The 56,724-nt window shown below is 61.5% G+C and carries 56 protein-coding genes and 1 pseudogene (1 of these 57 only partly in view); 20 read left to right on the forward strand and 37 right to left on the reverse strand.

The genetic code is table 11. From position 1 onward, the window contains the following. Positions 1 to 516: 516 nt before the first annotated feature. Positions 517 to 3,342, reverse strand: coding sequence for a hybrid sensor histidine kinase/response regulator (locus WG78_RS16150; protein ID WP_053938876.1), 2,826 nt, complete (start codon positions 3,340 to 3,342; stop codon positions 517 to 519). 406 nt (positions 3,343 to 3,748) lie between these two features. Between WG78_RS16150 and WG78_RS16155 the strand changes: the two genes are divergently transcribed. Further along, a complete protein-coding gene (locus WG78_RS16155; RefSeq protein ID WP_201782465.1) occupies positions 3,749 to 4,984 on the forward strand; it encodes a glycoside hydrolase family protein in 1,236 nt (411 codons plus the stop codon). 82 nt (positions 4,985 to 5,066) lie between these two features. Further along, entirely contained in the window at positions 5,067 to 5,360 is a 294-nt protein-coding gene (gene ghoS / locus WG78_RS16160; RefSeq protein ID WP_053938877.1) for a type V toxin-antitoxin system endoribonuclease antitoxin GhoS, read from the forward strand. Between the two features lie 24 nt (positions 5,361 to 5,384). On the opposite strand, the gene WG78_RS16165 is transcribed toward ghoS, so the two are convergent. Further along, positions 5,385 to 5,906, reverse strand: a complete 522-nt coding sequence (locus WG78_RS16165; RefSeq protein WP_053938878.1) for a GNAT family N-acetyltransferase — start codon at positions 5,904 to 5,906, stop codon at positions 5,385 to 5,387. Between the two features lie 71 nt (positions 5,907 to 5,977). Here WG78_RS16165 and WG78_RS16170 point away from each other — a divergent pair, with 71 nt between their 5' ends. Continuing rightward, positions 5,978 to 6,517 (forward strand): helix-turn-helix domain-containing protein, encoded by a 540-nt coding sequence (locus WG78_RS16170; RefSeq protein ID WP_053938879.1) that lies wholly within the window; start codon positions 5,978 to 5,980, stop codon positions 6,515 to 6,517. 195 nt (positions 6,518 to 6,712) lie between these two features. Here the strand turns inward: WG78_RS16170 and WG78_RS16175 are convergent, their stop codons facing one another. From WG78_RS16175 to WG78_RS16205, 7 genes are all read right to left on the reverse strand, one after another. Then, entirely contained in the window at positions 6,713 to 8,659 is a 1,947-nt protein-coding gene (locus WG78_RS16175; RefSeq protein WP_053938880.1) for a beta-galactosidase, read from the reverse strand. A 55-nt stretch (positions 8,660 to 8,714) separates the two neighbouring features. Beyond that, positions 8,715 to 10,619: a glycosyl hydrolase 53 family protein gene (locus WG78_RS16180; protein ID WP_053938881.1), complete on the reverse strand. Its 1,905-nt coding sequence runs from the start codon at positions 10,617 to 10,619 to the stop codon at positions 8,715 to 8,717. A 58-nt stretch (positions 10,620 to 10,677) separates the two neighbouring features. Then, positions 10,678 to 11,568, reverse strand: coding sequence for a maltose ABC transporter permease MalG (gene malG / locus WG78_RS16185; protein WP_053938882.1), 891 nt, complete (start codon positions 11,566 to 11,568; stop codon positions 10,678 to 10,680). A 16-nt stretch (positions 11,569 to 11,584) separates the two neighbouring features. Further along, positions 11,585 to 13,114, reverse strand: coding sequence for a maltose ABC transporter permease MalF (malF, locus tag WG78_RS16190; protein WP_053938883.1), 1,530 nt, complete (start codon positions 13,112 to 13,114; stop codon positions 11,585 to 11,587). A 235-nt stretch (positions 13,115 to 13,349) separates the two neighbouring features. After that, positions 13,350 to 14,552 (reverse strand): maltose/maltodextrin ABC transporter substrate-binding protein MalE, encoded by a 1,203-nt coding sequence (gene malE / locus WG78_RS16195; RefSeq protein ID WP_053938884.1) that lies wholly within the window; start codon positions 14,550 to 14,552, stop codon positions 13,350 to 13,352. Between the two features lie 72 nt (positions 14,553 to 14,624). Beyond that, on the reverse strand, positions 14,625 to 15,749 hold the full coding sequence (locus tag WG78_RS16200; protein ID WP_053938885.1) for an ABC transporter ATP-binding protein: 1,125 nt from the start codon (positions 15,747 to 15,749) through the stop codon (positions 14,625 to 14,627). A 13-nt stretch (positions 15,750 to 15,762) separates the two neighbouring features. Continuing rightward, the gene (locus tag WG78_RS16205; protein WP_053938886.1) at positions 15,763 to 18,156 is read right to left on the reverse strand and encodes a beta-galactosidase; all 2,394 of its coding nucleotides are present in this window, start codon (positions 18,154 to 18,156) and stop codon (positions 15,763 to 15,765) included. A 381-nt stretch (positions 18,157 to 18,537) separates the two neighbouring features. Here WG78_RS16205 and WG78_RS16210 point away from each other — a divergent pair, with 381 nt between their 5' ends. Further along, positions 18,538 to 19,566, forward strand: coding sequence for a LacI family DNA-binding transcriptional regulator (locus WG78_RS16210; protein ID WP_053938887.1), 1,029 nt, complete (start codon positions 18,538 to 18,540; stop codon positions 19,564 to 19,566). A gap of 147 nt (positions 19,567 to 19,713) precedes the next feature. Here the strand turns inward: WG78_RS16210 and WG78_RS16215 are convergent, their stop codons facing one another. Beyond that, positions 19,714 to 20,058: a carboxymuconolactone decarboxylase family protein gene (locus WG78_RS16215; RefSeq protein WP_053938971.1), complete on the reverse strand. Its 345-nt coding sequence runs from the start codon at positions 20,056 to 20,058 to the stop codon at positions 19,714 to 19,716. A gap of 350 nt (positions 20,059 to 20,408) precedes the next feature. On the opposite strand from WG78_RS16215, the gene WG78_RS16220 reads away from it, so the two are divergent. After that, the gene (locus WG78_RS16220) at positions 20,409 to 20,924 is read left to right on the forward strand and encodes a transglycosylase SLT domain-containing protein (protein WP_083459236.1); all 516 of its coding nucleotides are present in this window, start codon (positions 20,409 to 20,411) and stop codon (positions 20,922 to 20,924) included. Between the two features lie 81 nt (positions 20,925 to 21,005). On the opposite strand, the gene WG78_RS22955 is transcribed toward WG78_RS16220, so the two are convergent. From WG78_RS22955 to WG78_RS16240, 4 genes are read right to left on the reverse strand one after another with little or no spacing between them, the layout of a single operon-like run. Then, positions 21,006 to 21,401 (reverse strand): hypothetical protein, encoded by a 396-nt coding sequence (locus WG78_RS22955; protein ID WP_201782467.1) that lies wholly within the window; start codon positions 21,399 to 21,401, stop codon positions 21,006 to 21,008. An 11-nt stretch (positions 21,402 to 21,412) separates the two neighbouring features. Then, positions 21,413 to 22,198, reverse strand: a complete 786-nt coding sequence (locus WG78_RS16230) for a DUF2092 domain-containing protein (protein ID WP_053938888.1) — start codon at positions 22,196 to 22,198, stop codon at positions 21,413 to 21,415. A gap of 31 nt (positions 22,199 to 22,229) precedes the next feature. Beyond that, entirely contained in the window at positions 22,230 to 23,012 is a 783-nt protein-coding gene (locus WG78_RS16235) for a hypothetical protein (RefSeq protein WP_053938889.1), read from the reverse strand. Beyond that, complete coding sequence (locus WG78_RS16240) at positions 23,012 to 23,980, reverse strand: SphA family protein (RefSeq protein ID WP_053938890.1); 969 nt, start codon at positions 23,978 to 23,980, stop codon at positions 23,012 to 23,014. Before WG78_RS16240 ends, WG78_RS16235 begins: the two co-directional genes overlap by 1 nt. A gap of 193 nt (positions 23,981 to 24,173) precedes the next feature. Between WG78_RS16240 and WG78_RS16245 the strand changes: the two genes are divergently transcribed. Then, positions 24,174 to 25,115 (forward strand): hypothetical protein, encoded by a 942-nt coding sequence (locus WG78_RS16245; RefSeq protein ID WP_201782468.1) that lies wholly within the window; start codon positions 24,174 to 24,176, stop codon positions 25,113 to 25,115. Between the two features lie 124 nt (positions 25,116 to 25,239). After that, on the forward strand, positions 25,240 to 25,992 hold the full coding sequence (locus tag WG78_RS16250) for a PEP-CTERM sorting domain-containing protein (protein WP_053938892.1): 753 nt from the start codon (positions 25,240 to 25,242) through the stop codon (positions 25,990 to 25,992). A gap of 401 nt (positions 25,993 to 26,393) precedes the next feature. Here WG78_RS16250 and WG78_RS16255 read toward each other — a convergent pair whose 3' ends face one another. The 11 genes from WG78_RS16255 to WG78_RS16305 form a co-directional block, all read right to left on the reverse strand. Beyond that, on the reverse strand, positions 26,394 to 27,128 hold the full coding sequence (locus WG78_RS16255) for a LytR/AlgR family response regulator transcription factor (protein ID WP_053938893.1): 735 nt from the start codon (positions 27,126 to 27,128) through the stop codon (positions 26,394 to 26,396). A 1-nt stretch (position 27,129) separates the two neighbouring features. Then, entirely contained in the window at positions 27,130 to 28,179 is a 1,050-nt protein-coding gene (locus WG78_RS16260) for a sensor histidine kinase (protein ID WP_201782469.1), read from the reverse strand. A gap of 15 nt (positions 28,180 to 28,194) precedes the next feature. Continuing rightward, positions 28,195 to 28,719, reverse strand: a complete 525-nt coding sequence (locus WG78_RS16265; protein WP_053938894.1) for a hypothetical protein — start codon at positions 28,717 to 28,719, stop codon at positions 28,195 to 28,197. A 245-nt stretch (positions 28,720 to 28,964) separates the two neighbouring features. Continuing rightward, positions 28,965 to 29,162 (reverse strand): CsbD family protein, encoded by a 198-nt coding sequence (locus WG78_RS16270; protein ID WP_053938895.1) that lies wholly within the window; start codon positions 29,160 to 29,162, stop codon positions 28,965 to 28,967. Positions 29,163 to 29,922: 760 nt separating this feature from the next. Further along, positions 29,923 to 30,261: a 4Fe-4S dicluster domain-containing protein gene (locus tag WG78_RS16275; protein WP_053938896.1), complete on the reverse strand. Its 339-nt coding sequence runs from the start codon at positions 30,259 to 30,261 to the stop codon at positions 29,923 to 29,925. Beyond that, positions 30,258 to 31,826 carry an FAD-dependent oxidoreductase gene (locus tag WG78_RS16280; protein ID WP_053938897.1) on the reverse strand — a complete coding sequence of 523 codons (1,569 nt, stop codon included), beginning with the start codon at positions 31,824 to 31,826 and terminating at the stop codon, positions 30,258 to 30,260. Before WG78_RS16280 ends, WG78_RS16275 begins: the two co-directional genes overlap by 4 nt. A gap of 1 nt (position 31,827) precedes the next feature. Further along, entirely contained in the window at positions 31,828 to 32,778 is a 951-nt protein-coding gene (locus WG78_RS16285; RefSeq protein WP_053938898.1) for an ABC transporter substrate-binding protein, read from the reverse strand. A 69-nt stretch (positions 32,779 to 32,847) separates the two neighbouring features. Beyond that, complete coding sequence (locus tag WG78_RS16290; protein WP_152969251.1) at positions 32,848 to 35,310, reverse strand: TonB-dependent receptor plug domain-containing protein; 2,463 nt, start codon at positions 35,308 to 35,310, stop codon at positions 32,848 to 32,850. A 217-nt stretch (positions 35,311 to 35,527) separates the two neighbouring features. Next, the gene (locus WG78_RS16295; protein WP_161805136.1) at positions 35,528 to 36,178 is read right to left on the reverse strand and encodes a PEP-CTERM sorting domain-containing protein; all 651 of its coding nucleotides are present in this window, start codon (positions 36,176 to 36,178) and stop codon (positions 35,528 to 35,530) included. 271 nt (positions 36,179 to 36,449) lie between these two features. After that, a complete protein-coding gene (locus WG78_RS16300; protein ID WP_053938900.1) occupies positions 36,450 to 38,075 on the reverse strand; it encodes a methyl-accepting chemotaxis protein in 1,626 nt (541 codons plus the stop codon). Positions 38,076 to 38,281: 206 nt separating this feature from the next. Further along, positions 38,282 to 38,488 (reverse strand): hypothetical protein, encoded by a 207-nt coding sequence (locus tag WG78_RS16305; RefSeq protein WP_053938901.1) that lies wholly within the window; start codon positions 38,486 to 38,488, stop codon positions 38,282 to 38,284. Positions 38,489 to 38,718: 230 nt separating this feature from the next. Between WG78_RS16305 and WG78_RS16310 the strand changes: the two genes are divergently transcribed. Beyond that, complete coding sequence (locus WG78_RS16310; protein ID WP_053938902.1) at positions 38,719 to 39,054, forward strand: hypothetical protein; 336 nt, start codon at positions 38,719 to 38,721, stop codon at positions 39,052 to 39,054. Between the two features lie 82 nt (positions 39,055 to 39,136). Here the strand turns inward: WG78_RS16310 and WG78_RS16315 are convergent, their stop codons facing one another. Beyond that, a complete protein-coding gene (locus WG78_RS16315) occupies positions 39,137 to 39,460 on the reverse strand; it encodes a hypothetical protein (protein ID WP_053938903.1) in 324 nt (107 codons plus the stop codon). 459 nt (positions 39,461 to 39,919) lie between these two features. Here WG78_RS16315 and WG78_RS16320 point away from each other — a divergent pair, with 459 nt between their 5' ends. The 4 genes from WG78_RS16320 (at position 39,920) to WG78_RS16335 (ending at position 42,484) form a co-directional block, all read left to right on the forward strand. Beyond that, positions 39,920 to 40,354, forward strand: a complete 435-nt coding sequence (locus WG78_RS16320) for a roadblock/LC7 domain-containing protein (protein ID WP_161805137.1) — start codon at positions 39,920 to 39,922, stop codon at positions 40,352 to 40,354. Between the two features lie 177 nt (positions 40,355 to 40,531). Beyond that, positions 40,532 to 40,888, forward strand: a complete 357-nt coding sequence (locus tag WG78_RS16325) for a hypothetical protein (RefSeq protein ID WP_053938905.1) — start codon at positions 40,532 to 40,534, stop codon at positions 40,886 to 40,888. A gap of 88 nt (positions 40,889 to 40,976) precedes the next feature. Then, positions 40,977 to 41,957 (forward strand): hypothetical protein, encoded by a 981-nt coding sequence (locus tag WG78_RS16330; RefSeq protein ID WP_152969252.1) that lies wholly within the window; start codon positions 40,977 to 40,979, stop codon positions 41,955 to 41,957. 2 nt (positions 41,958 to 41,959) lie between these two features. After that, positions 41,960 to 42,484, forward strand: coding sequence for a GTP-binding protein (locus tag WG78_RS16335; protein ID WP_201782470.1), 525 nt, complete (start codon positions 41,960 to 41,962; stop codon positions 42,482 to 42,484). 54 nt (positions 42,485 to 42,538) lie between these two features. Here the strand turns inward: WG78_RS16335 and arsC are convergent, their stop codons facing one another. From arsC to WG78_RS16370, 7 genes and pseudogenes are all read right to left on the reverse strand, one after another. Then, a complete protein-coding gene (gene arsC, locus WG78_RS16340; RefSeq protein ID WP_053938907.1) occupies positions 42,539 to 42,988 on the reverse strand; it encodes an arsenate reductase (glutaredoxin) in 450 nt (149 codons plus the stop codon). A 38-nt stretch (positions 42,989 to 43,026) separates the two neighbouring features. Then, positions 43,027 to 43,812 (reverse strand): phytanoyl-CoA dioxygenase family protein, encoded by a 786-nt coding sequence (locus tag WG78_RS16345; protein ID WP_053938908.1) that lies wholly within the window; start codon positions 43,810 to 43,812, stop codon positions 43,027 to 43,029. Positions 43,813 to 43,922: 110 nt separating this feature from the next. Beyond that, complete coding sequence (locus tag WG78_RS16350; protein ID WP_053938909.1) at positions 43,923 to 44,156, reverse strand: hypothetical protein; 234 nt, start codon at positions 44,154 to 44,156, stop codon at positions 43,923 to 43,925. 85 nt (positions 44,157 to 44,241) lie between these two features. Beyond that, positions 44,242 to 44,766 (reverse strand): annotated as a pseudogene (locus WG78_RS23285) (VOC family protein). Positions 44,767 to 44,835: 69 nt separating this feature from the next. Beyond that, positions 44,836 to 45,447, reverse strand: coding sequence for a PEP-CTERM sorting domain-containing protein (locus WG78_RS16360; RefSeq protein ID WP_053938910.1), 612 nt, complete (start codon positions 45,445 to 45,447; stop codon positions 44,836 to 44,838). Next, positions 45,444 to 46,175, reverse strand: a complete 732-nt coding sequence (locus tag WG78_RS16365; RefSeq protein WP_053938911.1) for a PEP-CTERM sorting domain-containing protein — start codon at positions 46,173 to 46,175, stop codon at positions 45,444 to 45,446. The genes WG78_RS16360 and WG78_RS16365 overlap by 4 nt, the downstream gene beginning before the upstream one ends. 141 nt (positions 46,176 to 46,316) lie before the next feature. Continuing rightward, complete coding sequence (locus WG78_RS16370; protein WP_083459246.1) at positions 46,317 to 47,519, reverse strand: NnrS family protein; 1,203 nt, start codon at positions 47,517 to 47,519, stop codon at positions 46,317 to 46,319. A gap of 132 nt (positions 47,520 to 47,651) precedes the next feature. On the opposite strand from WG78_RS16370, the gene WG78_RS16375 reads away from it, so the two are divergent. Then, a complete protein-coding gene (locus tag WG78_RS16375; protein WP_053938913.1) occupies positions 47,652 to 48,095 on the forward strand; it encodes an RrF2 family transcriptional regulator in 444 nt (147 codons plus the stop codon). 31 nt (positions 48,096 to 48,126) lie between these two features. On the opposite strand, the gene WG78_RS16380 is transcribed toward WG78_RS16375, so the two are convergent. Beyond that, positions 48,127 to 48,765, reverse strand: a complete 639-nt coding sequence (locus tag WG78_RS16380) for a hypothetical protein (RefSeq protein ID WP_152969254.1) — start codon at positions 48,763 to 48,765, stop codon at positions 48,127 to 48,129. 129 nt (positions 48,766 to 48,894) lie between these two features. On the opposite strand from WG78_RS16380, the gene pip reads away from it, so the two are divergent. Further along, positions 48,895 to 49,839: a prolyl aminopeptidase gene (pip, locus tag WG78_RS16385; RefSeq protein ID WP_053938915.1), complete on the forward strand. Its 945-nt coding sequence runs from the start codon at positions 48,895 to 48,897 to the stop codon at positions 49,837 to 49,839. A gap of 205 nt (positions 49,840 to 50,044) precedes the next feature. Here the strand turns inward: pip and WG78_RS16390 are convergent, their stop codons facing one another. Next, on the reverse strand, positions 50,045 to 51,052 hold the full coding sequence (locus tag WG78_RS16390) for an alpha/beta hydrolase (protein WP_053938916.1): 1,008 nt from the start codon (positions 51,050 to 51,052) through the stop codon (positions 50,045 to 50,047). A gap of 102 nt (positions 51,053 to 51,154) precedes the next feature. Further along, the gene (locus WG78_RS16395; protein WP_201782471.1) at positions 51,155 to 52,105 is read right to left on the reverse strand and encodes an alpha/beta fold hydrolase; all 951 of its coding nucleotides are present in this window, start codon (positions 52,103 to 52,105) and stop codon (positions 51,155 to 51,157) included. A 214-nt stretch (positions 52,106 to 52,319) separates the two neighbouring features. On the opposite strand from WG78_RS16395, the gene WG78_RS16400 reads away from it, so the two are divergent. Both WG78_RS16400 and WG78_RS16405 read left to right on the forward strand, forming a co-directional pair. After that, on the forward strand, positions 52,320 to 52,601 hold the full coding sequence (locus tag WG78_RS16400) for a type II toxin-antitoxin system TacA family antitoxin (protein ID WP_053938975.1): 282 nt from the start codon (positions 52,320 to 52,322) through the stop codon (positions 52,599 to 52,601). 12 nt (positions 52,602 to 52,613) lie between these two features. Beyond that, positions 52,614 to 53,114: a GNAT family N-acetyltransferase gene (locus WG78_RS16405; protein ID WP_053938918.1), complete on the forward strand. Its 501-nt coding sequence runs from the start codon at positions 52,614 to 52,616 to the stop codon at positions 53,112 to 53,114. A 9-nt stretch (positions 53,115 to 53,123) separates the two neighbouring features. Here WG78_RS16405 and WG78_RS16410 read toward each other — a convergent pair whose 3' ends face one another. Next, a complete protein-coding gene (locus WG78_RS16410) occupies positions 53,124 to 54,347 on the reverse strand; it encodes an MFS transporter (protein WP_053938919.1) in 1,224 nt (407 codons plus the stop codon). A 141-nt stretch (positions 54,348 to 54,488) separates the two neighbouring features. Here WG78_RS16410 and WG78_RS16415 point away from each other — a divergent pair, with 141 nt between their 5' ends. From WG78_RS16415 to WG78_RS16430, 4 genes are all read left to right on the forward strand, one after another. Continuing rightward, positions 54,489 to 55,265 (forward strand): AraC family transcriptional regulator, encoded by a 777-nt coding sequence (locus WG78_RS16415; RefSeq protein ID WP_053938920.1) that lies wholly within the window; start codon positions 54,489 to 54,491, stop codon positions 55,263 to 55,265. A gap of 110 nt (positions 55,266 to 55,375) precedes the next feature. Next, a complete protein-coding gene (locus WG78_RS16420) occupies positions 55,376 to 56,035 on the forward strand; it encodes a DUF2778 domain-containing protein (protein ID WP_053938921.1) in 660 nt (219 codons plus the stop codon). After that, a complete protein-coding gene (locus WG78_RS16425) occupies positions 56,032 to 56,319 on the forward strand; it encodes a hypothetical protein (RefSeq protein WP_053938922.1) in 288 nt (95 codons plus the stop codon). The genes WG78_RS16420 and WG78_RS16425 overlap by 4 nt, the downstream gene beginning before the upstream one ends. A gap of 88 nt (positions 56,320 to 56,407) precedes the next feature. Continuing rightward, on the forward strand, positions 56,408 to 56,724 hold the 5' end (the start) of the coding sequence (locus tag WG78_RS16430) for a helicase-related protein (protein WP_053938923.1). The gene runs 1,690 nt beyond the window's last position; 317 of the gene's 2,007 nt are visible here — the first part of the coding sequence; it begins with the start codon at positions 56,408 to 56,410; its stop codon lies beyond the right edge, outside the window.

Here is a 56,724-nt window from a genome sequence, read left to right on the forward strand (position 1 = left end):
TATGCGAGGCGCATCGTTAAACCGTAGCCGTTAACGCCGGCAATTTCATCCCGGTGGTGAGAGCGGATAACCCGGCTTTCCCCAGCCCGGCATGACAGTGCGCAGACCGTTATAGGGTGGGTCAAGACCCACCATCCAAAGCCACAACTTGAGCCAGCCGCGCTTTGCGATGCCGCTTTGATGGGTGGGTCGAGACCCACCAGTCAAAGCCGCAACGTGAGACAGCCGCGCTTTGCGATGCCACTTTGATGGGTGGGTCCAGACCCACCCTATGCAAAGCGCATCGTTAAACCGTAGCCGTTGAAGCCAGCCATTTGATGCGCAGCGAGGAAGCCGGAGGACCCGGCTTTCCCCCGCCCGGCATAACAGTGCGCAGCCGTAGGGTGCGTTACCCCCGCACGGGGGCAACGCACATTTCGGTTATGCCATGGACGCCGGATGGCCCCTATGGGGCCGGGGCCGTGGGCCCCACATTGTGCGTTGCCCCCTTTGGGGGTAACGCACCCTACTGCGGTTTTACAGGCCGGTGAGGACACGTTCCAGCGCGGGCAGATCGTAGGGTTTGCGCAGCAGCGATACGTCTTGCAGCGGCGTATCCATATCGCGGCCCGAGGCGACCACCAGCGCCAGTTCGGGCAGGCGCGCGCGCGCGGCGGTGGCCAGCGCTTCGCCCGACATGCCGGGCAATCCCAGATCCGTAATCAGCACATCGGGCCGCGCCACATCCAGCAACTTCAAGGCCTGTTCGCCATCGACGGCCTGGATCACCTGATGCCCCAGCGCTTCGATCAGCTCGGCGGTGTTCTGGCGGATTTGCGCCTGGTCTTCCACCAGCAGCACCGTCAGTTTGCGAGCGGGCGTGCTGATCGGTTCCGCGCCCGCGGGCGGCGCCACCATCGGCTGACGCTGCTGCGCGCGGTTGGACAACACGTGGCGGATCTTGCGCGCCAGCGCCTCTTGCGTATACGGCTTGCCCAGCAGCTCCACACCCGCATCCAGCCGCCCGCCGTGCACGATGGCGTTTTCGGTGTAGCCCGAGGTAAACAGCACCGCCAGGTCCGGCATGCGGTCACGCGCTTTGCGTGCCAGATCGGGGCTGCGCAGCGGGCCAGGCATTACCACGTCGGTAAACAGCAAATCAATCGCCACCCCACTTTCGATAATGGCGAGCGCGCTGCTGGCATCGCTGGCCTTCAGTACGCGATAGCCCAGGTCGGTCAGCATCTCGACCACGGTGCCGCGCACGCCTTCGTCATCTTCCGCCACCAGAATGGTCTCGCTGCCGCCCACGGCCGGTTGCGACGGCGAGATGCGCGCGATGTCTTCCGCTTCGTGCGAGCGCGGCAAGTACAGCTTGACCGTAGTGCCATGGCCCGGCTCGCTATAAATCTTGACGTGCCCGCCCGATTGTTTGACGAAGCCATACACCATCGACAAACCCAGACCCGTGCCCTTGCCTTCCGGTTTGGTCGAGAAAAACGGCTCAAACGCCTGCGCCATCACTTCGGGCGTCATGCCACTGCCGGTATCGCTGACCGCAATCATCACGTACTGCCCCGGCGTCACGTCCGGGTATTGCCAGGCGTAGGCATCGTCCAGAAACGAGTTGCCCACTTCCAGCGTGAGCTTGCCGATGCCTTCCATGGCGTCGCGGGCGTTGATGCACAGGTTGAGCACCGCGTTTTCCACCTGCGCGGTATCGACAAAGGTGTTCCATAAACCGGCCGACACCGACATCTCGATTTCGATTTCTTCGCCCAGACTGCGGTGCAGCATGTCTTCCATATCCACGATATGGCGGCTGATTTTGACCACGCGCGGTTCCAGTGCCTGGCGTCGGCCAAACGCCAGCAAATAGCTGGCCAGCTTGGCGCCGCGGTTGACGCCGTTCAGTGCGTTTTCCACATGACGTTGTGCGCGCTCGTTGCCCACCACGATGCGCTTGAGCAATTGCAGATTGCCCGAAATCACTTGCAGCAGATTGTTGAAATCATGCGCCACGCCCCCGGTCAACTTGCCGATGGTTTCCATCTTTTGCGCTTGCTGCAGCGCCAGTTCGCTGCGTTTGACGGCGGCGGCGGCTTCGCGCTCGGCGGTGGCGTCACGGCCCACGGCGTAGACAAACTGACCATCAAAGGTGGCGCTCCATGCCACCACCGTATGGCCGCCATCGCGGCGCAAACACGCGTTGTCGATACGTAATTCGGCCCCGCCTTCGCGCAGCATCAGAATCTCGTTGCGGGCGGCGACGCGATCATCGGGGTGGATCAGATCCAGGTAGGGCTTACCAACGACCTCGTCTTCCTGCCACTGCAGCACACGGGTAAACGCCGGATTGGCGGCCACAATGCGCGCGTCCTTATCGGTGACCAACATGATGTCGGTAGACAAGCGCCACATGCGGTCGCGCTCGGCGGTGCGCTGGCTGACTTGTTGCTCCAGCGTGGCGTTCAACTCGCGCAACGAATGCTCGGCCAGCACGCGATCCGTCACGTCCGAACCCTGCACAAAGATGCCCATCACCTGGCCGTCTTCATCAGTCAGCGGCTGGTACACAAAATCGAGATAACGGCTTTGCGCAGGCGTGCCGTCGCTGCCACCCATCTCGAACAGGCTGGACGTGCCGACAAAGCGCTCGCCGGTGGCAAACACGTTGTCCAGCAAGCGCACAAAGCCTTGCTCGTCGGCCTCCGGCAATGCTTGCGCCACCGTCTTGCCCAGCAGTTCACGATGGCCCGCCAGCGTTTGATAGGCTTCGTTGGCCAGCGCGTACACGTGTTCCGGGCCGGTCAGCAGCGCCATAAAGCCGGGCGCTTGTTCAAACATGGCGCGCAGACGGTCGCGCTCGCCGCTTAGCCAGCGTTCGGCGCGCACTTTGGCGGTGGTTTCCACCACGATGGCGATCACGCCGATCGGGCTGCCGTCTTCACCAATCACGGGCGAGTAATCCAGGTTCATCCACGCCGGCTCCAGCGAGCCGCGGCGGAACAAGGCCAGTTCCTGGTCTTCGTACTTAAGCGTGCCGCCCGCCAGGCCGACTTTCATCACGTTGTCGTTAAAGTCGGCCACTTCGGGCCAGCCTTCGCGCACGCGCGAACCCAGCAACTGCGGATGGCGCCCACCCGCAAAAATCGAGTACGCATCGTTGTAAATCATAATGCCCACCTCGCCCCATAGCGTAACGATGGGCACGGGCGAGCGCAGGATCAGCGCAATGGTGGTTTTAAGGCTTTGCGGCCAGCCTTCGATTGCGCCCAGCGGCGTGGTGGTCCAGTCGTAATTGGCGATGATGTGGCCCAGTTCGCCACCGCCTTCCAGAAATGCCAGAGCGCCATGCTTCATATCAGATCAAGCCCAAGGTTTGCCGCCGTTGCGGAGCGCGCAAGATCGCGCGCCGCGATCTTATCCAGGCGGCCGTGTCAGCCACTATCTGACAAGGGCGTGTTTTGAGGTAGGAAAACGCCTACAGCACGCGCCATTCGTCCGCCAGTCCGTAATGCGTTGACCGCACGCGCAGGGATTCATAGTGTGAAACCGCTTTCAAGCACGGACAGTTGCCGCCAGCAGGTGGGACGGGCCAGATCGAGCCGACCCACTTGCCGTGCACCGCGCCGGGGCGGTGGGTGCGTGCGCTGCAAAGCGCGCAGCCACCCGCGCTGTCATGCCAAAGCGCTTTCACTCGACCAGATACGGCGCAGCAGACGCCACGGCCGACGCAAACTCAAAACCTGTCTGAGGAGACAACCCCGTGAACCAACCCTCTCATCGCCCGTTGCGGCGCTGTGCTGCGCTGCTGCTGTCGCTAGCGGGCGCGCTGCCCGTGTCCGCCGTGACCCCGCTGGCCGTTAGCGCCGCGATGCTGGCCACCGCACCCGCCTACGCCGCCACTACCAGCGGCTACACCCAGCAAGCCAATGGCGTGGTGCAGTTTTACGTGAATGGCGCGACATGGGCCGATCTGCACTACACCGTTAACGGCGGCGGCCAGCTGAATGTGCGCATGACGCTAAGCGGCAGCAACAACAGCTACAGCGTGACCGGCGTGCCGGCAGGCGCCACCGTCCGCTATTTCTTCACCATCGGCCAGACCACGGGCGCCACCGACACGGCGTGGACGCAGTTTGTCTACACCGGCAGCGCCACGCCCACACCGGCGCCGACCCCCGCCCCGACCCCCGCGCCTACGCCCGCACCCACGCCTGCCGCCAGCAAAAGCGTCAAGCGCGGCCTGGCGTATGACCTGGCCAATACCGCCGATATCAGCGTGATCAGCAAAGGCGTGAGCTGGTGGTACAACTGGGGCGATCGTCCCAACAGCGCCATCCCCAGCGATTACGTGTCGCGCTACGGCATGGATTACATCCCGATGCTGTGGAACGGCAATTTCAATGACGCCAATGAAATCACCTGGCTGAAGGCCAATCCGTCGATCAAGTATCTGTTGGTAATGAACGAACCCAACCTCACCGATCAGGCCAATTACACGCCGGCACAAGCCGCCGCCATCTGGCCGCGTTATGAGGCAATTGCCGCGGCAACAGGCGTCAAGCTGGTGGGCCCGGCGATTACCTGGGGCACGATGGCCGGTTACAACGATCCGGTGGTGTGGCTGGACGCGTTCTACACGGCCTATCGCAACGCCAATGGCGGGCGTGATCCGCGCATCGATTACCTGGCGTTCCACTGGTATGACTACGGCCTGGGCGCGCAGCTGGATCGGCTGACCAAATATGGCAAGCCGTTCTGGGTTACCGAGATGGCTAACTGGCATAACGGCGATGGCAGCGCGCAGATCGACACGTCGGCCAAGCAGCAGGCGCAGCTCAAAGACATGGTCAACACCTGCGAAACCCGCAGCGATGTGTTCCGCTATGCGTGGTTTACCGGCCGTATCAATCCGGACCCGCATTTTGATTCGCTGCTGGGTGGCACCGGCGCACTTACCGATGTGGGCAACGCCTATGTGACGCAGCCGCATCAGTAAGCGGCCTGGGGCGGGTGCGGCGGCGCGTGTCGTCGTACAATCGCCGTTTTGCTCCCGCCCCTCTCCCTTCAAGGAATGCGTTATGCAGTATTACTTTGTTCGCGTTGAGCTTCATGAGAGCCACAGCGCCCGCTTTGCCGACCTGCATCAAAAAATGGAAGCCGTCGGTTTTATGGGTGGCATTGCTGGCAATGACGGCAATTTTTATCGCTTGCCCAGCGGCATGTATTGCACGCGCTCCGACCTGAGTGTCAACGACGTCAAGGAAGTGGCGCGCCATGTCGCCAGCGAATTCGGCCCCAACTGGGTGTTTGTGATGCAGGCCGGCGACTGGTCGGGCTATCTGGACCAGATCATCCCCAAGCCCAACGCCTGATCGGTGCCCACACGGGCGCGTCGGTCAGCCATCTACCGGGTTGGCCGGCGTATCCAGCAGCAGTTGATAAAAGCCCAGGTCCAGCCAGCGACCAAACTTGAATGCCGCATGTTTGATGGTGCCGGCATGTTCAAACCCCAGCTTTTCATGCAGCGCGATGCTGGTGGCGTTGGCCACATCAATGCCGCCCACCACGCAATGCATATTGTTGTCGCGCGCGGCCGCCACGATCGCCTGTAACAACTGTTTGCCCAAGCCATTGCCGCGTTGATCCTGGCGGATATACACCGAATGTTCGACCGTATATTTGTTGGCCGGAAACGCGCGGAAACTGCCGTAGCTGGCAAAACCCACCAGTTCGCCCGCGTCGTTTTCCAGACCGATCACCGGATAGCCATTGCTGCGCTTGGTGGCAAACCACGTGGCCATCGTTTCCATAGTGCGCGGCTTGTATTCATACAGCGCGGTGGAATTGAGGATGGCGTCGTTGAAGATGGCCAGAATCTGGCTGGCGTGCCGCTCTTCGGTACAAGCCACAAAATGCATGTTCGCTCCGGGTTTCATACAGTGGAATTTGTGGCTACTATAGTGGATAACATTGCCACTGGGTAGACCGGATGTCTATTGACGCCATCATCGCCGCACGGGTTTTACATTTGCGCCATCAACGCGGGCTGAGCCTGGCCGAACTGGCCGAGCGCGCCGACGTCAGCAAATCCATGATCTCGAAAGTGGAACGCGGCGAAAGCAGCCCCACCGCTGCGGTGCTGGGGCGATTGGCGGCGGGCCTGGGCGTGCCCTTGTCGCAACTGATCGGCGATGAGATGGAGCCGCCGCAACGGCTCACGGCCCGTGCGCGGCAAGACGTATGGCAAGACCCGGCCACCGGCTACATCCGCCGCCAGGTTAGCCCGGCGCGTGACGGCGTGGAGTTGGTGGAGGTCGAATTACCGGCCGGCGCGCAGATCAGCTATCCGCGCTGGAACACCGCGCCGTATCGCCAGTATCTGTGGCTGGTCAGCGGCGCGTTGCGGGTGGAATACGGCGATGAGCACTTCGAGCTGAATGCGGGCGACTGCCTTGATTTTGGCGTGGACCGCAATGTGATGTTCGCGGCCCGCGACGGCTGCCGCTATCTGCTGGTGATGAATGTTTGAAAGCGCATAGGGTGGGTCAAGACCCACCACCCAATGCCAACGAGACGAGCGCAACCGTATGCATTTTTCTCTTCGGCTTTGAATGGCGGGTCTTGACCCACCACCCAATGCCAATGCGATGAGAGCGCATATAGTTGCGCTTTTCTCTTTGGCTTTGAATGGTGGGTCTTGACCCACCCTATGCACCGTTCTGCTTTAGCGGTATGCCAGCACACCGCCTTGGGCGGGCACGGTGGCGTCGCCGATGACCACGGATTTGCCCGTCGGGATCGGCGCGGAATACGCCGCATCGCTGTAGTTGAAAACAAACGTCGCATCGCCCAGACGCCGGGTGCGCACGCCATCCGGCAAGCGTTGCGGTTGCAGTCCGGCCTCACGCGTCAGTTGCTCCAGCCACGCCAGTTGCAACGCCGGTTCCAGCCACGCGGCGGCATACGTCACGTTGTCCTTGGCCACCAGCACCGGCCAGCCATCTTCGCATTCGGCCAGCACCTGCGCGCCCTCGCCTGCGGCCACATGGTCGCGCCAATGGATGACGCTGCCGCTCTCGCCCGCCAGCGTCAGCGCCGGTTTCAGCGTCGGGCGTAGCGATTCCACTTCCAGCACGCGAATCGGTAGCAGCGCCTGCAATTTGCCCGGCGGCAGTTCGTGCGGGATGGTGAAGTTAACGCTGCGCGAACCGGTGCGCGGACCAAATACCCAGCGCGCGCGGCTAGTGCGCACGCGCTCCACCAGCGCGTCATCCACCACCGCCAGACTCGGCACCACCACCAATGCGTAGGCGCTGAAATCAGCATCGCGCGGCAGGATGTCGATATCAAAACCCAGCTGCCGCAACGCGGTGTAATAACTCAGCATCAGCATGTTGTAGTCAAACGAAGCGCCGTGGCGTTGCAGGTCATACATCCACAGCGTTTCATAATCGAACACCATGGCCACCTGGCCGACACCCGCTTTGGCTTTTTCAAACGTGCGCAATTCCTTGCCCACTTGCACGGCCTCAAAGCCGCCTGGCGAATAACCGTCGCCCGGCAGATTCAGCCCGGAATGCAGTTGTTCTTGCGCAAACGGGGCCTGGCGCCAGCGGAACCAGCTGATCACTTCCGCGCCATGCGCCAGCGTTTCCCAAGCCCACAAACGCACCATGCCCGCGGCGGGCGTCGGGTTAAACGGCGCCCAGTTGACCGGGCCGGCCTGCTGTTCCATCACCCAGAAGCGCCCGTTGCCCACGCCGCGATACAGATCATGGCTAAACGCCGACACGTCGGGATGACCCGTGCGCGCATAGCGGACCTTGTCGCTTTCCGGAAAAGGCGTCACTTCGGTGCGCGCCAGCGGGTAGCTATCCCACGCTGCCAGGTCGATACCATGCTCGGCAAATTTGTAATGATCAAACGCGCCAAACAGCCCCATAAAGTTATGGAATACATCGCGGCCCGGTGCGTACTGGCGCAGCAGATCGGCTTGTTCCTGATGAAAGCTGATGACCTCGTCCGACAAATAGCGGCGGAAATCCAGCAGATGGCTCGGGTTGGCGTCGGTCGGCGTCTGGATCGGAAAATCAATATCGCGGAAAGCCGGATAGCGCTGGCTCCAGAACACATTGCCCCACGCCTCGTTTAACGCCTCGACCGTGCCGTAGCGCTGTTCCAGCCACGCCTGAAAATGAGCGCGCATGCTGGGCGAATAGCTGGGCACCGTGTCATGGCAAGCCAGTTCGTTATCGGTTTGCCACGCAATCACGGCCGGATGCTGGCCATAGCGTTGCGCCATGGCGCTGGTGATGCGGCGGCATTCGCGGCGGTAATCCGGGCTGCTGATGTCGTAATGGCGGCGCGAACCAAAGCGCCACGGTTTGCCATCGGCGCGGATCGGCATGATCTGCGGCATGGCGGCGCACAGCCATTGCGGTGGCGCGGCGGTGGGCGTGCCCAGGATGATTTTCAGGCCCGCGTCGGCCAGCGTGGCGATGGCGTCATCCAGCCACTTCCAGTCGTATTTGCCTTGTTGCGGTTCCATATTGGCCCAGGCAAATTCGGCGATACGGACGTGGCTGATGCCCAGTTCGGCCATACGGCGTGCGTCGGAAGCCCATTGCGATTGGGGCCATTGTTCGGGGTAGTAGCAAACACCTGCGTACATGGGTGCAAATCTCGCTCAAGTTGAAATCGTTAATGCGTGGGGTTCGGGCTAGCCATTACTGCGCAGAAAATTCGACGTCATCGACGTTGCCCCAATTGCCAGGCGTGGCGTCGATGGCGATGCCGACGGTGCAATGCTCGCCACTGACCTTGATGTTGCTGATGGCAAAGGCATGCCATTGCTGCCAGCCGTTGTTCTTCATCTCGGCGCTGCGGTCATCGCCGCAATCACGCGTAAACAGACGCAGCGATTTCTCACCGCCGCCCCCGGCGGACCAGGCTTTGAACTGATACACACCGGGCTTCAGGCCGCTGAAGGTATGCGTCACTTCCGCTTTAAACGCGCCGGACGACCAGTAATGCAGCGACTGCTGCCCACCGTGCGCATTGCCGGGATTGCGTTCGTTGCTGAACACGCCAGCGGGGCCGCTGAGCTTCCAGTCGTCCAGCGTGCCGCCTTCAAAACCGCTATCGACAAACAGATTGCGGCGCTGCGACACCGTGACTTGCGCGCTAATGTCCTCGCCGCTGGCGTCGCCCTTCAGCACAAAGTGGCCGGGCTGTTGCGTCTTGCTGGCGGGCACGTCATCCCACGAGATCACCACCGGGCGCTCGGCATCGTCATCAAACGGCAGACGCAGCGTGGTGGGCGGCGCAAACGCTTCGCCGACAAAAGCGCTCAATGCAATCGGGCCTGCGATCTGCAATTTGGGTGCCCAGTCGCTCTTCTCGCGCACACGGCGGAATACCGCCTGCGAGGCCAGTGCACGGCCAGCGAAATCGAACAGCGTCTGGTTGTCCCAGGCATTGCCCTCGCCCGTGCGCCAACCGACGTTGGGCAGCCAAGCCGGTTCCCAATAAAACAGGCCCAGGCCGCGCTTGGCCGGCACGTGCGCCACGCCGTCGATGGTGTCGCGCAACAAGCTGGCCTGGCCTTGTACCGTGGCCTGATAGCCGATCACCTTTTGCGAATCGGCGTTAAACAAATCGGGCCAGTTGTCGCCGTTTTTCAGCGTCCACGCATACGACACCTCCAGCACGGCCACCGGCTTGGCGTAGTGGAAGGCCAAGTCGTCCATATTGCGGCGCAGGTCCTCCACGCCGCCGTGCAGATAGGGGTAGTACGACAAGCCGATGATGTCGAAATCGAGTTTGGCGGCGGTCAGCACATCAAACACGCGGCGATACAGCGCGTTGTCGTTGCCGTTGGCCAAATGGATGGCGATGCGGGTGTGGCGTTTGCCGTGTTGCGCGTCGTCGGCACGCACCGCCGCGATGCCCTGGCGCAGCAGCGCGACAAAGCCGTCGTTACCGCCAACCACTTCATTCGGACCGGATTGCCAGGTTTTGCCATCGGGCCACAACATGCCGCCATTCAGCTCGTTGCCGATCTGGATCATGTCCGGCGCGACGCCTGCGGCATCCAGTTGCTTCAGCACATCAGCGGTGTAATCAAACACCGCTTTTTGCAGCGCCGCGCCGTGCAGGTCTTGCCAGGCGGCGGGTTTGTTTTGCGTCTGTGGGTCGGCCCAGAAATCGCTGTAATGAATATCCAGCAGATATTTCAGCCCGGCCGCTTTGGCGCGTTTGGCCAGCTGGATGGTGGTAGCTAGATCGTTGCTGCCGCCACCGACCGGATCGCCTTTGTGCGAGATGGTTTTGCCACCCTCCACCACATCGGCCGCATTCACCGGCGTGTGCCACAAGCGCAGCCGCAGCCAGTTCACGCCATTGGCTTTGAGGATGGCGATGGCGTCTTGTGGCTGCCCCGCCAGGTTATAGAACTTGCCACCCGCTTGCTCGACCGCAGCCAGCGTGGAGACGTCCGCGCCCATGATGAAATCGGCCGGTAGATTGGGCACGGTTTGCACTTTGATGGCATCGGCCGTTGCCGGAGCGGCCAACGCAGGCGTGAGCAGCCCCGCACTGGCCAGGGCCAGCGTTAAAAAAAGCGTACGCATGAAGGTTTCCTCGAAGGGCGCGCGGTCAGCTGACCTCGCGCCAGGAAAGAGAAGGCAACTAGCCCTTGACCGAGCCCGCCGTCAGGCCCGACACCAGCCAGCGCTGCGTGATCATGAAGATCAGCGTCAGCGGTATCCCGGCCAGAATCGCGGTGGCGGCAAAATCGCCCCACAAATAGCGCTGGTTAAACAGGAACAAGCGCGAGCCGATGGCCAGCGTCAGTTTCTGTTCGTCGTGCAGCAAGACCGAAGCCACCGGGTATTCGATCATGCCGCCGAGGAAGGCCAGCACAAACACCACCACCAGAATCGGTAAGGCCATCGGCAACAGCACATACACAAAGGCCTGGAATGGCGTCGCGCCATCGACGCGCGCGGCTTCTTCCAGCTCGTACGGCACCGAATCAAAGTAACCCTTGATCAGCCAGATGTGCTGCGCCACGCCGCCGGTATAGGCCAGCGCCAGACTCCAGTGGCTATCCACGCCCAGCCACGGCACGTAATCGCCAATGCGATCAAACAGCGCATAGATGGCCACCAGCGCCAGCACAGACGGAAACATCTGCAGCAACAACAAGCCATTCAGCAACGTGCCTTTGCCACGGAAACGCATGCGGGCGAAGGCATACGCGCTGGTAATCGACAGCACCAGCGACACCGTGGCGCTGATCAACGACACCTTGATCGAGTTCCAGATCCACAGCAGCACCGGAAACGGCGGATGCACCATATTGCCGTCGGTGTCGGCGTACGACATGCCCAACGCCAGCTTCCAGTGTTCCAGGCTGAACGAATGCGGAATCAGCGAGCCGCCGGCAAAGTTACCCGGCCGCAACGAGATCGAGATGATCATCAAAAACGGAAACAGGGTCAGACCGATAAAAATGATCAGCCCGATATGCGCCGCCAGCACCCGCCAGCGGCTCGATTTTTTAAGAACTACAGGCATGATTTCTCCTGGCGCATCATGACGCGCGATTAACCTTGAACAGACGCAGATTGACCACCGCCAGCGTCGCCACAATCAGGAACACGATCGACGAGATGGCCGAGGCCAGCGCGTAGTTTTGCCCCGAATCCTGGAACGCGATGCGATAGGTGTACGACACCAGCAAATCGGTGGCGCCTGCCGGCACTTGCGTATCGAGGAAGTCCGGGCCGCCGCTGGTCAACAACGCAATCAGCGTCAGGTTGTTGAAGTTAAAGGCAAACGAGGCAATCAGCAGCGGTGCGATGGGGCGCAAGATCAGCGGCAAGGTAATGCTGAAAAAGTTGGTGATCGGGCCCGCGCCCGCCAGTGCCGAGGCTTCGTACAGCTCATCCGGGATGGCTTTGATCAGGCCCATGCACAGAATCATCATGTACGGATAACCCAGCCAGGTATTCACCAGCAACACCATGCTACGCGCTAGATTGGGGTCGCTGAACCACGCCGGCCGCGAGCCAAAGATCAGATTGATGGCCGCGTTGATCTCGCCCAGGTTTTCGTTAAACAAACCTTTGAACACCGGAATCGAAATAAACGCCGGCACCGCGTACGGCAAGAACAACATCATGCGATAGGCGCCGCGGAATTCCAGCGCTTCCCAGTTCAGCAACACCGCCAGCACGATCCCGATGGCAAACGTGGCCAGCGTGTTGAGCGAGGCAAACGCCACCGTCCAGGTAAAGATGCGCAAGAACGGCTGGTGGAAGGTTGGATCGGTAAACACGCGCCAGTAGTTCTGCCAACCCACGGTGGTACGGAAACCTGGCTCGATCGGCTTGCCGGCGGCGTCTTCAAAGAAGCCGGTATGCACATTGGGCTTGAGCACATGGCCATCATCAGTGCCCACCAGCGAGCCATCTTTTTGCAGTTTGAAAGCGGGTTTGCTTTGGGCAAAACGCCGCAGACTGCTCTGGCGCAATTCGGTGCCATCCGGCAATACCGCGGCAATCTGCTTCAGGCTGGGTTGCAGCTTGAACATGTCTTTCAGCAGCACGATCTGCCCACCCGTCACGCCCTCGGCGGTGGTGGTTTGCAGTTTGACGTGTTGCTCGTCGTGGCCGCTGGGGAAGGCAAACGGCTCGGACGTATACGACGGCGCGCCTTCATCATCGCTACTGAAAAACAGCTGATATTTGTCGCCAACGCGAAACAGCTTGAGGTTCATGCTGGCGTCGCCGGCAATCTTCTTTTGCAGCAGCACATCGGTGGCGCGTTCACGCGACAGCAAATGCTGCGAGCTGTAATTGGTAAAGCTGATGCCCAGCGTATAGGCCATCGGAAACACGATAAACACAATCACGGCCAGCACGCCGGGCACCACATAGCGGTAGGCATATGCGCGCGCCGAGGTGTAGATCCAGACCGCAATGCCCAGCACAACGATCATGCCGCCAGCAAACACCGGCTGATGCGCCTTGTAGAACACCGGCACCAACGCCAGCCCGGCCAGCAAGGCCAGAACACCCACCGCCGCAATGGCGTAGTGAAGAAGAGAACGACGTTTCATTAAAACCTCAAAAGTCCGCGGAGACAGGCAGGTGTTCGGCAAAACAAATGCATAGGGTGGGTCATGACCCACCCACCAAAGTGGCGGACCACAAACATTGCCGCGTGAACCGGCTTTGGTGGATGGGTTTTGGCGTTCGTCTTAATCCACCACCCAAGTGTTAACCACATCCGTTGACGCACGCATCGACGGCTTTGGGTGGTGGGTCATGACCCACCCTATGAGCGGGCGGCGATCAGCTACCGCCCTTGATGCGTTTGGCGGCCTGGTCCAGCGCCACCGGCGCGGTCTGGCGACCTTGCGTCACGTTTTCGATCGCGGCTTTCATCGCGGTCCAGAAGCGTGGCATTTCCGGGGCGCTCGGCATTGGCGTACCGGCGCGCGCCGCGGCCATGGTGCCGGCAATCAGCGGGTCGTTTTTCAGCTCGTTATAAAACGCCTTGTTGGCCGGTACACCCAGCGGCACGGCGGCGTTCATGTCTTTCAGGCCTTCCATCGACAGCAGATAGTTTTCAAGGAATTCGGTTGCGATTTCCTTGTTCGGGCTGGCGGTCGCCACCATCGCGCCCAGCACGCCCACAAACGGCGCGCCCGGTTTGCCACCCACGCCCGGGATCTGCGCCACGCCGAAGTTGATCTTGCTCTTCTTCAGGTTGTTCCACGCCCACGGGCCGTTGATCATCATCGCGGTGCGGCCTTCGTTCATCGCGGCCTCCGCCTCGGCGTAAGTCGCGGTGCGCGGCATTGCACCGGCGGCGATCAGCTTCTGGATCATCTCCACGCCCTGCACCGCGCCTTTGGTGTTAACGCCGACATCGGACGAATCATACGAACCATCCGGCTTGCGCTTGAACGCATAACCGCCATTCGCGCCCAGCAACGCCCACGAGTAATACACCTCGGTAAAATTCCACATGATGGCGTGCTTGCCCTGGGCCGAGAACTTCTTGTCCAGCGTCAGCACTTCGTCAAAGCTCTTGGGCGGCGTGGGCACCATGTCTTTGTTGTACAGCAGCGCGACCGCTTCGATCGACAGCGGGTAGCCCCAGGTCTTGCCGCCGATGGTCCAGGCTTTCCACGCCAGCGGATCGATGCTGTCGACGATTTTCTTCGACGGTTGCACCGGTGCAATCAGGCCGCCTGCAATCCAGTTGCCAGCCGGGTCATGCGGCCAGATCCAGATGTCCGGGCCTTTGCCGGCCGCGGACGATTGTTCGAATTTCGAAATCGCGTCTTCCGGGTGTTCCACTTTGACCTCAACACCCGTTTCTTTGGTGAACTTCTCGGCGATTTTGGCGATGCCGTCATAGCCCTTGTCGCCGTTAATCCAGATCAGCAATTTGCCTGCTTCGGCAGCATGCGCTTGCAGGCTGAACATGCCCGCGGCCAGCAACACGCCCAGGCGCGTCATCCGGCTTGTCAGAGTCTTGTGGTTCATTTGTTATCGACCTCCGTCACATCAGCAAAATTTATCCCGGCCCGGTTTGCCGTCAAACCGTCCGCGATGCCGTCAAACTGCCAGCCTTTCCAAGGCGCGCCCATTGCTATCAAACAAATGCGCTTTGGCGGGTGGCGCATACAGCGCCAGCTGTTCACCCGTCTGCACCTGGCTGCTGGCAGACAGCCTGGCGATCAGTGGTGCGTGCGTGTCGCCGCGCAGATAGGCATAGGTGCTTTCACCCAGCCGCTCTACCCATTGCACTTCACGCGTAAAGACATGCGCCGCACCTGCGGTGCCGGCCTCGATATGTTCGGGGCGGATGCCAAACTGCACGCGATCGCCCACCTTCAGCGCATCCGGCGCCACCAGCGCAGTCAGCGCATGGCCATCGGTGGTGCGCACATCCACATGGTCCGGCGCAATCGCTGTTACCGTGGCCGCCAGAAAATTCATCTTGGGCGAACCGAGGAAGCCGGCCACAAACAGGCTGTTGGGGCGCTCGTACAGCTCGATGGGCGCGCCGATCTGCGCCACGCTGCCAAAAGTTTCCACTTCTGCGCCCGAGTGCAGCAGCACAATCTTGTCGGCCAGCGTCATCGCCTCGACCTGATCGTGCGTCACATAAATGGTGCTGGCGCGCGCGTATTCGCGGTGCAGTTTGGCGATCTCCACCCGCGTTTGCGTACGCAGCGCGGCATCGAGGTTGGAGAGCGGCTCATCAAACAAAAACACTTCGGGCTCACGCACCAGCGCGCGGCCAATCGCCACGCGTTGGCGCTGCCCGCCCGATAGCGCTTTGGGCTTGCGTTCCAGCAGGCGCTCAATCTGCAACATGCCGGCAATGCCGTTCACGCGTTTGCTGATTTCTTCTTTGGCCACACCGGCCAGGCGCAGGCCAAAACCCATGTTTTTGGCCACGCTTAAATGCGGATACAAGGCGTAGTTCTGGAACACCATCGCCACATCGCGCTCGGACGGTGCGAGGTCATTCACGCGCTTGCCGCCGATGCGCAGTTCACCGGTGGTAATGGTTTCCAGGCCGGCAATCATGCGCAGCAGGGTGGATTTGCCGCAGCCGCTGGGGCCGACAAACACGCAGAACTCGCCATCGGCGATTTCCAGCGAAACATTGTTGACGGTGTTGCTGACGTTATCGAACGACTTGCACACATTGATCAGGGAAACGCTGGCCACACGGCCTCCTTGTTCAGGCCTTAGCCCGGCCGAAATCAAAAGCCAGTGTTTGCACCGGCACGAGTTGGATCGCACGGATTTGCACCGTGTTATGGGATGCCGCCAGCGCAGCGCGCGCGGCATCTTCGTAAAAGATATTGGCCTGCGGGTGCGCGGGCAGGATTTCCAGGCGCAGTTCGGGCCATTGGCCGTCCACCACAAAGCGATCGAGCCCGATTTGCCACGGCGTGCCGTCAAAGAACTGGTCATCCACCAGCACCTCATCGACATACAAGCGCGCGGCATCGCCCACGTAATCGATGTTCAGCAACCATTGCCGCCCGCTTGCCACCTGCGCGGTGTCGGCAATGCGCAACCGCCACGCCGCGGCATGCGCCGCAAAAATGGCGTCATCCGGCGCGGTGGGCACGGCGGCAGGCCGCCAACTGATATGCGGACCAAAGCGCAACGGTTGCGGGCTGGCCTCGCGTAGCGGCGTCACGCTGACCGGTTGCGCTGCCACTGCTGCATGCTCGCTGGAAAATGTGGCAAAGCCGGGGGCGGCCGTGGTCAGGCCATCGGCCGGAAACACCGCGATTTGCGCGCTGGCTGCGCCGGTGGCGGCGACATGCACCACATCGCCTGCCAACCAACTGCCCTGCTCGCTCAGCACGAGGCGTTGGCGGCCGCGCAGCCACTGCGGCGTGCAGCCATCGGCCTGTTGCTGATTGAGGATGATCAGACGTTGCGGCTGGCCCTGGTGATCCACCACCACCAGTTCCACCGGCGTATGGGTGACCGCCGGGCGCACCGTCAGCACGCTGCCGTCATGCGTGGTCCAGGCGGCGGGCGCGTCGATGCGTTGCACGCTGCTGGCGGCAAAACTGAATTCGGGGGCGATGCCATCGAGCGCGGTATAGACATACACCGGCACAGTTTCATCGGGCAGGCGGGTCAGCGGTTGCGCGGTGGCGTAGCGCAATACGGCGCTGCCCAGCCGTTGCCCCACTGGCCAGATCAACGCCTGGCCGCTAGCGATGGGCGTGACCGGCAATTGCACGGCGCCATCGGCCAGCTCGATGCGCAGATTGGCCGTCATTGCGGGCAGCGGATGGTGGCGCACGTGGTTATTGATAAACACAAAGCCGCCGTGTTGATCGGCGCGCAAGCTGACGCGCAGATGTTCGCGGTCGGCCGCGTCGGGCGTGGCATCGGCGGGCATGGTGGCCGGCAGCGTGGCCAGCGTCGCGCCATAGGCGGCCACAAAATGATGCAGCGTGGCCAAGCGGCCCCACGACGGACGCATCTGGCCGTACTGGCCCAGCGGCGCATGAAAGTCGTAACCCAGCAGTGGCACATCGTTGGGATAGCCGGTGGCCTGGGTCTCGTTTAGATAACCCCGGCTGCCTTGCGGGTTGGTGCCGCCGTGATACATGTAATAGCCATACAGATTGGCGCCCGAACCGATCTGCGTCAGCGCCGTTGCGTAGACATCGTCGGTGCTGATCACCGGGCGGCGATGGTAGCTCTGGTGCATGCCACCGCCCGCCTCGGCCAGAAAAAACGGGTAATGATGCGGATCGATATGGCCGGATGCAGGCGTGCCGCCCACGTTGCCCATTTCGCCGATGGTGCGGTTGGTATCAAACACAAACACGCCGGACGGCGGCAATGCGGTGGCGCTGCCTTGCCAGAACCCGTCGGCATACGCGCCCGACACCGGCACCACCTCTTGCGCCGGAATATCCAGCGTGGGCCAGCCGGTCACCGTGTACAGCGGCACTTCCAGGCCCGACTGCAGCGCCAGCGTTTTTAGCCGCGCGATATGGTCTTTGCCGCAATCCGGGCCGACGCGGTCGTATTCGTTTTCCAGCTGCACGGCCACAATCGGACCGCCCTGATGCCACATCAAACCTTCAACTTGCTCGCCAATGGCGTGATACAGCCGGTCCACATGCTGCATATAACCGGGCGCGTTGCAGCGCAGATCGCTGGCGGGCACGGTTTCGATCAACCAGTCGGGAAAGCCGCCGTAGCGCGCTTCGCCATGCACCCACGGGCCGACGCGCAAACAGAACAGCAAGTCGGCTTGCGCGGCGGCTTGCACAAAGGCGCGCAAATCCTTGTTGCCGTGCCAGTCAAACACGCCTTGCACATCTTCGTGGTGATTCCAGAACACGTAGCTGGCGACGATATCAATGCCGCCCGCCTTCATCTTGCGCAGCTCGGTCAGCCATTCGCTGGCTGGAAAACGCGAGTAATGGAATTCGCCCATCACCGGCAGCCACGGCTGGCCATCCCGCGTCAGGTAGCGGCTGTTGATGCCGATTTCGCCACGCGGGCCGTGCTGCCAGGCCTGGTGCAAAAAACCGGCTTCGGGCAGATCGGGCGTGCTTGGGTGCAGGATGAGCGGGGTGACTGCAGTCACAGGGTGACAACTCCGTAGTAAGAATTTGATTGTTTCAGGCCGTTTGCATGTCGGTTTGTATCAAAACCAAGTATTAGCGCGGCTTACAGCGTATTACGGCGGTCTAAGCCGTCGGCAAATTTGCGTAGTTAAACGTTTTACCTGACCGCAATTTGTAGTGTTAGGCGCAAGCCAGCAATAAGGGTTAACCCGTATATTTGCGCTATTTTGAGAATCGGCGCGGGTTTCAGCACCCATTTTGTGCACAGCAACATGACGACGAACGGCAACAAGCATACCGTTGTGCATGTTTTGCCATGCTTGTCTCAACACGTGTGCAATATTGACGCGCGTTTCGTAATCTGGTCTGATCGATTAATCGTTTAATCCGCGCAGGACTTCATGGCCACTCTGGCTCAGATCGCCCAGCTTGCTGGCGTGACTACCGCAACCGTTTCCAATGTGTTGCGCGGTCGCGGCAAGGTGGGCGAAGACACCAAACAACGGGTGATGGCGCTGGCCGAAGAACTCGGCTATCGACCCAATCTCAACGCGCGCGCGTTGGTGGAAGGCCGCCCGCTGACGCTGGCCCTGGTGGTATCAAGCATCGCCAACCCGTTCTATCCCGAATTTGCCTTGGCGGCCGAACAAGCCGCGCGCAAGCAGGGCTATTTTTTGATCGTCTGCAACACCAACGACGATCCGGAACTGGAAAAAGCCTATCTGGACCAGGTGGGTGGCTCGCTGGCGCATGGCGTGCTGGTGATGAACGCGGATTTTGTCGAACAACAAGTACTGCTGGCCGCCGAAAAACGCGGCACGCCGGTGGTGCTGTGCATGTGGGAACGGCCGGAACAGCCGCCGGCCCTGCCCTCGATTGCCGTGGATTTCTACCGCGCGGGCGAGATCGCGGCCGAGCATCTACTGGCACTGGGCCATCGCCAGATTGGCGCGGTGGTGGGCAGTGAACGCAACGGCAACCATATCTGGCGCTATCGCGGCTTTGCCGATGCGGTGGCGCGCGCGGGCGTGACCGACCTGGCGCAGCACACGGTGTTTGGCCACGATACGATCGAAGCGGGGCATGATGCGGCGCGCACGCTGTTGTCGGCGGCGCAACGGCCGACGGCGATTTTTGTGTCGAATGATCTGCCCGCGATCGGCGTGCTGCAGACTGCGGCCGATATGGGCTTGCGCGTGCCCAGCGACGTATCGGTCATCGGCATTACCGACATCAATCTGGCGCATCAGATCCGCCCCAGCCTGAGCACCGTGGCGGTGCCCACGCAAGAAGCAGCCGAGATGGCGGTGAATTTGTTGCTGAGTCTGATCAAAGGCGCGCCGGGCGACGGCGCCCGACCGATGCTGGCCACCTCCAAACCCCGCCTCGTCGCCCGCGACTCCACCGGCCCAGCCCCACAAACCCCTTGAAAAAATGATGTATAGGGTGGGACTCGGCGTCCCCGTCTGACCCACCATTCAAAGCGGCATGCCAAGATCGCAGCCGGTCGAGATGGCTTTGAAGGGTGGGTCCAGACCCACCCTATGCGACAGCGTGGTGGTTTTTACGCCATGGCATCACGAGCCAAGTTGAACCGCCTCCACCGCGTCCAGAACACGCGCCGAATACACCAGCGCGGCGCCCGCGTTCAGTGCCACCGCCACGCCCAGCGCTTCCGAGATTTCTTCCTTCGACGCGCCCTGCTTGAGCGCCTCGGCCGTGTGCACGGTAATGCAGCCATCGCAACGCGTGGTGACGGCCACAGCCAGCGCGATCAGCTCGCGCGTTTTGGCATCCAGATGATTGGTTTTTTGCCCGGCGCCCGACAGGGTTTGATAGCCCTTGACGGTGTCCGGTGAGAGCGCGGCCATTTCGCCGATCCGTCTGAACAGTGCTTTGCGATAGTCATTCCAGGCCAGCATGATTTTGAGCTCCATCGTGGGGGGAACTGACCCGTCCACGTGGCGCGGGTCGGGCTTAGTCTGGCCTGATCATCACCGCTTTGGAATGACCGCTCACCGGCTGCGTCCACCGCATCCACAGCCGCAGACGCAACGCACATGCGTGGCCCGCGTGCACTCGTCCACGCACCAGAAACAAACATAAGCAAATTAACATATGTGTTTGTTTTTAATGATTTTCCACCAAACCCGCCGCCGTCTTCCATTGGTCAGACCGCGCCCCGCATCCGCCCCGTTACCGCCGCGTGCATGCCCTACGCTGGGACCTTGACGCAGACGCGTGTCTGCGCGGATCGGGCGGAGAAACAATCATGCTGGCATGGGGCAAAAAAGTGTCGTCGCAATTCAGTGACCGCGTCACGCAGATCGGCGGCAATCTGGGGGTCGATCCCAACTTTTTGATGGCGTGCATGGCGTTTGAATCGGGCGAGAGTTTCAGCGCCTCGGTGCGCAATGCCGCAGGCAGCGGCGCGGTGGGGCTGATCCAGTTCATGCCTTCCACCGCCCAGGCGCTGGGCACCAATACGGACCAGCTGGCGGCGATGAGCAATGTGCAGCAGCTGGATTTCGTCGAGAAATATTTTCTGCCCAGCAAAGGCCGCTTGCAGTCGCTGGAAGACGTTTACATGGCCATCCTGTGGCCCGCGGCGATCGGCAAAGCGCTGGATTACGTGTTGTTTGACAAAAACGACGCGGCGCATCCCAAACGCTATATCCAGAACGCCGGGCTGGATCTGGATAAGAACGGCCAGATCACCAAGGGCGAAACCGCCAGCAAGATCCGCGACAAGCTCAGCAAGGGCTTGCTGCCGGACAACGCGGGCTAGGCCCGGCGCGGCCCGCGCAAACAAACACGGGGCAGCGTCCTGATCGGCGCTGCCCCGTTGGCTGGCGTCTGGCCCGGCAAATTAACGCGGCGGGTTGATCACCACATATTGCACGGTGGTGCCCACATATTGCGGCTGGTACCACGTGCTGCCGCATTGCTGATAAGTCAGCCCGTTGACGATCACCGCCGTGCAGCTGGGCGGGATGGAATGCACGATGCTGCCGACCACCGCAGCGGTGACGGCCACGGTGGCAGTGACGGCGGCGGCGGTCGCAACCGGATGGCCGTAGTAGCCCGGCGGTGGCGGTGGTGGCGGATAGGGCCGCACGGGCGCGACGCCCGCCGCGCCGGTATGCACCACACCGCCGTTGGGCCCCACTACGGTACGGCCCGCCACCCAGGCGTGCGCGTCCACCGAATACGCCAGCATCAAAGCGGTGAGCACCATGCTGATTACAATCGATTTGGCTTGCATGACGGTCTCCGTTATTGCGCCGGGGTGGCCGCAGGGGCCGAGGCATCAAGGGGGCGCAATACGATCCGCCGCGCGCCGGCAGGCGGCACAAAGTGGAACGTCTGAGTGCTGAAGTGTGGCTGCAGTTGCCATTTCAGCGTGGCCGTGTGCTGCGGCCGCGCGGCATTGGCGGCGTCGATAATGCTGAGCTTGCACGGCAACGGCTGCGCGCCTTTGCGTATCCACACCTGCCAGTCCACGCCGGGTTGGCGGAAGGCGTAATGCGTGCAGATCTGGCCAGCCAGGCGTTCTTCGCCAATCACCTGCGCCGAGGTCAGCTCGGGCTGTTCGCCCTGCCCCCAATAAAACAGATCGGCCAATGGCGTTTCCAGACCGTATTTGCCGGATAGATCGGCCACCAGTTCGGCAATGGTGGCCGGTGCCGGCACGCTGGCGTAAAAGTTGTTTTCCGAGCCATGCAGCGTAAACGTACTACCGTCGTAATACAGCGAGCGCGTGCCTTCATCGCCTTTTACCCAGCCTTGCAGATGGTTGGGGCGTTGCACATTCAGTTCGGTCTGGTTGGCAAATTGCAGCGTCTGGCCCGCGTCGTCCACCACATCGGTGGTGCTGTCGGCGCTAACGGTAAATTGCTGCAAGGTGCGCAGATAAGTACCCATGGCGGCCAGCGCTTGCGTGGCTTGCGGGTCGACGTTGACCGGGGTGTCGGCCCACGCCGCGCCTGCCGTCACCAGCAGGGCTGCCAAGGCCAGCGCCGTCCTGGTGGGCGCATTCGATTTCTTTGAATACGGATTCATGATGTCCTTACCGCGTGCGCGCGCGGAACGGTTACAGCCCGTTAAGGGTCAGGTTCAACCCGAAGAAAATCGTCCAGTGCGGCTGGCCTTCGCCCTCGTGCCACACGCTGGCTTGTGGTTCGACATACATGTTGTAAACGGTCTGCCCGCTCTTCCACGCCTTGCCCGCACCAAAGCCCACCGGGATATAGCCCTCGCCGTTGTTCAGGTTAAAAGTCCACGTACCGGTGGAACGCAGATACCAGCCCTCGGGCAGGTTGTAGATCAGGAAAGGCTGGAAGGTGGCGCTGTTGGTATTGCTACGGTCATCGTCACCGGCAAACGAGTGCTGCCATTGCACCAGTGCGCCCAGCAAGCGCTGTTTGGTGGGGCTGACCACGATGGCGGCCAGGCCAGCCTGCCATTTGCCGGTGCCCAGATAATCGTGCGTGGCGGTAGGCATGCTCAGCAGCGGGCCGATCCCGAATTCCATGCCGTTAGCGCCAAATAACAAGATATCAAACAGGTTGATATCGCCCAGCGCGGTCGAATACCCCCCGGCCGGATCGGGCCGCGTGCTGATCGGCGCCGTAACACGCAACAGTTGCGGCATCGGCAGCACGCCCGGTGCAATCGGCAGCGTGCCACGCAGCAAAAAGTCGTTGCTGTATTTGTCGCTGCCAAACAGCGTCGGCACGTAGTAATCCTGAAAGTTAAGCCCCGGCGCGGGGTTCAACGGGTTGTTACTTTTGTTGGCGTCGTCGGCGCTATCGGCCCGGACGGCGGCTGCGGTCAGCGTGCTTAGCAAGGCGGTGGCGCAGATCAGCGTACGCATCAGAATTGTCCGGTGGCGTTCAGTTGGAAACCATTGCCGCGCGGCCGGTTGGCCACGTCGAATTCACTCACCCAGCGCAGGCTGGCCGAAACGGGCGTGCTGCCCGCTTTGCCTTGCCAGGTCAGGATCGGGCCCAGGCCCAGGGTACGGCCGCGATTGCCGCCGATTTCGTTAGCCAGGCCGCCCGTGTCATCGCTGATTTGCTGTATCCAGCCAAACACCGCGCCGCCACCCCAACCCGAGGGAAAGCGCTTGATGGCGGTCAGGTCCAGCGTGGTGATCGCGCCGTTGTGATAATGCGTGTCGCTGTTGGGTGAATAGAACTCCAGGCCCCACGTGCCCGATAGTTCGATATCGCTTTCCGGGAGGATTCGGGTGTAGGCCAGGCTCGGCATAAACGTCCACGTGTTCTGCCCCGCATTGGCCAGGCGGTTGGCGTCATAGCTGCCGGTAGGCGCGTAAAACTGCAGGCTGAGCGCCATATGTTCGGTCTTGCTGAAGTGATAACCGATGGCCAGCGGCACAAACAGGATGTCGGCCATCTGCGTGGACGAATCGCTGCCTGATCGATTGAGCAAGCCCGCCGAGCCCGTCACGCTGCCGCTAATGTCGGTGTACTGAAACGGCAGCACGATACCGGAGGCGTAGCTCCAGGCGCTGGGCGCGGTTTTCCAGATGTAGCTCAAGCCCAGGTAGTTGTACGCCACTTTCATATCGACATTGGTCACCACGGTATTACCCAATGGCAACTGCTTGCTGCCGCCCAGCGAGCCGTCGTAATAAATACTCGACACCGTGGCAAAAACTTCGCCGGGCGCGGGCGGCACAATGCCTGCCATCGGGTTGATGATCTGGCCGGTAATCGGTCGCCCGGCGCCGCCTTCAGTGGCCAGCGCATTGCCAGCCGCCAGCGCAAGACCGCTTAGCAAAAGCCAACGCAGCGCGGAAAGTTTCGGCAAAACAGACATTTAAAAACTCCTGGCGGGAAAGGTGGATCAATCTGATATGGCAGGGTTGCAGCCGCTGATATACAACGTACGCACAGCCTGCGTATTGCTTACAAATTTGCTGAAGGTATAGATGTACAGCCTTGGCAAAGCAAAGAGACATTTGTAAAAGCGGCTGCCCAACCCGCGTTTTCGTCCTTGTCCGAGGCCCCACATGTCGAGATTCTTTGCGCTTCGACGCGCTGCAATAGCCGGCATGGTCGGGCTGGCAACCAGCGCCGCCCATGCCGCGCCGTTTGAGGTGCTTGACCGCAATATCCAGCGGCGCGCCAACGGCGTGGTGGCGATGATGGGGTACTCGGTGGTGCCGGATGTCACCACCAGTTCGTTGTCGATCAACAGCGCAGAGTCTGGCAACCCGGGTTTGTGGTCCACCCAGTTGGGCGGCGGCGCCACCATGTACGACAGCTTTCCGGTGTATCTGGAAGGCATGCTGGGCTACACGCGCTACGACCCCACCTTTGTGGCCAGCAACGGCAGCGAAAACCGCTTTTTGCCGCTGCGCTGGAACACGCTGAACGTCAGCGCCGGCATCGGCTGGGACTTTTTTATCACACCCAAACTACGGCTACGGCCCATCCTGAATGCGTCGGTGGGCAAGGTGGCCAGCGATATCCGCGTGGCCGACTGGGCCGTCGAAGGCTATACCGGGCGCGACTTCAGCTTTCTGGATGGCGGCACCATGAATGTGTATGGCCTGGGCGGCTCGATGATGCTGGTCTATGAGGATTTCACCCCCGCCTACGAATACGAGCTGGAGCTGCGCTACGCCAATATCCCGATGCACAGTTTTGGCGGCGAACTCCATGGCGAGGCCACCGCGCAAAGCTTTGGTCTGTGGACGCGCTATCGCGCCCCCACCGGCTGGCAACTGATGGACCGCCCGGTGCGCTATGTGCTGGAACTGGCGCACACCGAGTATCTGGGCCAGCTACGCGGCGCGCTCGGGTTTAACGATCTGACCTCGCTGGGCGCGGGCATCGAATTCGATTCCAGCAAGTACCACGTCATCGTCACGCGCACGCGGCTGGTGGCGCGCTATGTGTTTGGCAACAATGTGCACGGCGCGTCACTGGGGCTGGCGGTGAGCTTCTAGCGGCCAGCGCGGTGTGGGCCACCGCCAGTCGCGCCATGGTTTGATCGCGGCAGCGCGCCGCGGCGCAATGTGCCTGAATAAGCCGAGGGAGTGTCCCATACGCTGTAGCTGCAGGAGAAACACGATGCGCGCTTTATTGCTGATGCTGGCCGCCATGGCTTGCGCTCCGACGACTTGGGCCGTGGTGCTGTATGACTCGGACGCCATGACCATCAGTTACAACCTTGGGCCGGATAGCCCGACCCCGGTGCTGATCACCGCAGCCCACGGCGGTACCGGCAACATTGTGGTCAATGGCGTTACCCGCGAAATCACCAGGGAGTTTGCGCCGTTTTTCCAGGTCGCCCTGCCCGACTTTTCCACCGGTGACCACTGGACGCTGTCGGTTGACCTCACCATCACTGCCAAAAACGGCTTCAGCCTTGATTTCGCCACCTACGGCGCGCCGCTGGGGATGGTGCCCTATGACGGCAGCCCGCTGCCCAGCTTTGTGGCCGATCAGACGCATGCTTATGTCGGCACCTCATCCAGCTTTTACGATTTTATTGATGACAGCATCAACATGCCCAGCACTGATGACGGCGGCAATCCGGTGCTGATCTACCGCTTTTTCCAGGCCTATCAGAACCCGACCGGCTCGTTGGATCAATACGCGCCCAGCGCCATCACCAGCGTGAGCTGGCAGAGCAGCTACGCGTGGGACAAGGGCGGCTCGTCCGGCACATTTGTGAACGCCTATGGCAACCTGTTCGGCATCAACGCCACCGTATCCCGGCTTACCCCGATTCCCGAACCCGAAACCTGGGCGCTGCTGGGCTGCGGTGTGGTGGGCCTGCTGGCGCGGCGCGGCTACGCCAGACGCCCCTCTACAGCATAAATAGGGTGGGTCAAGACCCACCTGTCAAAGGTAAAGAGAAGAACCCCGCAGACGGAGCGTTTCGGCTCGTCGGCTTTGGCGGGTGGGTTATCCAGGCTCCGATCAAAGCCAAGAGAAGAACCCCGAATATGAGCGTTTCTTTTCGTTGGCTTTGATAGGTGGGTCATGACCCACCCTATTTACATCTGCCGGAACCCCGAGCCAGAAATTTGGGCGTTGCTGGGCTGCGGCGTGGTGGGCCTGCTAGCGCGCCGCGGCTACGCCAGGCGACCCCCACAGCAACATCCATAGGGTGGGTCAAGACCCACCTGTCAAAGGCAACGAGAAGAACCCCGCATATTGAGCGTTTCTTTTCGTTGGCTTTGATCGGTGGGTCTAGACCCACCGTATGCGGTATCCGTTTACATCTGCCGGAACAGCCCGGCATAGGCGCGGCTAACCGGCAGCACGTCGCTGTGCTGGCGCAAGTGGATGCGCAAGCGGCCCAGCAGATCGCGCTGGATGTGGTCGATGGCGGCCAGTTGCACGATCACGCCGCGGTGCACCTGGGCAAAGCGCGCCGGGTCCAGCCGCTGCGCCAGTTCTTTCAGCGGCGTGCGGATCAGATGGCGTTTTTCGCGCGTGATCACTTCGGTGTATTTGTCGGTGGCCTGGAAATAAACCACGTCAGCCACATCCACCAGATGCGTGATGTCGTTCAGCCCCACCGTCAGCCACTGGATCAGATCGGCGCTCGCGGCAGGCGCAACCGGCAGCGGCGTGGGCGCTGCGGCGGCGGTCGGCGCATCGCCGCGTTGCAAGCGCGTAATGCACTTCAGCAGGCGCTCATCGTTCAGCGGTTTCAGCAAATAATCGACTGCCGCGGTATCAAACGCATCGACCGCATATTCGTCGTAGGCCGTCACAAACACCACGCGGCTGCCCGTCGCCAGACGCGCCACCTGCATGCCATCCAACCCGGGCATGCGGATATCCAGAAAGGCGAAATCAGGCTTCAGCGTATTGATGGCGGCCAGCGCTTCCGGGCCGTTGCGCGGCATTGCTACGATCTGCAATTCGGGCCAGTAACGGCCCAGCCGATCGGCCAGTTCCGCGGCCAGATTCGGTTCGTCGTCGGCGATGATGGCGGTGGGCAAATCAGACTCCCTCAAGCGGTAACACAAGACTGGCCGTTACACCCGGCCCGGCGTTGGCGCTGACTTGCAGCCGCGCGCGCTCGCCATACAAGGTGTGCAGGCGGCTGCGCACATTGCTCAGCCCCACCCCGCCCCCCGCGCGGCCACTGCCGCCCAGGCCGGCGCCACTATCGCACACTTGCAACGTTAACTGGCCTTGTTGCACACGCGCGCTGATCACAATCTCGCCCCCGTGGATGGCGGGCTCGATGCCATGCGACACCGCGTTTTCCACCAGCGGTTGCAACAGCAAGGGCGGCAATGGCAAGGCGCGCAGATCGGCGGGCACATCAATGCGATAGGCCAGGCGTTCTCCCAATCGGATGGCGGCAATCTGCAACAAGGCTTCCACCAGTTCCAGTTCTTCCTGCAGCAAGGTTTGCGCCTTGCGCGTGCGGCCCAGGCTGGCGCGCAGATAGCGGTTGAGATGATCGAGCATGCGGCTGGCTTGTTCCGGTTCGCGGCTGATCAGGCTTTGCACATTGGCCAGCGTATTGAACAGAAAATGCGGTTCGATCTGCGCTTGCAACATCGCCAGCTTGGCCGCGGTTTCGGACTGGCGCAGCTCGGCGGCCTGGCGGCGTTCGGTTTCCAGCGCTGCCTTCATCTGGCTGCTTTGCAACAGCACCGACAAGAAGGCGCAAGTGACGCCCGCAATCAGAAAGCTGGGCAGCGCATGCAGCCACGCCGAAGGGTCACGCAGCCACGGCGACGGGCTGCCCACCAGTAGCGCCGCCAGCTCAAAGCCGATAATCACGCCCAGCGGCCCGGCCACCACCACGCGCAACCAGTTGGGGATGCGGGTAAAGCGCCGCAGCAGCACCACCAGTCCGTACACCGAAAAACCGATGCAATTGGCCACCAGCAAATCCGGCCACAACGGGCCTTTGCTCAGGCCCGCCCAGAAGCACAGGCCCACCAGGCTGTTCAGCACAAACAGCCAGAACAGAAATGCCGGACGTTTAAACGCACCGGCCAGGCCGGGTAGCCTGGCGGCGCGTGCAGAAAGCAAAGACGGCATCGTGGATTAACGCAGGGTGGTGGAAACGGGGTCCATGCTAAGGGCATTTGCCTGTGCCTGACCACGCCGCACCAACACATTGATGCCTCGGCCCAACGGCATGCCCACCAGCAAGCCCCAGACTGACAGTGCAGTGGCAGTGGCGACATTGGAATGCAACCAGCCCGCGTGCATGGCATTGGCGGCGTGCAGGCCAAATTCAAAGGCAAAGCTGACCAGGATATTGACCAGCAGGCTGATGTCGCCCGGCACCCGCACTTGCTTGCCGTCGGCGCTGAATTGCAGCGCCCAGCGTGCGGCATGTTGCCAGCCGATATACAGGCCCGCAGCCATGGTCAGCAAAGCGGCGGCGATGGCGCTGTGGTCCAGCGCCGGCAGCAGTTGCGGCAGGCTGTCGTAGCCGTTAAACAACATCAGCGCCGGAAACAACAACAGCCGCTCGGGCCGCATCACGCTGGCAAAACAACGCTTGATGCCGATGTAAACCAGTGCGGCAAGGATCAGATAAACGTAGTCAGGAACGTGTTGCATGATGTTGGCCTCGGGTGGCTGTGCTGAAGAAGTGAGGCCAGTGTATGCAGCGGCGTGCGCGCTGTTTGGCGCTTGCGACCAGTTGCAATAAACACGGATGAATTGCAGCCAGGCGCGATGAGTTGCAGCGGATGCGATATGGGCATGGCGTGAGTAACGGGCTGCAGCCATCCCATGCAGCTGCAGCGCATAGCAAAAGGCCCGCAACGGGGCGGGCCTTTCGGGTTACAGCGGGGGCGTCGGGCTTAGTGGCCGATGCGACGATCCGGTGCGTTTTTATCCAGTTCGTTGGCGATATCGCCCACGTTGGCTTCCGCCTTACCGGCGTTTTTCTGGATATTGCCGGCGACGCGCTGGGCGGTATTGCCCGTCAGCTTGCCGACGGTTTCCTTGATCGCGCCCTTGGCTTCTTCAACGCGACCTTCGATTTGTGCTTTGTTCATGATGTTCTCCTGGTCAGATTGACGAATTCATCGTACGCGGCATGGCGGGGCGGGCCGATCAGCCATGCGCCCGACACCGCGTCGGCGTATGGCGCGACGCGGTGCCGGTTGGGTGACCACAGCGCGGTGGATAGCGGCGCGCATCGCATAGGGTGGGTCTAGACCCACCATTCAAAGCCGCCGCTAACCTCGCATCGTTTGCATTCCCGTGACTGGCTTTGGGTGGTGGGTCTAGATCCACCATTTAAGCCGCCGCTAAACCCGCATCGTCTGCATTCCGGTGACTGGCTTTGGGTGGTGGGTCTTGCCCCACCCTATGCGTGGCGTGCTTTTGCGGGTTGTTGGTGACTTGTAAGTTGGGTACCACAGCGCGGTGGATAGCGGCGCGCATCACATAGGGTGGGTCTAGACCCACCATTCAAAGCCGCCGCTAACCCCGCATCGTTTGCATTCCCGTGACTGGCTTTGGGTGGTGGGTCTAGATCCACCATTTAAGCCGCCGCTAAACCCGCATCGTCTGCATTCCGGTGACTGGCTTTGGGTGGTGGGTCTTGACCCACCCTATGCGTGGCGTGCTTTTGCGGGTTGTTGTGGCTTGTAATTGAATGCGCCGGTCGGGTAACGCCTGGCAGATGGGAGGGCCCCGGATTGGGGCCGGGGCCGAAGGCCCCACAATGTGCGTTGCCCCCTGCGGGGGAACGCACCCTACCTGCGTGGATACGCCCGCGCCGTACCGGCCATCGTGGCCAACGGCGGGCGCTTAGCTGGCGCGCGCCAGCGCAAAGACGCGGTCCATGCGCCAGTGTTCGTTGGCGTACTGGTCGGCCCATTCGTCCCAGCCGGAATGTTTGCGATATTGTCCCAGCCAGCCGTGCGCCACGGCCTGTTCTTCGGTTACGCCGGTGGGGGCGTCGAACAGCCCGCCGACAAAAATCGCATCCTGTTTGCAGTACAGCTCGCACATAAAACAGGACTGGCAATCGTCGGCACGTGCAATCAGCGGCGTGCTGTCGCCGCGCGCCTGCAACACATTGGTCGGGCACACGGCCACGCACTGGTTGCAACCGGTGCAGCGGTCGCTGGAAATCCATTCGATCATGCGCTTACCTCTTCGTGTATACGCGTCAGCCACTGCGGCTGGTCCACGCCGTGTTGCACCAGTCGCCGCGCCAGCGCGGGGTCGGTGCCGGGATAATCCAGCCGCTGTTGCATGCCGCGACTCTCGGTGCGGGCCAGCGCCGCGCGATAGCTCCAGCGCGCGGTGGCCACCAGCGCGGCCGCTTCGCGCCAGCGTGGTTTGTACAAGCGCCCGCCGCCTTCGCGGATGGCGTTCCACGTTAAATCCAGCACCGCCAGCGACTGGCGCAAGCGCGCCTCGGTGCGGAACAGGTTCTTATCCACCGGCAGCATTTCGGCCTTAACGGTATCGAGCACGCTGGCCAGATCGGGCGCCGCCGCTTGCGTGGTCGGCCGCACGCCTGCGCCGCCTATGGCCTCGACCCGCGCGTTGCGGCGCAAGCCGTTCTGCGCCACATAATCGGCCGCGCCCTGCCCGGCCCATTGGCCCGACGACAAGGCCCACGCCGAGTTCTGCGCGCCGCCGCCCGAAGTTGCACCCGCAATCAGCTCACGCGTGGCGGCATCGCCTGCGACATACAAACCGGGCACGCGCGTGGCGCAGTCGTCACTAACGATTTCCAGCCCGCCGATACCGCGCACCGTGCCTTCGCCGCGCAATTCCACGCGGAATTTGTCGGTAAACGGATCGATGCCCTGGCGCACAAACGGCAGCAGCACGTTGGGCGAAATCTGAGGCAATTGCGCGCGAATCGACTCCGGCATGCGATGCAGGCTGCAATACACCGGCCCTTGCAACAAAGCGCGCGCGATATGGCTGCTGTTGTCGGGCCCACGCGGAATCGGCAGCTCGTGCCCCGCCGCATCGTAATAAGTGGCAAACGCGTACGACATCGAGCGCGTCATGCTGGTGCCCGCCTGCGCCACCGTGTAATAGGCGCTGAATTCCATGCCCGACAAGGCCGCGCCCGCCTCCGCCGCCATCAAATAACCATCACCGGTATTGGTGTGCGCGCCCAGCAATGGCGACAGAAACGCGCAGCCGCCTGTGGCCATCACCACCGCGCCGGCGCGCACTTGCCAGTCATAGCCTTGCTGGCGTTGATGCCCGCGTGCACCACCGACTGCACCGTCGGCATGCAACAACAATTCCAGCGCGGGCGATTGATCCAGAATGCGCACACCGTGGTCCTGCGCCAGTTGCCGCATGGCGCGCATATATTCCGGGCCGCGCAGGCCGCGATATTGCGTGACGCCGGTTTCGTCGCGCGCAAACGCGTAATACGGCGCCAGCGTGGGCAGCGTGCGCCAGGTCAGATCGACAATGCGCGCCATCCAGTCGCGCTCAGCCAGGCCGTAGGCCAGACCCAGCCGCTTATCGATGGCGGCGCGGCGCAGTTCGGGGTCGGGTGGCACCCACCAGTGGCCGGGGCCCGCGCTGGCCGTTACGCCGCTGGTGCCGCAATAGCCTTTGTCGGCAAGCACCACGCGTGCGCCCTGGCGCGCGGCTGCCACCGCCGCCCACGTGCCCGCCAGGCCGCCGCCCAGCACCAGTACATCGGTTTCCAGTTGCAGGCCGTCGCTCATGTCAGCGCGCTGCCGTCACGTTAAACGACGGGTCCAGCCCTTGCCCGGCGTTGATGCGGGCCGGAATCACGCCCGCCGCCAGCCAGCCATCGGCGGTCTTTTGCTGCTCGGCCACCACTTTCTGGTCGATGGCGATGGGCTCGGTGCGCGCGCGTTCGGCAGCAAATTTATGCACTGCCACCGACAACCCGGTGATCTTGGCCTGGATCTCGGCGTATTCCTGCGGATGCGCCGTGGCCCATTGCACGCTGGCCGCCTGGCGCTTTAAAAAATCAGCCAGCGCGGCGCGCTTGTTGCGGATGGCGTCTTCCGTCGCGGCTTCAAAACTGAGCCCCGACACCAGTCCCGTGCCATCGACGACAATCTTTGCCTTGTCGTTGACCTGGGCGATGGCCACATACGGGTCCCACACTGCCCAAGCATCGACGTCACCCGAGGCCAGCGCGGCTTTGGCGTCGCTGGGGCCCAGGTAGACAAAGGTCACCTCGCTGGGCTTGAGCCCGGCCTTTTGCAATGCGGCCAGCGCCAGATAATGGCCGATGGAACCGCGGGTGGTGGCAATGCGCTTGCCTTTCAGACTGGCCGCACCGTTCAACGTGGATTTGGCATTGGCCACAATCGCTACGCCATGCGCCTCAGAACGGATCGCCGACACGCCCCGCACTGGCGCACCGGCCGCCTGCGCAAACAGCAACGGCGCATCGCCCACGCCACCCGCATCGATGGCATTGGCGCGCAGCGCTTCCAGCAACGGTGCAGCGTTCGGGAAATCGGACCACTCGATCTTGTACGGCACATCTTTAAGCTGGCCTGACGCTTCGAGCACGGCGCGCGTGCCGCCGCGTTGATCGCCCACGCGCAACACGGCGGCATCGGCGGCGTTGGCCGCGCTGGCGGCAAAACTGGTGGCAACGGCAAGGGCAAGCACACGGATAAGAACGGAATGGCGCATGACGGGGATTCCTTTTGCGAGCAAGTCAAAACGGGGCCGCGCGCACGCCGCCCCGGTCAGTTCGATCAATCAATCAAAGCTGTACGCCAGCCGGGCGTAGTAAAAGCCGCCGGTAATGCCAAACGGCGAGAAGCTGCCATACGCGCCGGAGCCGGTTTTGGCGTCGACGATGCCAATCTTGTCGGGGTACACATCAAACAGATTGTTGGCGCCCACCGCGACGGTGACGTGTTTGGTGGCCTCGAACGCGATATCCAGATCGGTAATCCACTTGGCGCCGTACACGCGGTCGTTGCTGGCGACGGTGCCGGTTTCGGTGTACTGGCCATAGCGCGTCAAGCGCAGATCGGTGGTGACGCGGTCGTACAGCCAGTTGGCACCGAACACCAGTTTGTCGCGCGGGGTGCCAACGGTCAGGTCGCCCTGCTGCTGCCGGTTAAACAGCGAATAGCCGAGGTTCTGCAGCACGGCGGGCGTGTCTTTCAGATGCGTGATTTCGGTTTTGTCCCATGCATAACCGGCGCTCCATTTCACCAGGCCGTATTGCTGGAAATCGCTGGTGTATTCGCCCACCACATCCACGCCATTGGTTTTGGTGTCCGCGCCGTTGGTGTAGTACTGCGCCGATTGGCCCGGCGCAAAACCATTCGCCACCAGGATGCCCGACACCACCGGCCCGGTCAGCAGGCTGGTTTGCACGATACGATCGCGGATGCGGATCTGATACGCGTCGATGGTCAGGCGCGTGGCGCGTGTCGGTTCGGCGGTAAAGCCGATGCTGAAGTTGGTGGACTTTTCCGGCTTGAGCGGGTCCGCGCCTAGCGCCTGCGCTTCGGGCGAATTAACCGGCAATACTTTGACCGGATAGGTTTGCCACACGCCGTTGGCATCCACCTGGCCAGTAAAGGTGGACGAGGCAAAAATCTGTTGCGCCAATGACGGCGCCTTGAAGCCATTGCTGACCGTGCCGCGCACGGCATAACCGGGCAGAAACTGGTAACGCGTGGTCAGCTTGCCCGCCACGGTATTGCCGGCGCTGTCGTCGTAATGCTCAAACCGCGCCGCCGCGCCCACGTACCACTGCCGGGTGATATCCGCGCCCACATCCAGATAGGCCGCCAGATTGTTGCGATTGATGTCGCCGGCATCGGCGGGCGAGGTCGCCGCATACGAGGCCAGCCCCGGCTGCGGATGTTGCCCGGCGTAAAAGCCGCTGGGGATGACGTAATCGCCAATCTCATAGGCCAGCTCGTTGCCCGGCTTGATCTGATAGCGCTCGTAGCGATGCTCCACGCCCGCCGACACATCCAGCGGCTTGGCCAGGCCCACATCAAAGCCGCGGGTAAAGTCGAGATTGTTGGTCCACTGATCGTAAATCTGCGACGCCAGATTAAAGCTGGTGGGGCTGCCCGGCCCCAGCGTGGCGTTGAGCGTATGTTCGCCATCCAGCCGCGCATGGTCTTCGCCATAGGTGGTGCTCAAATCCCACTTCCACCCCGCCACGTCGCCACGGCCGCCCACGGCCAACTGGTAATCGGTTTCGTAAATGCGGCGATAGGCGTTAAAGCCGTCCGGATACACCTCAACCAGCGAATTGACGTTGTTGGGCAGAAAGCTGCCGGTGTTCTTGCGCGAATTGCGTTGCGCCAGCGTGGCAAACGAATACAGATCGACGTTTTGCAGCGGCAGTTCGGCGTTGTACGAACCACTGACCACTGCATCGCGGCCCGCACCGTAACTCTGGCCCCACATGCTGCGATCCACGGTCTGGTCGCGCGGGTCGGGCTGGCCGTTGGGCAGCGGGTTATACGGGTGCGGCGTGGTGGATAACTGCGCGCGCGTGGACGGCTCGTTGGCCTTGGCGTCCAGCGCAAAATGCGCAAAGCCGCCGTCCTGGCCCAGACGCGTGCCCCAATCCAGCGTTTGATGGCCCGATTTGCCGTCGCCCGCATAATTCTGGCCCAGCGTGGTTTCGGCCGCGCCGCCGCTCTCGCCCTTCTTCAGCACGATATTGATCACGCCCGCGATGGCATCCGAGCCGTATTGCGCCGCCGCGCCATCGCGTAGTACTTCGATATGGTCGATGGCCGCCACCGGAATCAGATCCAGATCGACCGGCACACCGCCATTGCCGATGCGCGCCAGGTTGTTGATCAACGCGGTGTTATGGCGACGCTTGCCGTTGACCAGATACAGCACTTCATCGCCGGTCAGACCGCGCAAGGTGGTGGCGCGCACCGTCCACGACGTGCCGCCGCCGTTAATGCCCGGCAGGTTAAACGACGGCAGCAACTGGTTCAGGATTTCCTTGAGGCCGGTCTTGCCGGTGGCGGTCAGTTGGTCGTTGGTCACCACATCAATCGGTACCGGGCTGTCGGCCACGGTGCGTTGCTCACCGCGCGTACCGGTGGTCACCACCACGTCTTGTACCGTGGCGGTATCGCTGGCGGCAGCCGCAAATCCGGTGCTGGCCAGCAGCGAAATGGCAAGGGCAAGCTGGGTGGGTCGAGCAGTCAAGTGTGCGGGCATCATCGCTTCTTCAGTTATATGGAAGTCGTATTTAATTGCTACGTGTTATTTTGTAGCGACGATACGGGGCGATGACGCAACCGGCAAATCAATAATTGGTATGGTTTTTATGCAAGGAATGCATGGTGGACGCGCAGATGCAAAACGGCCACGTAATCACGACGTGGCCGCGATGCCCAATGCGCCCTGCGCATGGGCGCATGGTCAGCTAGCGGGGGGGTCAAGCGCGATGGACCGTTGCCCGACGCCGCCGTTGGCGTGCCAGTACACTCACCACACCGAGGCCCAGCAGCGCCCAGGTCTCAGGCTCCGGAACCGGCGCGACATCCAGCGCACTGAAATACCACGCGTCGTTGATGCCGCCGATGCCGTCAATCCAGATACTCAGCGTATCGATCGGTCGGTCAAAGGCGTTGCCCAGGTCATACCAACTGAAATACGCGCGGCTATTGCTATCCGGGTCACGTACAAAGCTCAGGCTGGATGTCGCAACCACCTGCCCGTTCAGAAAGCCCGTCAACTGCAGGCCTCGGGCCGCGCCGAGCCACCATTCATCTTGCAGCATCGGGGCGGCGTTGATGCGGCTGAGCACAAACGGGGTGGCTGAACTAATACTGCTGGTTTCGCCGATCTGGAAGGCGTCGTAGCCCAAGGCTTGTGTGCCGCCGTAATGCGCATCTGAGCTTTGATAAGTCTGGGCGAAAATCCCCTTGCTGAAGCTAAAGCCGTGATACGTGCCCAGGCTAACGTTGCCGGTGGGAAGCCCATCGAATGTGATGATTTCGGCGTGTGCGCCAGCACTGACGAAGAGTACGGCCGTCAGCACGGCGGCGGGTGCAAAACGCGACCGACGTCGTTTCGGCTCAGGCATGGTGGAAGTCGGTTGCAAAGGTGCGCGCAGGCTGCGGACCAAGCCTTTTGGGCAAGTAGGCAAAGCGGTAAACATGGCAAGTCTCTCCGGGGTTGAAAAGCCCGGCCCTCCGCCGGACTAGTTTGCTTATTCATAAATTACTTGAAGCTGATCATTTATAGAACAAACCGGAGCATTAGCTGGGCGCTACACAGCGTCGGAGGTCGCAAATATAAAAAAAGGGCTTCGACGAAGCCCTTTTTTATTGCATCACCTGATGACCACTGACACATCAAGCCACCTTGAACTGCACCGTCAAACCACGCAGTTGCGTGGCGATGCCGGACAAATGCCCGGCGGTGGAGGCCACCGAATGGGCAGCCTGGCTGTTTTCTTCGGTGCTTTGCGCCATCTGTTCCACCGCCTTGGCCACGTTCTGGCACACGGCGGCGTTTTCGCGCAGCGCCACGTCGATATCGTTAACCAGCGTCACCACCTTGCGCGAACCGCCTTCGATGGTGCGGATGGCCTGGTCGGCGTTTTGCGCCAGGCCCTCACCCGCAGCGGCCTCGACCACGCTGTCGTTCATCGCGCCCACCACCACGTTTACGTTGGCCTGCATGCTGTTGATCATGCCGGAGATATCACGTGTCGATTTGGCGGTGCGTTCGGCCAGTTTGCGCACTTCGTCCGCAACCACCGCAAAGCCGCGGCCAGTCTCGCCTGCACGCGCCGCTTCGATGGCGGCATTGAGCGCCAGCAAGTTGGTCTGATCGGCAATTTCGCCAATCACGCCGATGATCGAGCGGATGGATTCGGATTCATGGCCCAGTTCGGTCACGGTACTCGATGCGGTTTTGATGCGATCCGAGACCTGGGTCATACCCTGCGCCAGATCCAGAATCACGGCACTGCCGGTGCGGGCGTTTTCGCCGTTTTCGCTGACGGTGCGCGCGGCATCGCCGGTGTTGTCCGAGATATGCGCAATGCTGACGGTCATTTCTTCGACGGCGGCGGCCATGCGCGAGGCAGCGTCGCTGCCGAGGGCCGCGCCCTGCGCCAGTTGTTCGGATTCGCCGGCCAGACCGTTGGAATGATGCGAAAGCTGTTCGGCGTTGGCCACCAGATCGCCCACCAACGTGCTCAGCTTGCGCCGCATCACTTCCATCTCGGCCAGCAAACTCGCCGGACGGGTGACGCGGATGGGCTGGCTAAGATCACCCGCCGCAATGGTATGCACGGCCGCCAGCGCTTCGGCCGGTTCGCCGCCCAGTTGTTGGAATACGCCGCGCACGATCCACGCAGCCGCGCCCAGCCCCACTACCAGCGACAGCGCCGAAAGAGTCAGCAACAACAATCGGGTATGAGCGGCTTGCACCAGCGCGTCCTGCGCGGTTTGCGCGGCGTAGTTTTCTTCCACGCCCAGAAAATCGTGCAGCGCATTGATGTTCTTGATTTGCAGCGGGCGCATGGTTTCCAGCAACTGCTCGCGCGCTTCGGCCTGCTTGCCGGCTTTGAACAATTCCAGATAGTGCGTTTCTGCCGGCACATACGCTTCGCGCGCGGCAATCACGGCATTCAGCGCCGCCAGTCCGGCCGGTGATTTAACAATCGGCACCAGCGTTTGCATCGCCTGTTTGCGTTTGGCCTGGTCTTCAGCAATCGCATCCAGTTCAGCCTGAAACTTTGAGGGGTCGTACAGCAACAGATTGCGCGTGTGGCGTGCGGTTTCTTGCAGATAATAAATCCACTCGTTGGCCACTTTCAGCTTGAACATGCTGTCGCTTTTGATCAGCGCCACCTTGTCGGTCAGGGTGGTAACGCCGTAAATGCCGATGGCTGCATTCAGCCCCAGCAAGGCGATCACCAGCCCGAAGGCCAGATAAAGCCGCGTCGCAAGATTTTGTAGTTTTGGCATGACGGAATTGCTCCAGATAACGCGCCCGGGCAAGCGGCCGGGATTGTTGTGCTGACCCGATCTAAACATGCCGCTGCGCGCTGCATAACCAGGCTGGCTCCTGGTGACACGGTGCTTGCTGGCGGGTTGGCCGCCGTGCTGCGGCCAACAAAAAACCCGCATCGCTGCGGGCTTTCAGGCACGGCCACCGGGGTGGCGGGCGGCGGTTACGGCTTTACATCGTTGGCGGCCGGGTCCGCTTCGGGCATGGTGGCGGGCCGCAATGTATAGGCGCTGGCGCCACCAAAGCCTTTATACAAGCTGCGCGCCACATGGCGCGGTACGGCGGCGGTTTCGGTGACTTGCGCGTTGCGATGGGCGGCCCAGTTAATGCGCTCGGCCTTGCGACGATCAGGAATCGAGATGTACGACATGATGGTGCTCCCGCGCGGTAGTCGGTGGCATTCCCGGGTTCGCGCAGGCCCACACTACGCCCAATCATGGCGCTACCCTAACTGCTTTTAACATGCCGGATGAAAGGTACCCACACGCTCACTTTGCTGCCGCTGCGGGCCGCTTTGCCACCGCCCGTCACAGCGCTGCGACACCTGTCGCTATCCTGCCGCCAGGCGCGTACACCAGGTTCAACGCATCCGGAGGATACATGCAAGTCTATGTCGAGTTTTTAGGCCATCTGCCGCAGTTTCAGTACGACGCAGACCGGCTTGTCGCAATCCATTTACTGCATGGCGCGGAAGTGTCCTGCAGCCGCGGCCATCCGCAATTTGGCCATCATTCAGTGTGCGTGAAATGGCCAGGCGCGCCCGAGGCCGAATGCCATGTGGACGGCGGCAAATTTGCGCTGTTGCAGATTCTGGCGGCCAGTCAGTTGGGGGGCGGCGGCGCGGCAGCCACCGCGTGGTCGGCCGAACTGATGTTGATGTTGCAAACCAGCATGCAGACGGAAACAGACGATGCGGCCGCGCGCGGCAACCGTTAGATTTCGGCGCCCGTCCGCGACTTGGGCGCGGACGGCGGGACAGCGCGCTGGCTGTAATGCCAGCGCGCGATGACTTGAGCGATCAGTGCCGTCCGGCTTTCGCGCCGGTTTCAGTGCTGCTTTCGTTACTGCCGTAAAACAAACTCATGTGATCCGCGCTGGCCGCCGCCTGCGGGCTGTTGTAACGCGCGGCGATATCCTGCACCACCGGCGCATCCACTGCGTCCACACACATCAAGACAAATTCGCTACCGGATAACCCACCCAAAGCCTGGATCAGGTTATTGCACGCGCCCAGCTCGATCCGGTCATCCAGGCCAACCGGATTTAACTGGCTGATTTCGGCCTGCAATCCTTTGATTAATCGTTCGATGGTGGGACGGGAAAAGTTGATGGCTTCCATCATTGCGCTACTCCATAGGCCTGCGGCCAAGGCCGCCGTGCTGTGAGCATACGCCGCCCGACGCGAGCGGTTTTGCCTGCTTTTGATTGGGCGCGCGCCACGCGACATGCGGTCGATCTGACTGATTACTCAGCCGGTTTCTTGCGGCCCCGCAACCCGCAAGCTGACAGAAAAAATGTGTCGAAAATCACCACATTACGTGGCCGACTGACCAGTCAGCGTGTTTTAAACGCCGTTCATCCCGCCCAAACGTTTCATCGCGGTTGCATTTCAGTAAAGTGCGTCCGTGCTTTTGCTCGCCAGATGGGCAAATGCGACATATTTACCCTGTTTTGCCCCGGATTTTGCCTACACGCCCAAGGCGCGCCACGGTGCAGTGATATTAATCACAGCGGGCGTGGCGAGGCCGATTGATGCCGTCAGTGCTCTGTAAATAATCATTGCCAACTTATGGATCCAGTAATGAATTCTGCTTTGGCCCAGCCTTGGGAAGCGCCAGATATGGCCACCGTCCGCCAGTTGATGCAAGAGGTCATCGGGCAGCTGTTTGATCGCGTCAGCGAAACGCGCGCCGCGCTGGTTTCCACCGCCGATGGCATGCCGCTGGTGAGCCGTTTTGATACGGAAACCGATAACAACCGCGTCAGCGCCATTTTCAGTTCGCTGCTGGCCGTGTGCGAAACCGCCAGCAAGGAAATCAACGCTGGCGCCTGTCAGCGCGCCGTGGTCTGCGCCGACCACGCCAATATCGTGATGGTGCGCATCCACCTTAAAGGCCGCGTGTTTACCCTGGCGCTGGCCTTTGACGCCGATTTGATGCTGGGCACCGCACTGCGCACCACCACCGATCTGGCGCAACGCATCGAGCAAGCGTTGGCCGTGGCAATGCCCGCCTGAGCGCGCCCCAGTTTGTAACCTGCAGTACGTAATTCGTAATTTGCAAGCCCGCAGTTCCATAAAAACGCTCGCACAACGGCAGGGCGGCGGCCCTGGTAACAAGGCCGCAATCCGCAAGCCGTGACGACGCTGCCATCACCTTTTTCTTGATCCACTTAAACCAAGGGACCACCACAAATGGCTCGTATTTCTCTGGAAGCTCTGCAACAAATCGACGGTTATATCGCATCCGCGCTCGTGGACTGTGAAAGCGGCATGCCCATGGCCAAAGACGGCAGCGGCATCGACCTGGAACTGGCCGCGCCCGGCAACGCCGAAGTGCTGAAATCCAAGCGCAAGATTGCCGCCGCGCTGGGCCTGAACGACAGCATCGAAGACATCCTGATTACGCTGAACAAGCAATACCACCTGCTGCGCCCGCTCGAGACCAACCACAACGTGTTTTTGTACCTGGTCATCGACCGTGCTCGCGCCAACCTGGCGATGGCGCGGCACGAACTGAAGAGCTTTGAGAAGACCATCGATTTCTCCTGATCGGGTCTCTCTTTTCAGTCGCAAAACCGTGGCGCGACGGACTGGCCTGCCGGGCCAGACGTCGCGCTGCGGCGCGTAGGTGGTGCTTGTGCTGATAGAACGAATCACGCTTTCCCTGGTGGCGTTGGGTGACGACATCGAGCGTCGCGTCATGATGGCCACGCAATTGATGGCCGCCCACGGCCTGACCGTGCACGTGCGCCCGTGGGATGGCACGCGCAGCAGTCTGCTGATTGCCAATGCCGATGACACCTATGGCCGCAACGCCGTCGAACAGGTGCGGCGGCGCGGCGGCAATGTGCTGACGGTGTCGGACCAACCGGGTGCGACCGGGGATGCGGTCACCTCGTCCATTCAGGTGGCCGAACTGGTGGACCGCATCAAGGCCATCGTCGCGCCTGAGACCGGCGCGCCTGCGGTGGCCGATGCGGTCGCCCCGCCGACCAGTGCACCCACCGCGCTGGATGTGGCGCTCGACCCCGCCCAACTGGGTGGCCTGCTGCAAGTCTGTTTGCAAGCGGCCTCCACGCCAGGCGACGTGCTGGCCAGCATCGGACCGTGGCAAGTGCTGATCCGCCGTGATGCCTCGCGCATTGCCGCCAACGCGCACAGCGATTTGCTGGCCGCGCAATCGCGTCTGGTGATCGAAGACTGGACGACGCAAACGCTGAGCCGCACCGAAGCCGCCGCCTTGAAGATGGAAGTCACGCAAAGCCTGGATGCGTTTTTGATTACCGGCTGCGACGCCATCGCCGACCTGCTGCCGCCGCTGCCGGGCAATGGTTATCAACTGAGCAACTGGCCCGATCTGGGCGCATTACCCAATCATCGCGCCGCGCTGCAACTGGCGTCGGCCCTGGTTAAAAAACGCTGGAATCTGACCGCGCTGGCCACGCATTGCGGCCTGACCGCGGCGCAGACCAACGCCTTTTGCTGGGCGATGCTGGCCAGTGGGTTGCTGCAAAGTGATCTCAACATCATCGCCCCACCCCCGCCACCTGCCCCGGTGGCATCGCAAAATATCCTGACCCGACTGGCACGCCGTTTTGGCTTGTTCCGGAGCGAATAAAAGTGATCGAAGGCCCTGTAAAACTCCTCTTCGCCGGCCCGGTGGGCGCAGGCAAAACCACCGCCATCCGTTCACTGTCCGACACCGCGCCGGTGTCCACCGAAGCCGCGCTCAGCGAAAACGCCACGGCCGCCAAATCCACCACCACCGTGGCGTTTGATTACAGCACCATGCGCGTGGATGGCGACCTGACCGTGCATCTGTACGGCATTCCCGGCCAGGATCGCTTTGATTTCATGCGCCCGATTATCGCCAACGGCGCGCTGGGGGCGATTGTGCTGCTGGATGCCTCCTCGCCCACGCTGCGCGCCGATTGCGTGCACTGGCTCAAATCGATCAGCACCATCGCGCCCACGTTGCAGTTTGTGATTGGCGTAACCAAGGCCGATGTGGCGCCGGATTTTTCGCTGGCCGATATCCGTGCCGGCATGCAGCAATGCGGCATCCGCGCCCCGGCGCTGACCATCGACCCGCGCCAGCGGGCGCAGTGTGAACAACTGGTGCGCGCGCTGCTATCCAGTTTGTGAGGGCGGACGCTGGCGCTGGGACGCCACCCACCGCCAGCGAGTATCGCCAAACAGTCAGTCGGCCTTGCCGCCCGCAGCGCTAACCCGGTTGCCGCCCGCGTCAATCACCGCTTCGCCGTCTTCCTTGGCAAATGCGCCCTGTTGCGGCGCGGGCAGTATATCCAGCACCGCCTCGGACGGTCGGCACAGGCGCGTACCCAGCGCCGTCACCACAATCGGCCGGTTCAGCAGAATCGGATGCTGCCCGATCAGGTCGAGCAACTGATCGTCCGTCCACTTCGGATCATCCAGCCCCAGTTCCTGGTACGGCGTGCCTTTTTCGCGCAGCACCTGGCGCACGCTGATGTCCATCGCGGCAATCAGCGTTTGCAAGGTGGCACGGCTGGGCGGCGTTTGCAGATACAGAATCACTGCGGGTTCGATGCCCGCATTGCGGATCAGCGCCAGCGTGTTGCGCGACGTGCCGCAGGCGGGGTTGTGATAGATCGTGACGGCGGCGTTCATGCGAGGTCTCTCTTCATCGGGCGGGTCGGGCGCGCAGTTTAATACGCAAAGCGCTGATACGACTCGCCATCCGCGCCCACCACATCGTCCACCTGCGGCATCGTGCGCAGCAGCCGTTGCGCGCGCGGGCTGAGTTGCTGATACACATTGCGCGGCACATCGATATGTACTTCGGGCCGGTAGTACCAGCGTCGACTGTAGCCCATCACCACCATCGGCCGCGGTTGCGGCGTGTGGTTGGGCGTGCCGCGATGCAGATTGCGCACGTCGCGGATCATCACATCGCCCAATTGCATCGGGATCGGCTGGATGGGAATTTCGCCGCGTTCGTACGCGGCGGCAGCTTCGTGCCGGTTCATGCGATGCGTGCCCAGCGTGGTTTCAAACGGGCCGTTTTCCAGCGTCACATCACACAAAGGAAAATTAACCGCTAACTGGAACGACGGCGTTTCGGCTTCGCCTTCAAACAGCTCGGGCGTGTCGCGATGCACGTCCTGGTAGGTGGAGCCTTGCAGCGGCGTATCGGTGGCCAATTGACACATGATCGGGTCCGCGCCCGCCACGCGTTCAACGATGGCCAGCACATCCGGATCACAGAAAATGGCTTCATCGGCAAATACGCCCGCAAACGGCAGCGTAATGTAATGCCGGTTCTGGCCGCGCACGGCGGTGGCTTCAGCATCCAGCCGTGCTTGCAGCAATCCCGCAAAGGCGCGCTGCCATACTTCCAGTGTGGCAACGGGCAAATGTTGAGTCAGAACTACCATGCCATCACGCTCAAACGCGGCGGCAAAGGCATCGTGTTGTTCGCTGGTGTAACGCATGTACTCCCCCTTTTTTTGGTAAAAGGCAGCGCGTCTGCAGTCAGCGCGCCCCTTTATGATTTTTAGTGGGGGATGGCGAATTTGTCAGGCCGCGGGCGGCTGTTTTTGCGTCAGCGCACAGCGCCACGCGTGCGCGCGATATGCGCACGCGCCCATTGCCGCACATGAAAATTGGCATAACCGCAGGCGCCGCCCAGCACCAGACTGGGCCAGAGCATATGGCGCGTTGCCGGAAAGTAAAATCGCATCAGCAACAATAAAGACGCGTACAGGAAAAAGATCGAGCCCCATTCCACGCAATGCAACGCGGCGATGGTCAGGCTCTGGCGATCAGGAATGCGCATTACGTTCTATCCATCCAGCGGCGGGCTCAAGCAAATCCACAGGGTTATTGCGCCGATGCTCGGGCAGCATCTCCACGCTGGGCCATCAACCGCGCCGCGCGGCCTCGATGGCGGCGATATCGATCTTGCCCATGGTCATCATCGCGTCGAAGGCGCGTTTGGCTGCGGCGGGATCAGGATCGGTGATGGCCTCCATCAACGCGCGCGGCGTAATTTGCCACGACACGCCCCATTGATCCTTGCACCAGCCGCAGGCGCTTTCCTGCCCGCCATGGCTGACGATGGCGTGCCATAAGCGATCGGTTTCGGCCTAATCATCGGTGGCAATCTGAAACGAAAACGCCTCGCTCTGGCGGAACGCGTCGCCGCCGTTCAGACCCAGGCAGGGAATCCCCATCACTGTAAACGCGACCGTCAGCACATCGCCCTGCTGGCCCGACGGATAGTCGCCGGGGGCATGATGCACGGCAGTGACGGCGCTGTCGGCAAAGGTGCGCGCGTAAAATTCGGCGGCTTGCTGCGCGCCGCCGTTGTACCACAGGCAAATGGTGTTCTTCGGGGATGGCATGGCAGGTCTCCATGAGAGTGACGGTAGACCATGCTTGCACATGCAAAGGCCGTCGAACACATCCAACTGCAGAATGGGTCGACGGCCGTCACGACAGTGCTGCGGTGTGGCTTAAGCCGCGCGTTGCTTGCGCCGACGCGCAAACAGGCCGACCGCGCCCAGGCCCATCAGCGCCCAGGTTTCAGGCTCGGGGATCGGGCTGATGTTGAGGGCATCAAGAAAGAACCCATGCGCTTGCGAGGTGCCGGCGCCCAAAAAGTACAAGGTATCGATCGGTTGATTGAATCCGGCGGCATTGGCCAGGCTAAGCCATTGATAGCCACTGTTGTTTTCATCCATGCCCAGATCAATGGCTGCCACCTGAACGCCGTGGCTGTAAGCCGTGATTTCGACATCAAAGTTGCTGCCCAACTGGCCGATCAAGGGCGCGACGTTGATGGCATTGAGCACAAACGGATGCGTGCCCCGCACAAAATATCCCCAGCCGTCACTGCCTTCGCCATAGAGGGCCTGTGGCCCGACGGCGCCGGCGTGACCGGCCGTGCTGGTTACGCCGATGCCCGGATCAATTTCCAGGCCTTGGTCAATGATGGGGAGAAACGGTGGCTCCCAGCCACTACCACGGCTTTCATCCAGACCGCTAAACGTGATGATGTTGGCCCATGCGCCCGCGCTGGCGCAAAGCGCGCCCAGCAGGGTGACTGCTTTGAGAAGGCGGTTCATTGTGCGGCTCCTGCATGGCGTTGACGACGGCGCGCGGTGGTACGGGCAAATGCGGCCCCGCCACCCAGCATGAACAGCGCCCATGTCTCGGGTTCGGGTACGGGAGCGGCCAGCGTGCTAGCCACGGGCACCACCCCGATGTCGTCGATCAACCAGCGCGCGCCCACGGCGTCGGCGGTGAAATCGAGCGAGGTCAACGCGGTATTGGCAAACGGCGAATCGAACCACTGGAATTGCGTATCGCTGAGGTCAACGGTGAAGCTGCCCACCACCGCGCTGCCGTTGTAGCCGGTAAAGGTGAGCGTGGACGAGCTGAACAGATCACCGCCAAATGCGCGCGTAAAGGCCGCGGCCGAAGCGCCCTTGAAATAGAACGGTTGCGCCGGGTTAAGGCCGTCCGGATCGGTGTAGAAACTCAGGCCTGTGGTCGCGCGGCCATACGACAGATTGGTGAGCGCGTAGCTGTCGGCAAAAGACACATTCGCGCCATACAGCGCGTTGTACGCGGTATTGGAAATCTCCGCCCAGCCACCCCAGCCCGCAGTGGGGCTTTGGACTTGCCAGTACTCCTGCACAGTCCAGTCCGCACCGGGTTTTTGAAAATCACGCGAAGTGAGATTTATAAACGGCGCATTGGAGCCGCCGCCATCGAGAGTAAACGCCTGCGCGTGCGCGGCGGCCAGGCATGCCAGCCCCAACAGCGCTGGCTTAAGGTAATTAGAAAACATGGCAAGTCTCCGTGATCAAACAAAGCAGCGGGCGTAATGCACCGCTGCGGATCAGTATCGACAACGCCTTTTCTTAATTCAACCTTAAGCCATAATATTTAAATAATATTGTTTGACGTCAGCAAATACACAGATATCTGTTTATCCCGCCTGCCCGTCCGGCCGCGGCAGCACATACATCGGCACATAGCGAACGGCCCACACCGCCAGCGTGCCCAGTGCCGTTACGGCTGCGATGCTGAACAGGGCGCTGGCATGCGCGGGCACAAACTCTGCGCTGACACGCGCAAGCGCCACCGCATGCACCAGCCAGTACAGACACGCCGTCAGCCGCCCGATCATCAACGGACGGCCCGAATGGCCCAGCGACACACGCGTGACAAACGCCAGCAACATGCTGCAGAAATAGCCGAGGGTCAGCGCATGCAGCGGCGCGTATCCTCCGATGTAAACACCGGCTGCGGCCGCGGCGGATTGCAGCGCAAACAACAACATGGCAATGCCCGCCCAGGCAAAGCTGGCGTGCAACATGCCTAGCAGCGGGGCTTTAAAACTGCGGCGCAATTGCCAGCGCCAGCTGGTGTACAGCAGCAAGCCGGCCCACACCAGATCGGGCAGCGCGCTGCAGGCATACGGGGTAAACCCGGCAGCGATGGCCAGTGCGCCATGCGTAAGCGACAGGCCTATCCACGCATACAACAACCAGAACGGCCGCCATGGCTGATAAGGCTGCAGCACCACTGACGAGAAGAACGGAATCATGCGATGGCTGACGGTCAGAAACACCGGCAGCAGAAATCCCCACAACCCCAGGCTGACCACTACGCTCGCCCACCGCGCCGATACCGCATGCGTGCTGACTGCAACTTGCAACGCCAGCGCCAGCCCACCCAGACCAAACGCCAGCAGCACGCTGCGCGCATGGCGTTGATCGGGCGAGGCGCTGCGCCGGATGCGGCCCGCCCAGATGGCAATGGCCCATGCCCAGCCGGCGACATGCAATACGTCGCCCAGCGCTTGCAAGACAGGCCACCTGCTCGCCCCCACCACCAGCAACGATCCCGCGCCATACAGCACGGTGGAACCCAGCCAGTGCGGTCGCGCCGGCGGATCGACGCCCAACCATTTGGGCCCGGCGGTGTTGATAAAGCCGAGCATGAACAGCGGCAGAAAGCCGAACAGCATCAGATCGGCATGCAGCCACGCCGGCGGGATGGCCGACAGCGGCGCGACGCCCTGGGCGCGTTGCACCATCAGCAACGCCCACCAGGCAAAACTGGCCAACATGGCCACGCTGCCCATAAAAAACCCGACGCGATGCGGGGCTGCCCGAAGCGTACACATAGCAATACCTTTGCCTGAGATAAAAAGGATCGGCCCGCCGTGCACATACCACGTCGGGCCATCAACAGGCTTGTCAGGCTAGCACCGGGCCCGGTTATAATCAATATTTCAAATACATCTTTAAGGTCGGCCATGCGCCTGAACGTCTTTACTGATTACTGCTTGCGCACCTTGCTCTACCTGGGCGCCAGCGATGCCGCGCTGGCCACCCGTGCTGAAATCGCCGCGGCGTATCAGATCTCGGATAACCATCTGATGAAGGTGGTGCACTGGATGGCGCTGGCAGGCTATATCGAGACGTTACGCGGCAAAGGTGGCGGCATGCGCCTGGCACGGGCACCCGCGCAGATCAACATTGGCCAACTGGTGCGCGCCAGCGAGGCCGACAGCCCGCTGGTGCCGTGTTTTGATCAGGGCGACAGCCATTGCGTCATCGTGCCGGCCTGTCGGCTGAAGCTGGTGCTGCGCGAGGCGCTGGAGGCGTTTTATGCGGTGCTCGACCAGTACACGCTGGCTGATCTGCTGGCCGACCCCAAACCGCTGGCCGCGCTGCTGCGCATCGTGCCGGTTAGCTGAACACCGCACGCCCCCTGGTCTGCGCCGGGTGTTATTGCTTGCCGTCCTGCGCTTGCTTCGCCTCAAACTGGATGGAGCTGGCGATGCCATTCAGCGTGGGCATCATTTGCTGCATCAGCGCGGCGGCACGCTCCGCGCCCTGGCCGGTGACGGCCACACATTGCAGCGTGACCGATTGCATATGCGTGGACCCGGCCCACATCACCAGCTGCATATTGGCCTGGCGCGTTTCAACCGGCTTGCTGCCGGACATGAACAAACGCGCGGCGGGCTCTTTGGCAAAGCGCGAGCGGTCCACCTTATCCAGCGTTAACGGCGCGCCCAGCATTTGCGACAGCCGCTCGGTGAGCACCTGTTTTTTCTGCTCATCCAGCGTTTGCGAATCGCGGATCACCGCGTCCGTCACCGGATGCGGATAAATCGCCGACATCACGTGGCAAAATACGCCCTCGTCATCGCTGGCATGCGGCGCTTCCAACAGATACATGTGGCGCGCCGGTTGGCCTTCCGGGCCGAAGCTGGTCATTTTTGCTTGCCACTGGGCGGGCACATCAACCGATGCGGCAAAGCCGGGAATTTCAACGCGATCGGCGTGCGCAGCGGCGGACAAGGTGGTGAGCGCCAAAGCCGCGACGCAGCCAGCCGTTTTAACGGACGAACAAAATGCCATTATCAAATTTCCACTGTTTAGTTGGGCCTGACTGAGCGCGCAGCTTAGTCAGCCATCATGACGTTAATGCGGTGGCCTTACGCGGCACCGTTTTTATGCACCCGCCATTATTTAACGCAGAAGCGAGCCATGCGCGACTTTTATCCCGAAATCGAACCGTACAACACGTTTTATTTGCGCGTCGACGCCGTGCACCAACTGTATGTTGAAGAAGTCGGCAATCCAGAGGGCCAGCCGGTGGTGTTTCTGCACGGCGGCCCGGGCGCGGGCATCTTTCCGGGTGCGCGACGCTTTTTTGATCCGCAACGCTATCGCGTCATCCTGTTTGATCAACGCGGCGCGGGCCAGTCCACGCCCATGGGCGAGCTGACCGACAACACCACGCAACATCTGATTACCGATATTGAGATGCTGCGCCAGCAACTGGACATCGAACGCTGGATTGTGTTTGGCGGCTCCTGGGGTTCCACGCTGGCGCTGGCCTATGCGCAGGCGCATGCCGAACGCGTGGTCAGCCTGGTCTTGCGCGGTATTTTTCTGGGCCGTCAGGAAGAAGTGGATTGGCTTAACGGCGATGGGGTGGGCGCGTCGTGGATGTTCCCCGAGCGCTGGCAACGTTACCGCGACTTTATCCCGCCCGCGGAACGCCACGACATGGTCGAAGCCTACTGGCGCAGGCTGACCGACCCCGACGCCGAAGTGCGTTTGCAGGCCGCGCTGGCGTGGGCCAGTTGGGAAGGCAGCATCACCACGCTGGTCCACGACGCGCACGGCGACGGCGTCTTTGATGCCGCCGACAAGGCCATCAGCCTGGCGCGTGCCGAGGTGCATTACTTTCGCCACCAGATGTTTTTGCAGCCCAACCAGCTGCTACGCGATATCGAGCGCATCCGGCATATTCCCGCCGTGATCGTGCACGGCCGCTACGACATGGTGTGCCCGGCCAAAACCGCGTGGGATCTGGCCAGCGTCTGGCCCGAGGCCAGACTGATCTACACGCAAGCGGGACATAGTTCGGTTGATCCGGAAACCCGATCTGCGCTGATCGAAGCCATGGACCAACAGCCGCGTTAACGTCGCAGTTGCAACGCGCGGGCATTTGTTTTTTGCTTCTAACAAAACGGGATGCCGATCAGGCGGATATGGATGACGACCGCCCATCGTGTTACGTCGGCATCACGGCAAGATCGAAAGGAAGTACCAGGCAAGCGCCTGGCGCCATCGAAAAAAATCCACCTCGCGCAATGCAAGGTGGATTTTTATATTCAGAGCGAGGCGCTCAGCGGTCTAACGCCTGCGCCAGAAACGGCAGGCTGATATCCATGCGGTAATCAATGCTGCTGTGGTTATCGACAAACTCTTCATAGCGATGCGGCACGCCGGCGGCGGTCAGCTTGTTGCGCAGCTGGCGGTGGCCAAAAATCATGTTGTATTGGTCGAGGGTGCCGCAGTCGATATACAGGCCTTTCAAGCCCTTTAGCGCATCGATATGGCTATCCACCAGCCGGACCGGATCAAACGCCAGCCAGTTGTGCCAGCGCTCGGCGATCAACTCGCCGGTATCCAGATCCACCGGCAAGCGCAATCCCAGATACTGGTCTGGCGCCGGATCGTAGGTGGCGCCCATGGCCAGCATCATCAGGGCGTGGATATCGTCATCGGAGGGTTTTTTTGCCGCTTCGAAATAGCGCATAAAGCCTTCGATGCCGCCATGTTTTTCCAGCGTCATCAATGCGGGATACACATCCGGCAGATAGACAATATCGAAAGCCATGTCTCCCGAATGGCAGGCTGCGGCGGACCAGATATCGCTGCGCTTGAGCACATGCCACATTGCGCCAAAACCGCCCGAGCTTTTGCCGAACACGCCCCGCCGCCCCGTACCACCGCAGGCAAATTGCTGTTCGACCGCGGGCAACATTTCATCGATCAGAAAATCTTCCCAGCGCCCCATCACCGCACTGTTGACGTATTGATTGCCCCCGAGCCGGGTAAAGCAATCCGGAAAGGCGACGACGGCAGGCAGCATTGCGCCACTGGCGATCAAGCGGTCCAGCCGTTCGGGCGCGCTTTCCCCCAGCCCTTTCCAGTTGGTATGTGCCGGGCCGCCGCCGGTATAACCGACCAGATCCACCAGCAAGGGCAAGCCACGGCCATCATGCCCGGCAGGCACGTACACATCGACGATACGACGTGGCGCGTCACCCAGAAAGTTATCCGCCAATACCCGGCTGTCGATGTGCAAACGGTGGACGGTGCCGGTGGCGATGCTGTGGTCTCTGCGCATGATCAGTCTCTGAGATGGGGGGATGAGACTGCATCGTAGAAAGCCAGGCAGCGCAGGGCAAGCACGAGACCGGGTGGCGGCTGGTCTCGCCAACCGTCGCTGCTAGGGCTGCGCCGCCAGCGACTTGGGCACGGGCGTGTTCACCCAGTCGATCACCGTTTGCGAGAACGCCTGTGGCTGATCAAACATCACAAAATGAAACGCATCGTCGATGCGCTTAAGCGTCAGGTTGGGCGTGCCGGCATAGGCGCGCTGGTACAAGGCATCGGCGCGCTCCGCAGCAATGCCATACGCGGCATCCCACGCATACACCACATCGACCGGCGCGGTGATGTGCTTGAGCTCGGGGCGCAAATCGACGGTCATGATTTCGAACATGCCATCTGCCACCGTTTTGCGATCAGATTGCAATACCGCCGCCAGCAAGGCGGGCCGCGCCGCGGGCGACTTGACCAGTTGCGCCATGCCGCCGGTTTGCATCGCCTGATATTGCTGCGGCGTGGCGCTGAGCAAGGTATTGCGGAACGCGGTGGCGGAAGGCGTCACCTGCTCGGGCGTGGCATCGATATTAAAACGCAGGCTGGAAAACGGCAGCGCGTCGACGATGATCAAACGCCCCACCCGCGCCGGATGCCGCGCGCCCAACATCAACGCGGTTTCGCCACCCAGCGAATGACCGATGACCACTGGCGCTTGCAGCCCGTTGCGCTGGATGTAATCGGCAATCGCCTCGGCTGCGGGCGCTGCCACTGTATCGCCGCCATCGGCCACGGCGGGCTGGCCCGCAAAGCCTGCCAATTGCACCAGATGCAGCCGATGCGTGGCCTTCAATTGTGCCGCCAGATCAGCCCACACCGCCCGCGACGACGCCAGCCCCGGAATCAACACCACATCCGGGCCTTGGCCTACAACGGTGACCGAAATGCGCGGGGCACTGGCCGCCGCAGCATTCGGGGCCGACGCCGCTGCAGGCTGGCTGGCGTCGGCGGCAAATACGGACGCGGATAGCAATGCCGCCGCGCAGATCGTCGCTGTTAACAGGGGGTAGGCCAAGGCAGGTTTCCTCTTTGGGACGGTTGACTGCCCTGGATTAAAACATGCTGAGTGTGGAGCACGAAGCCGGGAAAGAAGCTGCTGCCGAAATTTGGGAAGAGCAGGTCTGATTGCTACGGACAATGCTCACATGCGGTGTTTCTAACCACAGATGTGTAATGACTTTGTCGTTACGCAGTGCTAAGGTGTGCGGTCAGATCAGCAAGGAACCGCCATGCCCACACCCAGCAGCAGCAAACCCAAACGCGACACGCTGAACTTGCGCGTTCCCGCTAATGATCGAAGCTTGATTGACCGGGCCGCCGCTTCCATGGGCAAAACGCGCACCGACTTCATACTGGACGCAGCTCGGCGCGCCGCTGAAGAGGCATTGCTTGATAGGGCTTTGATGTTGGTCAGCCCGCAGGCATATAACGAATTCCTGGATTTGCTAGAGGCTCCCGCTGAGCCGAACGACCGGCTGATCCGGACCATGCATACCAAGACGCCGTGGTAGGTCAGACCATCGATGCTGACTAAACCGGCTCCGCTTGACCCAAGGCATGACACCCACGATTTCAGTTGTGGCGAACCTTCACTCGACCTTTGGCTAAAGCGCCGCGCACTTGCAAATCAAGTGAGCGGCGGCTCCCGCACCTTCGTCGTCTGTGAGGAGAACACAGTAGTCGGCTACTACGCGTTAGCCTCCAGCGCTATCGCACCCGATGCGACGCCAGGGAGCTTCCGGCGAAACATGCCCGACCCCATTCCCGTTGTTATCCTGGGGCGCCTGGCAGTGGCAACCCGGTATCACGGCAAAGGGCTGGGGCGGGCACTGTTTTTCGATGCCGCTTTACGCGTTGCGCACGCTGCCGACACAATCGGAATACGTGGCATGGTTGTGCATGCGCTATCTGAAGAAGCGAAAGCATTTTATTCAGGGCTGGGTCTACAGGTATCCCCGCTGGATTCGATGACACTGATGACTACCATCGCCACCTTGAAAGCCGCAATTGCCCACCCAGGATAAATCGCCCCACTACCCGCCTGCCTTCCGCCGCTCCGGCAAGCGCCAGGCCAGCACCCCCATCACCGGCAAAAACGCGCACGCCTGGTAAATCGCATCAATGCCCCAGCGGTCAGCCAGGCCGCCCAGCAAGGCGGCGCTGATGCCGCTGACGCCAAAGATAAAGCCGAAGAACATCCCCGAAATCATGCCGGTGCGGCCCGGCACCAGTTCTTGCGCAAACACGATGATGGCCGGGAAAGCCGACGACAGCACCACGCCGATGATCACACTCAGCGCCAGCGTGAGCGGCAGGTTGGCGTAGGGCAATGCCAGCGTAAACGGCAGCGTGCCGAGGATGGACCAGGCGATGACTTTCTTCTGGCCGATGCGATCGACCACCGGGCCGCCCATCACCGTGCCGGCTGCGACCGCGGCGAAGAAGACAAACTGGCACAGCTGCGCGTCATGGGTGCTCAGTCCGAAGCGATGCATGATGAAAAATGGATAGAAGTTGGTAAAGCTGGCCAGGTAGACATATTTGGACAGCAACAGCAGCACCAGCACGATCATCGCATTGCGGATTTGCGTGGCGCTTAAGGCCGGCAGCGCTGCGGCTTTGGCACGCGCGGCGTGGGCCGGATTGCGCGCGCGTTCACGCAGTACATCGCGATACCAGCGGCTTAAGGCAGTCATGATGACGATGCCAACGACGGCCGCGATGCCGCCCCACGCCATGCCTTTTTCGCCTTGCGGCAGCACGATAAACGCCGCCGCTAACGGGCCCAGCGCCGAGCCGATATTGCCGCCCACCTGAAACAACGATTGCGCCACGCCATGCGATCCGCCCGAGGCCAGCCGGGCAATGCGCGATGATTCGGGATGGAAAATCGACGAGCCCAATCCCAGCATGGCCGCGCCCATCATCAAACCCGCATAGCTGCTCGCAAACGCCAGCAGCATCAGCCCGCAGCCGGACGCCAGCATGGCAAATGGCAGCGCAAACGGCTTGGGATGTTTGTCGGTGTAAAAGCCAATAAACGGCTGCAGGATGGACGCGGTGATCTGATACACCAACGCCAGGTAACCAATCTGCGCAAACGACAGATTGAATCCGCCGCGCAATATCGGATAAGCCGCAGGCAACAGCGCCTGCAGCATGTCGTTAAGCAAATGGCAAAAGCTGACTGCACCCAATACGCGATATTGCGTGGTATTAACGCGGGGGACCGGCATGGGGATGGCGGTAGAGGTCATGGCTCACTCGTCATGGCAGGAGTCGATAAAACGCGCTGTGGCAGCGCGGCAGGCTAGGCATCGATGCGCTAGTCGTGATACTAGTGGCGGGCGGCAATGGCCCGCCATCGACAATGGGCCTACTACTTATGAGTTTCGGCCATGGTGCGTGAAGTCCATATTGAAGACATCGATCACCTCGCCAAGCCGTTGGTGGCGACGGGCAATGACTATGACGATGGCCATCGCATCGCGCCGCACACGCATCGACGCGGCCAGTTGTTGTCCAGCAGCACCGGCACCGTGGTGGTGACCACCGAGCACGGCGCGTGGGTGATGCCGCCGCAGCGCGGCATCTGGATCCCGCCAGGGTTAACGCACGCGGTGCGCTGCATCGGCAGCGTGCGCATGCAAAGCCTGTACCTCAGCCCCGAGCATCTAAGCGATATGCCCGCGCACAACCAGGTGGTGCTGATTACGCCGTTTATGCGCAGCCTGTTGGCCGAGGCGCTGGATGTGCCGCTGGATTACGCGCCGCACAGCCGCGACGCCGCGCTGATGACGCTGATCGAACACGAACTACGCACGATGCCCGCGCTGCCGCTGTCGCTGCCCTACCCGGTCGACGCCCGCATCGCCGAACGTTGCTTTGCCTTTTTGCGCCAGCCCGACGTGCACCAGACCGCCGAACAATGGAGCGCTGATCTGGACATGAGCGTGCGCTCGTTTACGCGTGCGTTCCGCCGCGAAACCGGGCTCAGCTTTGTGGCATGGCGCCAGCAAGCCTGTTTACTGGTGGCGCTGCCGCGCCTTGCCGCCGGCGAGCCCGTCACCCACGTTGCGCTTGATCTGGGTTACGACAACCCGGCCTCGTTTACCACCATGTTCAAGCGCGTGCTGGGCGCGGCGCCGCGCGATTATTTGCGCCAGATTGGTTAGCGCAAAAAGGTCGGATTTTCTTGCAAACGCAAATACGGGCCGCGTTGAATTACACCCGCGCGCCGCGTAGGGTCGGGCCTCTCATTTTTTTGCGCGAGTAGGCATTTTCCATGGACACGTATGGCCTGAAAGGCGACTCAGCTTTTATGCGGGAATTGCGTTCTTTGGCGGGTCAGAATCTGCATGACGTTCGGGGCTATACCGATGCACAACTCTTCGACCTTTTGCAGGTGGAGCGCTATGCAAACGAGTTCTGGCAACGCAAAGCCACCTTGCTGTTTGATGGCGAATATCTGCATTGGAATGAGGCCGGGCACAGTCGGAAGTGGCAGGCGTGGTCTGGCCGCAAAGGCTATTGGTCGCCCGTTTTCCAGGATCTGCGCGACAAAGGGCCAATACCCGCCGGGTTTTATGAAGTCAGGCAAAACGAATTCATGCGTTGGGAGGACACCGCGTTCTTTAACCGCGCAGCGTGCATTTTGAATATCGTCAAAATCAAGTGGGGCAGATGGCCCGGATGCACGCCTGCATGGGGTCGGCAGCGTGTGGGCCTTATCCCGAAACCGATGACTGATACACGTAGCCGCAGCGGTTTCACGATACATGGCGGCACGACGCCCGGTTCGGCCGGGTGCGTTGATCTCACCTCGAACATGAGCGCTTTCGCGGATGAATTTACAGTGTTTGGTAAAGACCTGTTGTTAGAGGTGCGCTACAAATATCTGTCCGCAGGCGCGGGTTATCACCACAGCCAACTGGAACGTCCGTGACCGCAAAACCGTGCCGACTGCTGCGCCTGTTGCTCACCTTGGTGCTGCTTTTCATGATGTGCGCCAGTTGCGTGGATTTGCTGGGCTGGAACGATGCCCCCGCGCATCCCGTCTGGTTTTACCAAGGGCGTTCCGCCCTCGCCTTTTATGTCGAAAACATCTTGCTACTGGCCGTATGCAGCTGTGCCTATGTAGCGTTGTGGCGCAGGCAGCGGCCTGGTCTGCGCTTTGCGTGGGCGATGCCTTTGCTGGTTTATCTGGCTTGGGCACAGTGGAACGCTTGATACGGTCAGCAAGATGCGCCGCCCGCCACGTGCAAACCGCAATGGCCGCGCTGCGGTGGCCCAGTCCCGCCCATGTATACTTCGGGGCATGACCGATACCCCCCTCCCGCCCGACGCTGAAGTCGAAGGCACCCAGCCCGATTCCGCCACCACGCTGCTCAATGCCTATCTGCAGCAGCATCGTGCCGCGTTGATTACCAGCGACAACAGTTATGCCGTGTCTGTGCACGGCGAGATCACCGTTAACAAGCGGGTGATCCCGTATCACGTGGTGCCCGACGATGGTTATCTGGCCAAAACCAACAAGTGGCGGCGCATGGATAGTGCGGCGCGGCTGGAGTTGTTGCAGGCGCGCTGGAACCCCAACGCGCGCATCAAGCTGGAAGACCAGCTGATCGAATGCGC

The organism is Amantichitinum ursilacus, from assembly GCF_001294205.1.
Lineage (GTDB): Bacteria > Pseudomonadota > Gammaproteobacteria > Burkholderiales > Chitinibacteraceae > Amantichitinum > Amantichitinum ursilacus.

Bases quoted from the DNA above. Each gene is read 5' to 3' on its own strand.
- WG78_RS16150 (WP_053938876.1), bottom strand. From the start codon at position 3,342: ATGAAGCATGGCGCTCTGGCATTTCTGGAAGGCGGTGGCGAACTGGGC.
- WG78_RS16305 (WP_053938901.1), bottom strand. From the start codon at position 38,488: ATGTCGTACATCTCGATTCCTGATCGTCGCAAGGCCGAGCGCATTAAC.
- WG78_RS16290 (WP_152969251.1), bottom strand. From the start codon at position 35,310: ATGATGCCCGCACACTTGACTGCTCGACCCACCCAGCTTGCCCTTGCC.
- WG78_RS16220 (WP_083459236.1), top strand. From the start codon at position 20,409: ATGCTGGCATGGGGCAAAAAAGTGTCGTCGCAATTCAGTGACCGCGTC.
- WG78_RS16230 (WP_053938888.1), bottom strand. From the start codon at position 22,198: ATGAATCCGTATTCAAAGAAATCGAATGCGCCCACCAGGACGGCGCTG.
- WG78_RS16370 (WP_083459246.1), bottom strand. From the start codon at position 47,519: ATGTGTACGCTTCGGGCAGCCCCGCATCGCGTCGGGTTTTTTATGGGC.
- WG78_RS16240 (WP_053938890.1), bottom strand. From the start codon at position 23,980: ATGTCTGTTTTGCCGAAACTTTCCGCGCTGCGTTGGCTTTTGCTAAGC.
- WG78_RS16275 (WP_053938896.1), bottom strand. From the start codon at position 30,261: ATGATCGAATGGATTTCCAGCGACCGCTGCACCGGTTGCAACCAGTGC.
- WG78_RS16265 (WP_053938894.1), bottom strand. From the start codon at position 28,719: ATGCAACACGTTCCTGACTACGTTTATCTGATCCTTGCCGCACTGGTT.
- WG78_RS16280 (WP_053938897.1), bottom strand. From the start codon at position 31,826: ATGAGCGACGGCCTGCAACTGGAAACCGATGTACTGGTGCTGGGCGGC.
- WG78_RS16375 (WP_053938913.1), top strand. From the start codon at position 47,652: ATGCGCCTGAACGTCTTTACTGATTACTGCTTGCGCACCTTGCTCTAC.
- WG78_RS16210 (WP_053938887.1), top strand. From the start codon at position 18,538: ATGGCCACTCTGGCTCAGATCGCCCAGCTTGCTGGCGTGACTACCGCA.
- WG78_RS16360 (WP_053938910.1), bottom strand. From the start codon at position 45,447: ATGAACCGCCTTCTCAAAGCAGTCACCCTGCTGGGCGCGCTTTGCGCC.
- WG78_RS16320 (WP_161805137.1), top strand. From the start codon at position 39,920: ATGAATTCTGCTTTGGCCCAGCCTTGGGAAGCGCCAGATATGGCCACC.
- WG78_RS16295 (WP_161805136.1), bottom strand. From the start codon at position 36,178: ATGCCTGAGCCGAAACGACGTCGGTCGCGTTTTGCACCCGCCGCCGTG.
- WG78_RS16315 (WP_053938903.1), bottom strand. From the start codon at position 39,460: ATGATGGAAGCCATCAACTTTTCCCGTCCCACCATCGAACGATTAATC.
- WG78_RS16215 (WP_053938971.1), bottom strand. From the start codon at position 20,058: ATGCTGGCCTGGAATGACTATCGCAAAGCACTGTTCAGACGGATCGGC.
- WG78_RS16345 (WP_053938908.1), bottom strand. From the start codon at position 43,812: ATGCGTTACACCAGCGAACAACACGATGCCTTTGCCGCCGCGTTTGAG.
- WG78_RS16405 (WP_053938918.1), top strand. From the start codon at position 52,614: ATGCTGACTAAACCGGCTCCGCTTGACCCAAGGCATGACACCCACGAT.
- malG (WP_053938882.1), bottom strand. From the start codon at position 11,568: ATGCCTGTAGTTCTTAAAAAATCGAGCCGCTGGCGGGTGCTGGCGGCG.
- WG78_RS16415 (WP_053938920.1), top strand. From the start codon at position 54,489: ATGGTGCGTGAAGTCCATATTGAAGACATCGATCACCTCGCCAAGCCG.
- WG78_RS16310 (WP_053938902.1), top strand. From the start codon at position 38,719: ATGCAAGTCTATGTCGAGTTTTTAGGCCATCTGCCGCAGTTTCAGTAC.
- WG78_RS16420 (WP_053938921.1), top strand. From the start codon at position 55,376: ATGGACACGTATGGCCTGAAAGGCGACTCAGCTTTTATGCGGGAATTG.
- WG78_RS16170 (WP_053938879.1), top strand. From the start codon at position 5,978: ATGTCTATTGACGCCATCATCGCCGCACGGGTTTTACATTTGCGCCAT.
- WG78_RS16270 (WP_053938895.1), bottom strand. From the start codon at position 29,162: ATGAACAAAGCACAAATCGAAGGTCGCGTTGAAGAAGCCAAGGGCGCG.
- WG78_RS16350 (WP_053938909.1), bottom strand. From the start codon at position 44,156: ATGCGCATTCCTGATCGCCAGAGCCTGACCATCGCCGCGTTGCATTGC.
- WG78_RS16180 (WP_053938881.1), bottom strand. From the start codon at position 10,619: ATGCGTACGCTTTTTTTAACGCTGGCCCTGGCCAGTGCGGGGCTGCTC.
- arsC (WP_053938907.1), bottom strand. From the start codon at position 42,988: ATGAACGCCGCCGTCACGATCTATCACAACCCCGCCTGCGGCACGTCG.
- WG78_RS16245 (WP_201782468.1), top strand. From the start codon at position 24,174: ATGTCGAGATTCTTTGCGCTTCGACGCGCTGCAATAGCCGGCATGGTC.
- WG78_RS16400 (WP_053938975.1), top strand. From the start codon at position 52,320: ATGCCCACACCCAGCAGCAGCAAACCCAAACGCGACACGCTGAACTTG.
- WG78_RS16235 (WP_053938889.1), bottom strand. From the start codon at position 23,012: ATGCGTACGCTGATCTGCGCCACCGCCTTGCTAAGCACGCTGACCGCA.
- WG78_RS22955 (WP_201782467.1), bottom strand. From the start codon at position 21,401: ATGCAAGCCAAATCGATTGTAATCAGCATGGTGCTCACCGCTTTGATG.
- WG78_RS16300 (WP_053938900.1), bottom strand. From the start codon at position 38,075: ATGCCAAAACTACAAAATCTTGCGACGCGGCTTTATCTGGCCTTCGGG.
- WG78_RS16175 (WP_053938880.1), bottom strand. From the start codon at position 8,659: ATGTACGCAGGTGTTTGCTACTACCCCGAACAATGGCCCCAATCGCAA.
- WG78_RS16250 (WP_053938892.1), top strand. From the start codon at position 25,240: ATGCGCGCTTTATTGCTGATGCTGGCCGCCATGGCTTGCGCTCCGACG.
- WG78_RS16325 (WP_053938905.1), top strand. From the start codon at position 40,532: ATGGCTCGTATTTCTCTGGAAGCTCTGCAACAAATCGACGGTTATATC.
- pip (WP_053938915.1), top strand. From the start codon at position 48,895: ATGCGCGACTTTTATCCCGAAATCGAACCGTACAACACGTTTTATTTG.
- ghoS (WP_053938877.1), top strand. From the start codon at position 5,067: ATGCAGTATTACTTTGTTCGCGTTGAGCTTCATGAGAGCCACAGCGCC.
- malE (WP_053938884.1), bottom strand. From the start codon at position 14,552: ATGAACCACAAGACTCTGACAAGCCGGATGACGCGCCTGGGCGTGTTG.
- WG78_RS16365 (WP_053938911.1), bottom strand. From the start codon at position 46,175: ATGTTTTCTAATTACCTTAAGCCAGCGCTGTTGGGGCTGGCATGCCTG.
- WG78_RS16390 (WP_053938916.1), bottom strand. From the start codon at position 51,052: ATGCGCAGAGACCACAGCATCGCCACCGGCACCGTCCACCGTTTGCAC.
- WG78_RS16285 (WP_053938898.1), bottom strand. From the start codon at position 32,778: ATGCGCCATTCCGTTCTTATCCGTGTGCTTGCCCTTGCCGTTGCCACC.
- malF (WP_053938883.1), bottom strand. From the start codon at position 13,114: ATGAAACGTCGTTCTCTTCTTCACTACGCCATTGCGGCGGTGGGTGTT.
- WG78_RS16410 (WP_053938919.1), bottom strand. From the start codon at position 54,347: ATGACCTCTACCGCCATCCCCATGCCGGTCCCCCGCGTTAATACCACG.
- WG78_RS16380 (WP_152969254.1), bottom strand. From the start codon at position 48,765: ATGGCATTTTGTTCGTCCGTTAAAACGGCTGGCTGCGTCGCGGCTTTG.
- WG78_RS16165 (WP_053938878.1), bottom strand. From the start codon at position 5,906: ATGCATTTTGTGGCTTGTACCGAAGAGCGGCACGCCAGCCAGATTCTG.